The organism is Streptomyces sp. NPDC057694 (assembly GCF_042799415.1).
Lineage (GTDB): Bacteria > Actinomycetota > Actinomycetes > Streptomycetales > Streptomycetaceae > Streptomyces.
On the sequence record NZ_JBHVIX010000003.1, the window covers coordinates 376,125 to 429,125 of the forward strand.

A 53,001-nucleotide genomic window follows, 5' to 3' on the forward strand; every position below is an offset into this window, starting at 1 on the left:
GAACGGAAGGCGAAACAGGACGTGTCAGCACAACAGACCATCCATGTCGACGGCGAATGGCGCGGTGCCGCCTCAGGGGCGAGCCGCGAGATCGTCGACCCGGCGGACGCCACACCGTTCGCCGTGATCGCCGAGGGCGGCGCCGAGGACGCGGACGCCGCGATCGCCGCCGCCCGCCGCGCCTTCGACGAGGGGCCGTGGCCGCACACGCCCGTCGCCGAGCGCGCCGCGCTGCTGCGCCGGGTCGCCGACCTCCTCGTACGGGACCGGGAGAAGATCGGCCTCCTGGAGAGCCGGGACGCCGGGAAGACCGTCGAGGAGGGCCGCGTCGACGTCGACTGCGTCGCCGACGCCTTCCGCTACTTCGCCGATCTGGTCGTGGGGGAGGGCGCGGGCCGCGTCGTCGACGCCGGGTCCGACGACATCCACAGCGTCGTCGTGCACGAGCCCGTCGGCGTCTGCACGATGATCACGCCCTGGAACTACCCGCTCCTCCAGGCGAGCTGGAAGGTCGCCCCGGCGCTCGCCGCGGGCAACACCTTCGTCATCAAGCCGAGCGAGATCACCCCGCTGACCACGGTCGTGCTCGTCGAGCTGCTGGTGGAGGCCGGACTTCCGGCCGGTGTCGCCAACCTCGTCACGGGGCCCGGGAGTTCGGTCGGGGCGCGCCTCGCCGATCACCCCGACGTCGACCTCGTCTCCTTCACCGGCGGCCTGGTCAGCGGCACGAAGGTGGCGCAGGCCGCCGCCGCGTCCGTGAAGAAGGTCGCCCTCGAACTCGGCGGCAAGAACCCCAACGTCGTCTTCGCCGACGCCTGCGAGACCGAGGACGGCTTCGACACGGCCGTCGACCAGGCGCTGAACGCCGCGTTCATCCACAGCGGGCAGGTCTGCTCCGCCGGTTCCCGGCTCATCATCGAGGAGTCGGTGCGCGAGCGCTTCGTCGCCGAACTCGCCCGGCGCGCCGAGCGGATCCGGCTCGGCCGGGGCACCGAGAAGGGCGTCGAGTGCGGGCCGCTCGTCAGCGAGCAGCAGCGCGAGAAGACCGAGTCCTTCGTGGCCTCCGCGCTCGCCGAGGGCGCCGTGCCGCGGTGCGGCGGCAAGCGGCCCGAGCCCAGCGACGTACGCCCGGCCGGCGGTTACTTCTACGAGCCGACCGTCCTCGACCAGTGCCACCGTGAGATGCGCGTCGTGCGCGAGGAGACCTTCGGGCCGATCCTCACCGTCGAGACGTTCCGCACCGAGGACGAGGCCGTCGCGCTCGCCAACGACACCGAGTACGGGCTCGCGGGCGCCGTCTGGACCGCCGACGCGGGCCGCGCACGGCGGGTTGCCGGACGCCTTCGCCACGGCACCGTCTGGATCAACGACTTCCACCCGTACCTGCCGCAGGCCGAGTGGGGCGGCTTCGGCAAGAGCGGCGTCGGCCGCGAGCTGGGCCCCGCCGGGCTCGCCGAGTACCGCGAGACCAAGCACATCTACCAGAACCTGGCTCCGACGCCGGTCCGCTGGTTCGCGGGCTGACCCGCCCCGGTCGTCGTTCGTCTGCGGCACCGTCGTGGCTGGTCGCGCAGTTCCCCGCGCCCCTGAAGGCATGCGCTACGCGCGCCTTCCCCTGCCCCTGGGCGAGCGAAGCTCGCACCCAGGGGCGCGGGGAACTGCGCGAGAAGCGGCCACCGGCCGTCAGCCGACAACGGACCCAGGGGCGCGGGGAACTGCGCGACCAGCCACGACGCACCCGCACCCGCCCCCGACCGACACCCCACCCCACCCCCCCATCAAGCGAAGTACCTTGCGACCTCTTGGAGTTGACGCATGAACACGTACGACTACGTAGTAGTCGGCGGCGGCACCGCAGGATCCGTGATCGCCTCCCGCCTCACCGAGGACCCGAACGTCACGGTGGCCGTCATCGAGGGCGGCCCCAGCGACATCGGCCGCGACGACGTGCTCACCCTGCGCCGCTGGCTCGGCCTGCTCGGCGGTGACCTCGACTACGGCTACACCACCACCGACCAGCCCCGCGGCAACTCGCACATCCTGCACAGCCGCGCCAAGGTCCTCGGCGGCTGCTCCTCGCACAACACCCTCATCTCGTTCAAGCCGCTGCCCGGCGACTGGGACGAGTGGGCCGCGGCCGGCGCCGAGGGCTGGGACCACCAGGCGATGGACCCCTACTTCGGCAAGCTGCGCAACAACATCGTCCCCGTCGACGAGAAGGACCGGAACGCCATCGCCCGCGACTTCGTCGAGGCCGCGCAGGCGGCGACCGGAGTGCCGCGCGTCGAGGGCTTCAACAAGGGCCCGTTCAAGGACGGCGTCGGCTTCTTCGACCTGGCGTACCACCCGGAGAACAACAAGCGGTCGTCCGCCTCGGTGGCGTACCTGCACCCGCACATGGAGGCCGGCGACCGTCCCAACCTGAGCCTTCTCCTGGAGACTTGGGCGTACAAGCTGGAGTTCGACGAAGGTCTGGCGGCGCGCGGCGTCCACGTCCGCACCAAGGACGGCGAGGAGCAGCTGATCTCCGCGCGGCGCGAGGTCGTCGTCTGCGCCGGAGCCGTCGACACGCCCCGCCTGCTCCTGCACTCCGGCATCGGCCCGAAGGCCGACCTGGAGGCACTCGGCATCCCCGTCCTGCACGACCTGCCCGGCGTCGGCGAGAACCTGCTCGACCACCCCGAGTCGGTCATCGTCTGGGAGACGGACGGGCCGATCCCCGACAACAGCGCCATGGACAGCGACGCGGGCCTGTTCGTCCAGCGCGACCCCGAGGCCGCCGGGCCCGACCTGATGTTCCACTTCTACCAGATCCCGTTCACGGACAACCCCGAGCGGCTCGGCTACGAGAAGCCCGAGCACGGGGTGTCCATGACGCCGAACATCCCCAAGCCCAAGAGCCGCGGCCGCCTGTACCTGACCAGCGCGGATCCCGAGGTCAAGCCCGCCCTCGACTTCCGGTACTTCACCGACGAGGACGACTACGACGGCAGGACGCTCGTCGACGGCATCCGCATCGCCCGCGAGATCGCGAAGACGCAGCCGCTCGCCGGCTGGCTGGGCCGCGAGGTGTGCCCCGGCCCCGACGTCACGGGTGACGAGGAGCTGAGCGAGTACGCCCGCAAGGTCGCCCACACCGTCTACCACCCCGCGGGCACTTGCCGAATAGGTGCCGCTGACGATGAACTCGCGGTGGTCGACCCCGAGTTGAGGGTCCGCGGGCTGCAATCCATCCGTATCGCCGACGCGTCCGTCTTCCCGACGATGCCCGCGGTGAACCCGATGATCGGGGTGCTCATGGTCGGGGAGAAGTGCGCCGAGCTGATAGGTGGTGATGCGTGATGAGTACAGTCACTGACACACGTACGGAAGCCGGGACCGACACGGTCTTCTCCGTCCGCAACCTGTGGAAGGTCTTCGGCCCCAAGGCCGAACGCGTACCGAATCAGGAGGAGTTGGCGGACCTCGACGCGGCCGAGCTGCGCGAGCGCACCGGCTGCACCGCCGCCGTCCGCGACGTCTCCTTCGACGTGAAGCGCGGCGAGGTCTTCGTCGTGATGGGCCTGTCCGGTTCCGGCAAGTCCACGCTGGTGCGCTGTCTGACCCGGCTCATCGAGCCGACCTCGGGTGCGCTGGAGATGGACGGCGAGGACGTCCTCGCCATGGACAAGTCCCGGCTGCGCACGCTGCGCAGGCGCCGCGCCGCGATGGTCTTCCAGCACTTCGGGCTGCTGCCGCACCGCACCGTCCTCGACAACGTCGCGTACGGCCTGGAGATCCAGGGCGTCGGCCGCGCCGAGCGACGTGCCAGAGCCGCCGAGGTCGTCGCGAAGGTCGGCCTCGAAGGACTTGAGGACCGCCGCCCCGGCCAGCTCTCCGGTGGACAGCAGCAACGCGTGGGCCTGGCACGGGCGTTGGCCGTCGACCCGGAGGTCCTCCTCTTCGACGAGCCGTTCAGCGCGCTCGACCCGCTGATCCGGCGCGACATGCAGGAGGAGGTCGTGCGGCTGCACCGCGAGGAGGGCCGCACCATGGTCTTCATCACCCACGACCTGACCGAGGCGCTGCGCCTGGGCGACCGCATCGCCCTGATGCGCGACGGGAAGATCGTGCAGCTCGGCACGCCCGAGGAGATCGTGGGCGCGCCCGCCGACGACTACGTACGGGAGTTCGTCCGCGACGTCCCCCGTGAGCAGGTCATGACCGTGCGCCGCGCCATGCGCCCCGCCGACAACGACGAGGCCGAGCGTGGCGCGGCCATCGCCCCGGACGCCACGGTCTCGGAGGCCATCGAGGCCGTCGCACGGACCGGGTTCGCGGTACGGGTCATGGACCAGGGCCGCTGCCTGGGCATCGTCGACCACGAGCGGCTGATCGCGGCCGTCGGCGGCGCCCCCGCCGCCCCGGGTGTCCCCGCCACGAGCGAGGAGGCGGTATAGATGACCGCCGCCGTCACCGCCGCCCCGCCGTCGAAGCACAGCGCGGGCGCCCTCAAGAACCTGAAGCCCGGCCACCGCGCCCTCGGCAAGCTCCTGCTGCTCGCCGTCGTCGCGGCGGTCCTCGTACCGATCGCCACCGCGCAATGGTCCGGGGCGACCTGGCCGCACGCCCTCACCGTCGACATCTCCGAGCCGCTCGGCAAGGCCAGCGACTGGATCATCGACAACCGTGACAGCAACCCGCTGTTCACCTACTTCCTCGGCCACATCAGCAACGCGCTCATCGTCGCCATCCGCGCCGTCTACGTGGTGCTGCTCGCCGCCGGCTGGGCGGGCGTGACCGCCGCGGTGGGCCTGATCGCCTGGCGCGTCGCGGGCTGGCGTCTCGGCGCGTCCGCCGTCGTCGCCCTCCTGGCGTGCGGCGCCCTCGGCATGTGGGTGCCGACGATGCAGACGCTGGCGCTGATGGTCGTGGCCGTGCTCGCCTCGGTCGTGCTCGGCGCCCTGCTCGGTCTCGCCGCGGGCCTGAGCGAGCGCATGTACCGCCTGCTGCGCCCGGTCCTCGACACCATGCAGGTGCTGCCCGCGTACGCGTACCTGCTGCCCGTCGTGCTGATCTTCGGCATGGGCGTACCGGCCGCGGTGCTCGCCACCGTCGTCTACGCGGCCCCGCCCATGGCCCGCCTGACCGCGCTCGGTCTGCGCGCGGCCGACGGCGGTGTCATGGAGGCCGTGACCTCGCTCGGCGCGACCGCCCGTCAGCGCCTGGTGTCGGCCCGGCTCCCGCTGGCCCGCAAGGAACTCCTCCTCGGCCTCAACCAGACGATCATGATGGCCCTGTCGATGGCCGTCATCGCCTCGGTCATCGGCGCGGCCGGTCTCGGTGACCGCGTCTACCAGGCACTCGCCACGGTCGACGTCGGCGCCGCGCTCGCCGCGGGCATCCCGATCGTGCTGCTCGCCGTGATCCTCGACCGGGTGACGGCCGCGGCGGGTGCCCGGCTCGGCTCCCACGCGACGACGACGCACTGGAAGTGGGACGTCCTCGCCGTCGCCGTCGGCACGGTCGTCGTCGCGCTCGTGGCCCGCTTCGCCGTCGGCCTCGACTGGCCGGACTCCTGGGTCGTCAAGATCGCGCCCACCGTCAACGACGCCGTCGAGTGGATGACCGACCACCTCTACACGGGCGTTCCCGTCGTGGGCGGCACCGCCGACTGGGCGGCGCACTTCACCACCTGGATCCTCGACCCGGTCCGCTCGGGCCTGACCTGGCTCCCGTGGTGGTCCGTCCTCCTGATCGTCGCCGCGCTGGCCTGGCTGATCGGCACCTGGCGCACCGCGCTGACCGCCGTCCTCGCCATGGCCGCGATCGGCTACCTCGGCGTGTGGAAGGCGTCCCTCGACACGCTCTCCCAGGTCCTGGCCGCCGTCGCGGTCACCCTGGTCCTCGGCTTCGCGATCGGCATCGCGGCGGCCCGCAGCAACCGTTTCGAGCGCGTACTCCGCCCGGTCCTGGACGTCTTCCAGACGATGCCGCAGTTCGTGTACCTGATCCCGGTCGTCGCGCTGTTCGGCGTCGGCCGCGCCCCGGCGGTCGCCGCCGCCGTGGTCTACGCGCTTCCGGCCGTCGTCCGCATCACCACGCAGGGCCTGCGCCAGGTCGACCCGGCCGCGCTCGAAGCGTCCCGCTCGATGGGCGCGACCACGGCCCAGCAGCTCCGCCAGGTCCAACTCCCGCTCGCCCGCCCGGCACTGCTCCTCGCCGTCAACCAGGGAGTCGTGCTGACCCTCGCCGTCGTCATCATCGGCGGCCTGGTCGGCGGTGGCGCGCTCGGCTACGACGTGGTGTTCGGCCTCGCCCAGGGCGACCTGGCCACCGGCCTCGTCGCGGGCGCCGCGATCGTCTGCCTCGGCCTGATGCTGGACCGGGTGACGCAGCCGACAGACCGCCGCGTCCGTGCCGGAAAGGAGTCCTGAAGTGAAGCGAACTCACAAGTATTGCTCGGTGGTTGTGGCCGCCGGAGCCCTCCTGACCGTCACCGGCTGCGGCGCGGCGGACATGACGAAGCAGTCGTCGCCGTTCGCCAACGCCAAGGGCGCCAAGACGGTGACCCTCTCCGTCCAGTCCTGGGTCGGCGCGCAGGCCAACGTGGCCGTGGCCCAGTACATCCTGGAGCACGAGCTCGGCTACCGCGTCGACACCGTCCAGGTCGACGAGGTCCCCGCCTGGGACGCCCTCAGCCAGGGCCGCGTCGACGCGATCCTGGAGGACTGGGGCCACCCCGACCAGGAGGCCCGCTACGTCAAGGACAAGAAGACCATCGTCGCGGGCGGCGGCCTGGGCGTCACCGGCCACATCGGCTGGTTCGTCCCGACGTACTTCGCCAAGCAGCACCCGGACGTCACGAACTGGAAGAACCTCAACAAGTACGCGGACCAGTTCAAGACCGCCGAGAGCGGCGGCAAGGGCCAGCTCCTCGACGGCTCACCGTCGTACGTCACGAACGACAAGGCACTGGTCAGCAACCTGAAGCTGGACTACCAGGTCGTCTTCTCCGGCTCCGAGGCCGCGCAGATCACGCAGATGAAGCAGTTCGCGAAGCAGAAGAAGCCGTTCCTTTCGTACTGGTACACCCCGCAGTGGCTGTCCCAGCAGGTCCCGATGACGGAGGTGAAGCTGCCCGCGTACAAGGAGGGCTGCGACGCCGACCCGAAGAAGATCACCTGCGCCTATCCGACGACGCCGCTCCAGAAGTACCTCAACGCGGACTTCGCGAAGAGCGGTGACGACGCGTCCGAGTTCCTGAAGAAGTTCCACTGGACGACGGACGACCAGAACGAGGTCTCCCTCCTGATCGCCGACAAGAAGCTGTCGCCGGACGCGGCGGCGAAGAAGTGGGTGGACGGTCACCGGTCCACGTGGGAGGCGTGGCTGGGGAAGTAGCGGCACCTGCCCGCTGTTGATGCCGGTGTCGTCAGCCGGGCAGGTCCTCGGAAGGGAAGTTCTGATGTCGTCGTCCAAGCGGGTCGTCGTCTCGGCCACGGGTGAGCAGCTTCCGGTCTGCCGCACGTGCGGTGTGCAGTACGCGGCGCCGCGCGCCGACTGCCCGATCTGCCTGGACGAGCGGCAGTACGTCGGCTGGGAGGGCCAGCGCTGGACGACGCTCGCCGAGTTGCGGGCGGCAGGGCACCGCGGCCGGGTCGAGGAGGAGGGGCCCGCCGTCGTCGGCGTGGGCGCGGTGCCGTCGGTCGGGGTCGGCCAGCGCGCGCTGCTGATCCGCTCACCGTCCGGGAACGTGCTGTGGGACTGTGTGGGCTATCTCGACGACGAACTCGGCGCCGAGATCGAGGCGTTGGGCGGGATCAGTGCGATCGCCGTCAGCCACCCGCACTTCTACGGTGTGATGACCGAGTGGGGCCGGGCCTTCGACGCCCCGGTGTACATCAATGAGGCGGACCGGGACTGGGTCGCCCGTCCCGATCCGCTGATCGAGTACTGGACGGGCGACACCCGTCCGATCGCGCCCGGCATGACGCTGATCAACGCGGGCACGCACTTCGCCGGCGGCACGGTGCTGCACTGGGCCGACGACCCGGAAGGCGGCGGCGCGCTGTTCAGCGGCGACATCTTCATGGTGGTGATGGACCGGCGCTGGGTCAGCTTCATGTACAGCATCCCCAACTTCATTCCGGAGCGGCCGAGCACCGTCCGCCGCGCGCTCGAACTGGTCGAACCCTTCGAGTTCGAGCGCATCTACGGGGGGTTCTGGGGCCGCGTGGTCCGCGCCGACGGTTCGGCCGCGGTCCGGCGTTCCGCCGACCGGTACCTGCGCTTCGTGGAAGACAGGCCCTAGGGCGTGTCCGGTGGCGACCAGGGAGCGGACAGAAGATCGGTGACGCTGCGCCGGTCCCGGTCCTTCGCCGGTTCTTCGGCCGCCTGCCCCAGCGCGATCATGGAGACGATCGCCCACCCCGGGTTCGGCCGGAGTTCCTCGGTGAGGCCCTCCAGGTCGAAGGCCCGGAACTGCCGGGCCGCCAGCCCCATCGCCTGTGCCTGGAGGGTCAGGTGGGCGACGGCCTGCCCGAGGTCGTAGTCCGCGAACTCGGAGTAGAGCAGGGGCGTGTCGTCGACGTGGCGGTGTGCCAGCGTGACCACCAGCAGCCCCGCGTCCCGCGCCCACCGGGCCGAGCTGGGCGCGAGGTGGCGGACCACCCGCCCGTGGTCCGGCTCACCGGGCCGGCTCGCGAAGAACCCCCAGGGCTGGGAGTTCCCGGCGGACGGCGCCCACCGCGCGGCTTCCAGCAGCAGGCCGAGGGAATCGTCGTCGACGCCGGCCGCCGGGTCGAACCGGGAGGGGCTGAACCGTCCCGCCAGCAGAGGATGGATGCCACCGAGCGGCTCCGGATCACGTCGCATGTCCCGAAGCAACGGGCCACCGCACGGCCGTATTCCGGCCGCGTCGTCAGCCACGTCCACGGCACCCCCGGCACAGCCCGCCCGGCAGCGCCTCGGGACGCCCTGGTCGCCCGCACTCCGTGCACTCCATGAGTGTGTGGGGTGCGGGCGCCGGTGCGTCGGTGGGTGTGATCCGGATCCGGTGCGGGGGCAGTTTGTCGCGCAGGCGCGTCGCGATGAAGGCGCGGGGTGCGTGCACGGTTCCGGGGAGGCCCGTGGTCATCGCCTGCGTGAAGAGCCGGGGGTCGGGGTCCCGGGCCAGCCACGCGGCGGCCGCCGCCTCCAGCGCGGCGCAGTCCGCCGCGGAGAGGGGCAACCGGGGTTCGCGGAGACCCAGTTGGGCCAGGCAGGCGTAGGCGTCCGAGCGGGGCTTCGGCTGCTCCGGGACCTGGTGCTCAGGGTGTTCGGTCTCCGGTACGTCACCGTCGAGGAACCTGGCCCACCAGTCGTCATCGCGTGCGACACGGGACCAGTACGTGTGGAACACCCAGCGTGTCGTGCCGTTCCCGGTCCCGAGGTCGGAGAGCCGCCGTACGCGGCGCAGGTGCCCGGCGGCGGACAGTTCGTTCAGCGCGCTGCGCACGGCGGCCTGCCCGTAGAGGGGCTGCGCCTTCGCGAGCGTCTTCGCGTCTATGGCGGCCTGCTCGGGGAGCGCGTCGATGAACCCGGCCAGATAGCGGGCCCGCAGGGGGAGATGCGCGAAGGAGTCGCGGCGCAGGGGGCCTTGGTCCTGGGTGCCACGTTTTCCGTAGCCCGGGTTGGCCAGAGGGTGTGCGGGCGAAGGCAGCCCGGAGATAGAGTTTTCGGTAGCCATTGGATCGATGTTTCCGATCTTGTTGGTCAGACCCCGGCAGGTGTTCCAGCACCTGGTCGGGGTCGTCTGTTGTTGGGCACGCTAGACGGTGGCAACCGTGTGTCGCAACCCGGTCGCGGAAAGTCATGGGTCCTGGCCAAGAGGCAGGGAGGGAGGGTGGGTTGAGGCCCAGCCACCCATTCCTTACAAGCGGCGCTCGGGTGTCGCGGCTCGAAGCTCAGACGGTGCGGGCGTGCGCCAGGAAGGCGTTCCAGGCGGGCGCCGAAGCGGTGAAGCGCGGGCTTTGGGGGCCGAGCTTCGAGTCCCGGATGTGAATGCGGGTGGGGCTGGTGGCGGCTTCGAGGCAATTGCTGCCCTGGCTGTCGCTGTAGCTCGACTTGAACCACGTCAGGTTGGCGTTCACGGTGCCTGCGCCACCTTTCTGATGAACTCGGCCGAATCCTCGGGGCTGAGGGCGTGCATGCGGATCATGTCATGGGTCCGAGTGAGCTGACTGACCTTGTCCGCGTCCGCGTACAGGGCGCTGGTCTCCTGCCCTTCCGCGAATGCGTAGCGCTCGTGGTCGGCCGTCTCCAGAAGGGCGATGGGACCGTTGAGCGCGACACCGTAAGCCCGCCCGAAGGGCAGTACCTGAATCAGTACATTCCGCAACTCGCCGACTGTCAGCAGGCGTTGAAGCTGCTGCTCCATTACCTCTCGCCCGCCCACCTGAGTCCGCAACGCCGCTTCGAACATGACGAAGCTGAACATCACGCCGGTCCGCGTAGGCAACGCCTCCTGCCGCTTGAGCCGTCCGGCGACACGCTCCTCGACGGTCTCGTCGTCGAGCGGCGGGGAACTGGCGCCGATCAGGGCCTTCGCGTACTCAGGTGCCTGGAGAAGCCCGGGGACGAGCAGCGGCTCGTACGAACTGACGGCGATGGCGTCCTTCTCCAGTGCCATGAACTCCTGCGAGCGCTGCGGATGCGGCTCGGGCTTCAGGTACTCCTGCGCGGCGACGATCTTTCCGCCCGCGCCGCAGAGCTGATCCGCGATCTGGAGGAGCCGAAGCGTGGGCTTGCGCCGCCCGTTCTCCATGGACTTCACGTACTCGCAGCCGTACCCGGCCTCCTTGGCCAGTATTTCGCGGTCGACCCCCGCCTCGGTGCGCCACAACTTGATCTGGCTACCGCAGTAACGCCACGCGAGGTTCGCCTCGGAAGACATCGGCACGCACCACTTCCCTCAGGGGTCACGGCAGGTACAACTACCCGAAGTACATACGCCGTTACTCCCGAGCGTACGCGCGAACCGGAACGGTGAACGTATGCAGACGACACCGGCGACGAACCTCCCCCAGAGCATCGAGTGGCGCCTGCCGCGTCACGCGCGGAGTGTGGGGAGGGCGCGTCTGCTGTTCCGGGAGACGGCGGGCCGCTGGGCCCTGCCGGCGGACGTCACCGACACGGCGGAACTGCTGCTCAGCGAGCTGATGACGAACGCGTACCGGCACGCGAAGGTACCGGCGGGCCGGGAGATCAGGGCGCGGGTGAGCCTGACGGCGGACCGGCTCCGGGTGACGGTGACGGACGCGAGCAGCACGCTCCCGACTGCGCGCTCGGCGTCTCCGGAGGAGGAGTCGGGGCGGGGGCTGGCGCTGGTGGAGATGCTGGCGGGGGAGTGGGGCGCGCAGGCGCGCGAGGGTGGCGGCGTGGGCAAGTCGGTGTGGTTCGAACTGGGAATCACGGCTGGTACCGCGCCCTCGTCGTCAGAGAGACGGTCCTGCGACGACGAACCCCTTCACGGTGTGCGGCGGGCATCGGACGGCGGATCGGCGGGTGGCCCGTCACCGTCCGGGTAGGTGGCCTGATGGGCGGCGGTGCGGATGTGCAGTGCCGCCTGGCGGGCCCGGCGGGCGAGGTCGCGGTGTTCCTCCGCGGTCGACGTCTCGTTCCGGGCGAGGCGTTCGTGGTGCTGGGCCACCATGTCGTGCGCGTCGGCCAACATGGCTGCGGCGTTGAGATACCGCGTGTGGAGTTGCTGCACGAAGATGTCCAGGTTGTCCTGGCGCGACATGCTCGCGGGATCGAGCAGCCGGTCCGAGACGGCGGCCTCCTGCTGTACGGTCCACTGCTCACGCGCGTTGTGGATCTCCGCGCGGGCCAGGTTGGCGTCGGCGCGCGCCAGCCGGGCCTCGCTGGCCGCGAGCAGTGCCCGTGCCCGCTCGCTCGCTTCCTGGGAACGCTGAAGAAAGGTGGGGGCGCCTTGGCCGCGCTGGCGGGCCTGCCGGTCCGCTTGCTTCTCGCGCTCGTCCAGGTCCCGCTCGCGCTGATCGGCGACGGCCTCGCGTGCATCGGCGGTGGCCTCGCGCTGATCGGCGACGGCCTCACGCTCGTCGGCGGTGGCCTCGCGCTCATCGGCTTCACGGTCGCGCTCACCGCTCCCGTCCGCCCACGCTCCGACGACGTCGCTGAAGTTCGACCGGTCCGGTTGTTCAGTGCCCACATCGCCAGTATTCAGGCGCGGGGCGCGCCCATCAAGCCGTTCCCAGGGCCCACCGTCGACCCCCGGACCGACGGTGGGCTCGGGTGACGGAAGCCGTCCACCGACTAAGTAGACGCCTGGGACGTGGTGTCACCACGTCCGTCCCGTGGGCCGAAGGCCGCGAGGGCATCGGCGTCGGTCGCCTGTGCTCGGAGGAAGTAGTCGGCCCACTGGGCGATTTCGGGGTAGGAGGAGCCCTGTGTCACGTGGGCGATCGCGGCCTCGACGTCGTAGGCCGTGGTCCGCAGTTCGACACCGGGACCCAACAGCGCCCAGTGCGCACCCGCGCGCCCGTAGGGCATGCCGACGCTGCCCGGGTTGACGACGAGCCGGCCGTGGGCGAGGCGGACGAACGGCATGTGGGTGTGGCCGAGGACCACCGTGCGGACGTCGTCGTCGAGCTCGCCGAAGACCTCTTGCCAGCGGTCGAGACGCGAGTCGACGAGGACGACCTCCTCGTCGTCGCGAGGGGTGGCGTGGCAGAACAGGACGCTCCCCATGCCCTGCAAGGACAGGGAGAGCGATTGCGGCAGGCGGGCGAGGAGTTCGAGATGGTCCGCGCGCAGCTGTTCGGCGGCCCAGGGGGCGATCGGGTCGGGGATGCTGTCGCGCAGGCCGCGACGGTATTCGAGGAGCTCGCGGTCGGCGTTCCCGCTGATCCAGGCGACCCGGTCCCCGAGGGACGTCAGCAGATCCAGGACCTGGCCCGGTTGCGGACCGGCCGTGATGTCGCCGGTGAGCACGACGCGGTCCGCGGAACGCACCTCCGGTTCGGCGAGCACTGCCTCCAGGGCGGGCAGGACTCCGTGGATGTCGGACAGGACGGCTACTCGCTTCAGCATGGTCACCAGTGTGGGCGCGTCGAGGGCCCAGCGGCGCCGGTACGGGGTCGATGTACGCGCGACCACGCCCTGGTTGGGCCTGCCCTGCGTCACCGGCGTGAGCTTCGGCTCCCTCGCCGACCTCGCGCCGAATGCCGTCGTGGTGGTGGACGGCACGCGTGGGAAGGTGGCGGTGACATGATCGGCGACGTCCAGGAGGAACCGATGAGTGGCACGGAACGGTCGGTAGTGATCAGCGGCGGCGGCACGGGCATCGGCCGGGCCATCGCCGCCCGGTTCGCCCGGCAGGGCGACCGGGTGACCATCCTCGGACGGCGAGCCGAAGTACTGCGCGTGGCGGCGGAAGAGATCGGGGGGACGTATCCGGTCCGCGCGGTGCCCGTCGACTTGTCCGCACCCGAGGACATCGAGTCCAGGCTGCCCGAACTGCCTGAATGCGTAGACGTGTTGGTGAACAACGCCGGCGGACGCGGCACTCCGGTGGTCGAGGGCGGCCTGAAGGAGGTCGCCGTGCGGTGGCGGCGGGACTTCGACAACAATGTGCTGCCGGCGGTTCTGCTCACCGAGGCGTTGCTGCCCCGGCTCGCTTCGCCGGGCGGCCGCGTGATCACCATCAGCTCCGTCGCTGCACTGCGCGGCAATGGCGCCTACGGGGCCATGAAGGCGGCTCTACAGGCGTGGAACCACACGCTGGCGGGGCAGTTGGGGACCAGAGAAGTCACCGCCAACGTGGTCGTGCCCGGGTACGTCGCAGGGACCGAGTTCTTCGGCGGACCCGCGACCGAGGAAGAACTCGCCCGCAGGCGGGCGCAGACCCTGGTCGGCAGGGTCGGCGAGGCCGAAGACGTGGCCGCGGCGGTCGCCTTCCTGGCCGGACCCGAAGCGGGCTACATCACGGGCGAGTTCCTCAATGTCAACGGAGGAACACTGCTCGGGCGTTGAGACCGTGCACCGGCCCACGCCGAACACCATCGCCCCAATCAACTGAGTCCCTCTTCGCGGAACTTCGGCTTCCCCCAGGAGGCAGTGAGGAAGTAGGCCCACCACACAGGATTGATGAAGTTGAACCATCTGTTCCTGTTGGCGAGATACCGCTCCCAGTAGGCGTCCTGCTCCTCGACGGAGGAGACGAGACCGGGCTTGCAGTACCCGAACGTGGAGACCAGGTCCCGGACGGTCGGAGGCCGCCACATAGGCAGGACGTAGATCATCCAAGCCCCGTGGGAGGCCGAGAACCCGGACGGTCTCACGTCCTTCCGCGCCCCGCTACAACAAATCTTCACGCCTCTCGGCGCCAGCTCTGTGCGCATGGTGCGCAGAGCATCGAAGACGTCGTCGCCCTGAGCAGAACACTCGACCCCGGACGGGGACCGCAGGGTGAGCGCCCACGGTCCGTCCCCTTGAATGATGAGCATCCACTCGACGACCTGCCCGCCGACCTGCACGCGCACAGGAAGTTCGTCGACCATGTCAGGCATCCCGCACCCCGCGCCTCTCGTCGAGTCACCTTCGCCGGAGATGACGGCCGCGAGCGACGTGGTGAAGGATCTGCTCATGGAGGACGATACGGCCGGGCCGGGTACCACGGAACGCGAACTCGACTGCCGGATCTACGTGGCCACGCACAGCCGTGATCAGTTGATGAAGCGGCTCGCGGCGGCTCTGAACGTGCCGGTGTACTCGCCCGGCACGCTGACGTACGGATGCCTCGATGTGAGGTGGGCCCACAACGACTACGAAGGCACTGGCGCGGGCGACGAATTCCTGGACTGGCACTCGCTCATCGAGTGCGAACCGCACTCCGGCGCGTCGTCCGCTGCCGCCGTGACCGACACAGCATCGATCCTCAACGCGCTCCGCGCGGCAGGCTTCCGGGCGGTACCCGTCTGCGACTTCGATGAGCTTCTGCCGTGATCGGGGAGGGTGTCCAGTGACGTCATCAGGCTATGCGGCGCGCTTCCAGGTCGCTCTTCAGGCGGTCGAGGCCACCACGTGCGCCACGCTCGGCCAGCCGCTCGTAGACGGTCCGGCGCCGCTGACGCTTGATGGCCTCTTCGCGGGGCGAGAGTTCGCTCATCACAGGATGTGGATGCGCTCCAACTCGCCCTCCGGAGTACGGATCATCAGCTCGTGCCCCTTGGCCCGCTCACGCTCGACGAATCCGAGCAGCAGCACCGCCCGGTTGATGACGTCGGCCTTGCTGACGCGCCCCGTCTCGGCCAGTTCATTGACCGCGACGACGGCCGGGGGTGCCAGGGTCACCGAGAGGCGCTCGCTCGCCGGGTGCTCGGGGTGTGGGGCTGCCATGGTGCTCGCTCCTGTGGGGTCGGTGGACTTTGCGCGGACCTCTGGAGTGAATCACATGAGCACCGGAGATGCACCACATATGCACCGCATTTCTCACAGTCGCCCGACTACCGGTCTGCCCCGCGGAAGAGAGTGAGAAGAGCCCGGGCCGGCGGGCTCTCCGCGTCGAAGAACTGCTTGGCCAGCTCCGGCGGCACGGCCGGTCCGTGCATACGGACCTCGTGGCAGCTGAAACAGAACGCCGCCTCGAACTGCGCCAGTTCGAGAGAGTCCTCGTACACCCGGACGCCCCAGCCCGGTGAGAACCCGCAGCGGTGCTGCTGGCTGCCGGGCAGGTTCTCGATCGAGGTCAGCGCGTCGGCGGCCTCACTCCCGACCCAGTGGGCCACCACCCGGCCGGGGTACGGAGCGCCAGGCTCGGTCGGGAGGGCGGAGACTCTGACGACCTCGATCAGGGCTGAGGCGGCAACGGCTTCGGCGGGGAGTCGCATGTGCGCAGTCTGCCCGCCGGGCCCCCCGCGCTCAGGGGTAACTTGCCGCCATGTGCATATCGACGGGTGCGGCGGAGTTCTCCGGCACGATCGTGTACTGCGGTCGCCGGCACCATCCCGAACACGGGCTGATCCACGTACTCGGCTACCAGAACACGGCCGTCAACCTGGCCGACGGCCCGAACGCCATGCTGCTGCACCTGCCCACCAGGCACCTCACCCCACGGCAGTTCCTCTCCACCGGACGCGACGCTGATGTCCTGCGCCGCATGGTGGCTGCCGTCGAGAGGGCGGAGAACGCGGCGGACGGCATCGCGTGGATGAGCGCGGAGCCGCAGGCCGTCCGAGTCTTCGAACACGACGTCTATACGGTGCTCCTGGCGGACGACCCCACCGCTGTCCCCGGCGCGCTGGGCCAGGTGCCACCCCACCGGCGCCCCCGCCTCGACCCGGACCTGCTGCGCTTCTACGCGGACCACTTCCCCGACCACACCATCGCGCTGTGCTGCTTCGACAACGCCGACGCGCAACGCGCCAAGCCGCTCCTGCTCTGGTACTCGCCCCTCGACCCCGACCGGCTGACCGTGCCCGCCCTGGACAGCCACACCGGCGGGGCACCGGACCTCGACGCGGCGGTACCCGTGGACCACTGGGTCCTCTACTCCACCGACGAGGCCCCGCCCGACTGGGGCGCCCCCGTCGGCCACCCCGCGACGATGCGCCACCGCCTGCGCGCCTTCCTGCCCACCCGCGTGGCGGGCCGTCACTACGGCGACGGCCAGGCCCTGCCCAACGGTGACTTCTCCCTCACCCACCACGCGCTGCTGTCCGGCAACCTCGACCACGTCGAACGCCGTCAGCCGAAGTGCCGTTGAACGAGCACTCCTCCATGGTTCTCCTCAGTCGCCCGACGGCGCCCAAGGGTCCACCCGGGCGAACACCTCGGCGTGCGCCAGCCCGTCCCGGGCCGCGACGGCCTGTCGGGCCCGCAGTTCCGACCGTGTCCGTGGGCGGAAGCGGGGCTCCCGGTCGCATCCACAGGCCGAACGCCCTTCGTAGCGCAGCCCTGCTGCCAGCACGGCGGCCACCACGGACCACCCGCGCGCGTCGCGCCTGCGCGGCGGAGCGAAGTCATGCCCGGCGCACACGAGGGGCCTGGCGCAGTTCGGGCACGGCTGCTCCCGCTGCGGGTAGGTGTGCCGCTTGAAGCTGACGCGGCACGAGACGCACACGTAATGGAGCTTGTAGTAGACCTCGCCGTAGAAGCACACGAGTTGACCGTACTGAGCCTTCGCATCCGCAGGCCACCTGATTTCCGCGGAACAGGTCCCTCAACCTGCGCCGAAGCGAATCTCGGCATCCGACAGGAGCAGGCCGGAGACGCTCACAACGAGTAGGGGCACACCGCGATCCACGGCGCCGCGAACTAGGTTTGGAGCGGCAGGAGTTGGCGATGCGGGCCGGGGTGGACGGCAACAAGTGGCGCGAGCCCATGTTCTCCATGGTGTGACCCCCGGGCTCCGGCCCACCCCATGCCCTACGGCGGACAGGTCATAGCAGCCCGTCCGCGATCTCCCGCACCGCCGCCGCGGCCCTGCGCTGCAATCCCGGGCCGAACGTGATCCGGGTCGCCCCCGCCGCGCCCCACTCCCTCAGGACGGACCCGTCCGCCGGTGTGCCCGCGTTGATCGGGCCCTCGATCGCGGCGCGCAGGTGTGGCAGGGCCGTCAGCGGGGCGCCGATCGGGTAGACGCAGTCGGCGCCCGCCGCGATGTAGAGGCGGGCTCGGTCGATCGTCTCCGGGATCGGGTCAGCCGCGGCCCTGATGAACGTATCGATACGGGCGTTCAGGACGATGGCGTCGCCGGCCGCCGAGCGGACCTCCGCGAGCCAATCGGCCTGTGAGTGTGGGTCCTTGAGGCCGTCGTCCCTCGTCGAGTCCTCCAGGTTGCAGCCGACCGCGCCCGTCTCCAGGAGCCGGGCCACCAGTTCCTTCGGGGACAGGCCGTAACCGTCCTCGATGTCCGCGCTGACCGGCACCGACACCGAGCGCACGATGCGCCGCACCGCCGCGAACATCTCGTCGGCGGGGGTGGAACCGTCCTCGTAGCCGAGCGATGCCGCGACCCCGGCGCTAGGCGTCGCCAGCGCGGGGAAGCCGGCCTCCTCGAAGGCGCGGGCGCTCGCCGCGTCCCATGGGCCGGGCAGGACCAGCGGGTCGCCGGGGGCGCGGTCGTGGTGCAGGGCGCGGAACAGGGTGGCGCCGGTGCTCACCATGCGGGGCCTCCTGGTTCGATGCGGCGGGCGACCATCAGGCGGTTCCAGCTGTTGATGACCGTGATCACCCCGATGAGATGGGCTAGTTGGGCGTCGGTGAAGTGCTTCGACGCCGTTGCGTAGACGTCGTCGGGGACGGAGTCCTCCGTGAGGACCGTGATCGCCTCCGTCAGGGCCAGCGCCGCCCGTTCGCGCTCGCTGTACAGGTCGCCGGCCTCGCGCCAGGCGTTCAGCAGCGCGATCCGCTTCGCGCTCTCGCCGTTCTTCTCCACCGCGACGTCCACGTGCATGTCCAGGCAGAACGCGCACGCGTTGAGCTGCGAGGCACGGATCATCACCAGTTCGGCCAGGACCGGATCGCCGAGGCCGCGCTTCGCCGCCGCGCCCGCGGTCTGGAGGGCGCGGCGGACGTCGGGCTCCAAGTGGTGCGTACGTAACGTCACTTGGCGGCCTGCGGCTTGTAGTGACCGGCGACCATGCGGGTGGACACGCCGAACCGGTTCCACGCGTTGATCGTCGTGATCGCCGCGATGAGCTGGCTCAGCTCGGCCTCGTCGTACACGCGGGCCGCCTCCTCGTACACGTCGTCCGGTACGAAGCCGTCCGTCAGGACCGTGATCGCCTCGGTCAGCGCGATCGCCGCGACCTCCCTCTCCGTGTAGAAGTGCCGGCTCTCCTCCCACGCGCTGAGCTGCACGATCCGCTCGACGCTCTCGCCCGCCGCCAGGGCGTCCTTGGTGTGCATGTCGAGGCAGAACGCGCAGTGGTTGAGCTGCGAGGCGCGGATCTTGACCAGTTCGTACGTCACCGGGTCCAGGCCCTTACGCGCCGCGGTGTCCAGCTGGATCATCGCCTTGTAGACCTCGGGGGCGTGCTTCGCCCAGGCCAGGCGCGGGGTGTGCTCGTGGACGTACTCGGGAGTGGTGCTGCTCGTGTTCGTGTTCATGCTGCGAGCCTACGAAGGTATTAGCCCACGTGTATGGTCCATTTCCATGGCAAACGAGTGGGCCACTTCCGCGTCCGGGCAGGCCCTCGGCATCGACCTGCACATCGATCCCACCGGCCCGAACGGGCTGCGGCGCGGGCTCACCGACGCGCTGCGCGAGGCCGTACGCGGCGGGCGCCTCGCCCCCGGGACCCGGCTGCCCTCCTCACGCACCCTCGCCGCCGACCTCGGCATCGCCCGCAACACCGTCGCCGACGCCTACGCCGACCTCGTCGCCGAAGGCTGGCTCACCGCGCGGCAGGGGTCCGGCACCCGGGTCGCCGAGCGGCCCGTCGACACGGCGCGGCCCGCGCCCGTTCCGGCCCGCCGCGCCACCGGGCCGCTGGTCCACAACCTCCAGCCCGGCAGCCCCGACCTCGCCTCCTTCCCCCGCGCCGCCTGGCTCAAGGCCGCCCGCCGCGCCCTGACCGCCGCCCCGAACGAAGCCCTCGGCTACGGCGACCCTCGCGGGCGGCCCGAACTGCGCACCGCGCTCGCCGGGTATCTCGCCCGGGCCCGCGGGGTGCACGCGGATCCCGAGCGGATCGTGATCTGCTCCGGGTTCGCGCACGGGCTGATGCTGCTGGGGGACGTGTTGCGCGGGCGGGGGGTCACCGACGTCGCCGTCGAGTCGTACGGGCTGCCTCCGCACTGGGAGATTCTGGGGCGTGCCGGGTTGCGTACGCGGCCGCTGCCGCTCGATGAACTCGGCACCCAGGTAGCAGAGTTGGGGTCGGCCGGGGCCGTGCTGCTCACTCCCGCTCATCAGTTCCCCATGGGGGATCCGCTCCATCCCGACCGGCGGGCCGCCGTCGTCGACTGGGCGCGGCGCACCGGCGGGCTCGTCATCGAGGACGACTACGACGGGGAGTTCCGCTACGACCGGCAGCCCGTCGGCGCGCTCCAGGGGCTCGACCCGCACCGTGTCGTCTATCTCGGCACCACCAGCAAGTCGCTGGCGCCGGGGCTGCGGCTGGGGTGGATGGTGTTGCCGCCCGGGCTCACCGAGGAGGTTGCCGCCGTCAAGGGGGTCAGTGACTGGTCGTGCGGGGTGCTTGATCAGTTGACGCTCGCCGAGTTGCTGAATTCCGGTGCCTACGATCGTCATCTGCGGGCTGCCCGGTTGCGGTACCGGCGGCGTCGGGACCAGCTCGTCGCCGCGCTTGCCGAACGGGCGCCTTCGGTTCGGGTCACCGGGATCGCGGCCGGGCTGCATGCCGTGTTGCCGTTGGCGGCCGGTACCGAGGACTCCGTGGTGCGGGCTGCCGCCTGGCAGGGGCTTGGTGTGGTGGGGCTTTCCAGTTATCGGCATGCCGATGCCGGTGCTGTTGGGGTGGGGGCGCTCGATGCCCTTGTGGTCGGGTACGGGACTCCTCCGGATCATGGGTGGGGTGGGGCGCTGGATGCGCTGTGCCGGGTTCTGCCGTAGGACGCGGTGCGGGCTGATCGCGCAGTTCCCCGCGCCCCTTTTGGGCTGTCGTTCGGCTGACGGCCGGTGGGGGCTGGCCGCGCAGTTCCCCGCGCCCCTTATCGGGTTGTTGTTCGGGTGCGGGCCGGTGGCCGCTTCTCGCGCAGTTCCCCGCGCCCCTGGAGATGCGCACTTCGTGCGCCATCTCCATCACGGGCGCGCCCCCTGCCCCGGGTGGAGACGCGCCCCTGCCCTGGATGGAACCAACGCCCCCTGCCCCAGGCGGAAGCGCCGCCCCCTACCCCGGATGGAGACGCCGCCCCTTGCCCAGGCGGAGGCGCGCGGAGCGCAGCCTCCGAGGGGAGGCGGCGCGAAGCGCCTGCCTCAGGGGCGCGGGGAACTGCGCGAGAAGAGGCCACCGGCCGTTAGACGGAGAACTACCCAGGGGCGCGGGGAACTGCGCGAGAAGCGGTCACCGGCCGTTAGACGGAGAACTGCCCAGGGGCGCGGGGAACTGCGCGGGACGCGGTCACCGGCCGCCAGGCGATGAACTACCCAGGGGCGCGGGGAACTGCGTGAGAAGCGGTCACCGGCCGTCAGGCGGAGAACCACCCAGGGACGCGGGCACCGGGCGTCAGGCGACAACGAATCCAGGGGCGCGGGGAACCGCGCGACCAGCCCCACCCGGCCGCAGGTGAATTACCCGCCCGGCCGAGCCGGAGGCGACGGCGCTTCTCCGAACCGGGCCAGGGCCAGCGCGGCGGCCACGGCCACCCCGAACCCCAGCACCCCGAGCCACCCGAACCCGTCCCGCGTCCGATCGCCCAGCCACACCACACCCACCAGCGCCGGCCCCACGGTCTCCCCGACGACCATCCCGGCCGTGGCCACCGTCACAGACCCCCGCTGCAACGCCGACGTCAGCAACAAGAACGCCGCCCCGCCACCGACCAGCAGCGCATACGTCGCAGGGTTCGACAGCAGCGCCCCCGGCGACACGTCGTCGATCAGGCGGACGCTCACCTCCACCACTCCGAACCCGAACCCCGACCCCAGCCCAAGCGCCAGTGCCCGCCCGCGCCCGGGCAGCCGCCCCGCCACCACCCCGACCCCGAGCACCCCGACGGCCACCCCGAGCATCGCCCACCGCAGCGCGTCCGACCCGGGCCGTGACCCCTCGGCGCCGGAGGCCAGCGCCAGCATCGCGAGCCCGGCGCACACCGCGGCCACGGCACCCCACTCGGCCCCGCTCAACCGCACCCGCAACAGCCGCGCAGCGACCACCGCGGTGACGGCCAGACTCGCGGCCAGCGCCGCCCCCACCGCGTAGATCGGAATGCTCCGCAGCGCCACGACCTGGAAGACGAACCCGATCCCGTCGAGGCCGAGGCCCGCCACGTAGCGCCATTGCCGCAACGCCCGTACCAGCAGAGCCGCGTCGACCCCCGACCCGGTGCCCGGCGGAGCCGCCCGCGCGGCCATGGCCTGGAGGACCGAAGCCGTGCCGAAACAGACGGCCGAAGCCAGAGCGCAGAGCATTCCCAGAGTCACACAGGGAATCTAGGGGTACTCGGGTGCGTGGCCACGGCAGGCGCTCTCTAATCTGAGCCCGGAGAAGTCCAGAGACATCACCACACACGGGGGAACACGCATGACAGACAGCACCGCCCGACGACGCCTGCGCTCCGGCACCGTCGTGCTCGGTGGCGTAGGACTGCTCGCCGCCACCCTCACCGCCTGCGACTCCGACCCGGACAAGCGCTGCGTCGACCGCGACAGCTACACCACCAAAAAGGGCTACAAGGTCGTCGACGACAAGTACTGCAAGAGTGGTTCGTCGGGCGGCAACGCCGGTTGGTACTACGGAGGTTCGAAGAGCGGCAGCCGCGTCAAGAGCGGGTCGTTCAACAAGTCCTCCGGCGGCTCCTCCGGCGGCTCCGGCGTCTCGCGCGGCGGATTCGGCGGCAAGGGCGGATCGGGCGGCTGAGGCGGACATGCGCAGACACGCCATCACCCCGCGTCCCGGCTGGCAGCGGATCGTGGAGGAGCAGGGGCTCATCTACCCGCTGACCCGCTACCCCGACGACTCGCTGCGCCCGTACTGGGACGAGAGCGCCTACTACGAGTTCTCCCTGCCCGAGGTCGAGGCGCTGGAGGAGGTCGTCGAGGAACTGCACGCGATGTGCCTCGCCGCGGCCGGGCACATCGTCGATCGCGACCGCTTCGCCGATCTCGGCATCACCGACCCGCGCGTCGTGCGCGCGGTCACCGAGTCCTGGCGGCGACGCAACGAACTCCCCTCCCTGTACGGGCGGTTCGACCTCCGTTACGACGGCACGGGCCCGGCGAAGCTCCTGGAGTACAACGCCGACACGCCCACCTCCCTCGTCGAGGCGGCGAGCCCCCAGTGGTTCTGGATGGAGGAGCGCTTCCCCGGCGCCGACCAGTGGAACTCCCTCCACGAACGCCTCGTCGACGCCTGGAAGCGCCAGGCGGCCCTGCTGCCGCCCGGCAGCCCCCTGCACTTCGCGCACTCCGCCGCCGACGAACTCGGCGAGGACCTGATGACCGTCGGCTATCTGAAGGAGACCGCGGAACAGGCGGGCCTCGACACCGACTGGATCTCCATGGAGGAGATCGGCTGGGACGACCTCTCGGGCCGCTTCGTCGACAACCGGCTCCGCTTCATCCGCAGTTGCTTCAAGCTGTACCCGTGGGAGTGGCTGACCACGGACGCGTTCGCCGACCACGTCCTGGACACCCTCGACAACGGCGGCGGCACCGGCAGCACCCTGTGGATCGAGCCCGCCTGGAAGATGCTCCTCAGCAACAAGGCACTGCTCGCCGTCCTGTGGGAGCTGTACCCGGACCACCCGAACCTGCTGGCCGCCCACGTCGACGGCCCCCGCGACCTCGCCACCACCACCGGTTACGTCGCCAAGCCGCTGCTGGGGAGGGAGGGCGAGGGCGTCACCCTGCACGAACCGGGTTCCGCTCCCGCCACCCCCGATCCCGAAGAGCCCTGCTGCTACCAGGAGTTGGCGCCCCTGCCCGACTTCGACGGGAACCGCACGGTGCTCGGCGCCTGGGTCGTCGACGGCGAGGCCGCCGGACTCGGCATCCGGGAGTCGGCGGGGCCGGTCACGGACGAGTACGCCCGCTTCCTGCCCCACGTGATCCTGTGACCGCCTGAGGTACTACACCCCCAGCACCGCCCGCAGCTGATCCAGACCCCAGTCCAGATCCTCCTTGCCGATCACCAGCGGCGGCGCGATCCGGATCGTCGACCCGTGGGTGTCCTTCACCAGGACACCCCGGGCCAGCAGCTTCTCGGAGATCTCCCGGCCCGTCCCGTACGCGGGATCGATGTCGACGCCCGCCCAGAGCCCGCGGCCCCGCACCTGCGTCACCTTCCCCGTCCCGGCCAGCGAGGCCAGCTCGGCGTGCAGATGCTCGCCCAGCTCGGTGGCCCGCCGCTGGAACTCCCCGTCGCGCAGCATCGCGATCACTTCGAGCCCCACCGCGCAGGCGAGGGGGTTCCCGCCGAACGTCGACCCGTGCTCGCCCGGCCGGAACACGCCGAGCACCTCGCGGTCGGCGACCACCGCCGACACCGGCACGACACCGCCGCCGAGCGCCTTCCCCAGCACGTACACGTCCGGCACCACGCCCTCGTGCTCGCACGCGAACGTCCGGCCGGTCCGCCCGAGCCCCGACTGGATCTCGTCCGCGACGAACAGGACGTTCCGCTCGCGCGTCAGCTCTCGTACGCCCGCGAGATAGCCGGGCGGCGGCACCAGGACCCCCGCCTCGCCCTGGATGGGTTCGAGCAGCACGGCCACCGTCTCGTCCGTGACCGCGGCCCGCAGCGCGTCGAGATCCCCGTACGGAACGATGTCGAAGCCCGGCGTGTACGGCCCGAAGTCGGCCCGCGCCTCCGGGTCCGTGGAGAAGCTGACGATCGTCGTCGTACGCCCGTGGAAGTTGTCGCTCGCCACCACGATCCGGGCCCGTCCGTCGGGTACGCCCTTGACTCGGTACCCCCACTTCCGGGCGGTCTTCACGGCGGTCTCCACCGCCTCCGCGCCCGTGTTCATCGGCAGCACCATGTCCTTGCCGCACAGCTCGGCGAGCTGCGTGCAGAAGTCGGCGAACCGGTCGTGGTGGAAGGCGCGCGACGTCAGCGTCACCCGCTCCAACTGGGCCTTGGCCGCCTCGATCAGCCGCCGGTTGCCGTGCCCGAAGTTGAGCGCGGAGTAGCCGGCGAGCATGTCCAGATAGCGCCGCCCCTCGACATCCGTCAGCCAGGCGCCGTCGCCCGTGGCGACGACCACCGGCAGCGGATGGTAGTTGTGCGCGCTGTGCGCGTCGGACGCGGCGATGAAGTCCTGCGTGGCGCGGTCGGGAGTCACAGAAGTCACGGGATCTCCGTTCGTACGGCACTCGGCGGGCAGTGCGGGACGGGCTTGTGGCCCGTTCCTATCGTGGCTCGCATGCCGGACGCGGAAACCTCGCCCGACGGCGCGCCCGGTAATGTGAGAAACGAGCCGTGACTGGCGCGCTGGGATGGGACCGACCATCGGGGAGCGGCTCGTGAACTGTGTGCCGTGCGCCTGGGCCGACCGCGAACCGACCGTGTCCGGAGGCAGCCCTTCATGACCACGCCCGACCTCACCCCCGAGTCCACCGCGTACCGCGCCGCTCTCGATGTCGTACGCAGCGTAGAGCCGCGCATCGCCGACGCCATCGGGCAGGAGCTCACCGACCAGCGCGAGATGCTCAAGCTGATCGCGTCCGAGAACTACGCGTCTCCGGCCACGCTCCTGGCCATGGGCAACTGGTTCAGCGACAAGTACGCCGAGGGCACCGTCGGCCGCCGCTTCTACGCCGGCTGCCGCAACGTCGACACCGTCGAGTCGATCGCCGCCGAGCACGCCCGCGAGCTGTTCGGCGCCCGGCACGCCTACGTCCAGCCGCACTCCGGCATCGACGCCAACCTCGTCGCGTTCTGGGCCGTGCTCGCCGACCGCGTCGAGGTGCCGTTCCTCGCCAAGACCGGCGTCCGGCAGATGAACGACCTGAGCGACGCCGACTGGGCCGAGCTGCGCCAGGCCTTCGGCAACCAGCGGATGCTCGGCATGTCGCTCGACGCGGGCGGCCACCTCACGCACGGCTTCCGACCGAACATCTCAGGAAAGATGTTCGACCAGCGTTCGTACGGCACCGACCCCACCACCGGCCTCATCGACTACGAGGCGCTGCGCGCGCAGGCCCGGGAGTTCAAGCCGCTGATCCTCGTCGCCGGGTACTCCGCGTACCCGCGCCTGGTGAACTTCCGGATCATGCGGGAGATCGCCGACGAGGTCGGCGCGACGCTCATGGTCGACATGGCGCACTTCGCCGGTCTCGTCGCGGGCAAGGTGCTCACCGGTGACTTCGACCCGGTCCCGCACGCGCAGATCGTCACGACCACCACCCACAAGTCGCTGCGCGGCCCGCGCGGCGGCATGGTGCTGTGCGACGACTCCCTCAAGGACCAGGTCGACCGCGGCTGCCCGATGGTGCTCGGCGGGCCGCTGCCGCACGTCATGGCCGCCAAGGCCGTCGCCCTCGCCGAGGCGCGGCAGCCCGCCTTCCAGGACTACGCGCAGCGCATCGTCGACAACGCCAAGGCGCTGGCCGAGGGGCTGACCCGGCGCGGCGCCACCCTCGTCACCGGCGGCACCGACAACCACCTCAACCTCATCGACGTGGCCTCCTCCTACGGCCTCACCGGCCGCCAGGCCGAGTCCGCGCTGCTCGACTCCGGCGTCGTCACCAACCGCAACGCCATCCCGGCCGACCCGAACGGCGCCTGGTACACCTCCGGCATCCGCATCGGCACCCCGGCGCTCACCACGCGCGGCCTGGGCACCGCCGAGATGGACGAGATCGCCGCGCTCATCGACCGGGTCCTGACCTCCTCCGAGCCCGGCACCACCAAGTCCGGCGCCCCCTCCAAGGCGAGCCACGTCCTGGAGCCGAAGATCGCCGACGAGGTCGCCCACCGCGCCACCGACCTGCTGGCCGGCTTCCCGCTGTACGGGCAGATCGACCTCGGCTGACACAGCGGCCCGGGCCTGTTTCAGCCGACGAGCTGCTGCCGCGGCTCCCGGGGTTCTCCCGGGGGACGCGGCAGCCGCCCGCGCATCCGCCACACCGCCCAGGCCAGGGCGAGGCCCGCGACGAGCCCGCCCAGCGCCCAGCGGACCTTGTCCCACAGAGGTACGCCGGCGTGCGCGTCGGCCGCCGTCTCCGCCGGGAACACTCCGGCGTGCCGCAGTTCGGCGACGAGGGCGGGGGAGGCGTGGTGCCAGCGCAGATCGTCGTCGTTCACGTCGACCATGGGGTCCGTACGGATCCACGGAGTGCCGTCGTCGGCGACGACCAGCTGGTCCTGGCGCTCGATGGCCGTGTCGGTGCCCGGCGCCCGCCGCGTCTCGGGCCAGCCGCCCACCCCGGTGATGCCCCACACGATCGTCGCCACCACGTGCGGGAAACGGCCGTCGTCCCAGGCCCTCGGCACCGGCTCGGTCACCGCGTCGAACTCCGCGGTCAGCTGCTCCAGGCGGGCGAAGTTCGGGTCCGTGTCGTTCAGGGACACCGAAGGGCCCGCCTTGGCGCCCGGGGCGATCACCACGGCCAGGTCGGGCACGTCCGCCCCGCCCGGCCCCTCCGGTCTCGCCTGCGCCGGCCCGCCGCCCACCAGCACCAGCAGCACGGCCGCCGACGCGGCCCGACGGACCGTCCGTATCGCGCGCATCACTCACCCCCGACACAGCGCCCGGCGTGATCCGGGTCACGGGAACACCGTAGTGGCAGACCTGACGTGCACCTGTCCCCATTCCATGAGGGACACCTGAGACAATGGGGCCATGGCCACTGATCGTCCTCGCGTGCTTTCCGGAATCCAGCCCACCGCAGGCTCGTTCCACCTCGGCAACTACCTCGGCGCGGTCCGCCAGTGGGTCGCGCTCCAGGAGTCCCACGACGCCTTCTACATGGTGGTGGACCTGCACGCGATCACCATCCCGCAGGACCCGGAGGTGCTCCGGCAGAACACCCGGCTCGCCGCCGCGCAGCTGCTGGCCGCGGGGCTCGACCCGGAGCGGTGCACGCTGTTCGTGCAGAGCCATGTTCCCGAGCACGCGCAGCTCGCCTGGATCATGAACTGCCTCACCGGCTTCGGCGAGGCCAGCCGGATGACGCAGTTCAAGGACAAGTCGGCCAAGCAGGGCGCGGACCGGGCCTCCGTCGGCCTGTTCACGTACCCGATCCTCCAGGTCGCGGACATCCTCCTGTACCAGGCGAACGAGGTCCCGGTCGGTGAGGACCAGCGCCAGCACATCGAGCTGACCCGCGACCTCGCGGAGCGGTTCAACGGGCGGTTCGGCGAGACGTTCACGATCCCCAAGCCGTACATCCTCAAGGAGACGGCGAAGATCTTCGATCTTCAGGACCCGGCGATCAAGATGAGCAAGTCGGCGTCCACGCCGAAGGGTCTGATCAACCTGCTCGACGAGCCGAAGGCCACCGCCAAGAAGGTCAAGAGCGCGGTCACCGACACCGACACGGTCATCCGCTACGACGCCGAGAAGAAGCCGGGCGTCAGCAACCTCCTCACGATCTTCTCCACCCTCACCGGCACCGGTATCCCGGAACTGGAGCAGAAGTACGAGGGCAAGATGTACGGTGCGCTCAAGACGGACCTGGCCGAGGTCATGGTCGATTTCGTGACCCCGTTCCGGACCCGCACCCAGGAGTATCTGGACGACCCGGAGACCCTCGACGCGATCCTGGCCAAGGGGGCGGAGAAGGCGCGGACCGTCGCCGCCGAGACCCTGGCCCAGGCGTACGAGAAGGTCGGCTTCCTGCCCGCCAAGCACTGAGCCCGTACGAGCCCGTACGCCTCGCGCACCAGCCGCAGCACCACTGCCCGCCCGCCCGCCACACGACGACAGGAGTACGACGTGGGGACCGTAACGATCGGTGTCTCGATCGCGGTCCCGGAGCCGCACGGCAGCCTGCTCCAGGAGCGGCGCGCGGGCTTCGGCGACGCGGCGGCGCACGGTATCCCCACGCACATCACGCTGCTCCCGCCGACCGAGGTGGACGGCGGGCAGCTGCCCGCGATCGAGGCGCACCTGGCCGAAGTCGCCTCCGGCGGGCGGCCGTTCGCGATGCGGCTGTCCGGGACCGGGACCTTCCGGCCGCTGTCGCCGGTGGTGTTCGTGCAGGTCGTGGAGGGGGCGGAGGCCTGCGCGTGGCTGCAGAAGCAGGTGCGGGACGCTTCCGGGCCGGTCGCTCGTGAGCTGCAGTTTCCGTACCACCCGCATGTGACCGTGGCGCACGGGATCGCCGAGGAGGCGATGGACCGGGCGTTCGCGGAGCTGGCCGATTACGAGGCGGCGTGGCCGTGCACCGGGTTCGCCCTGTACGAGCAGGGCGCCGACGGCATATGGCGCCGCCTCCGCGACTTCACTTTTCCCGGGCCCACGGTGCCCCCGCAGTCCCCACGCCGGGGCGCCGCAAACGCGGCCCAGCATCCGCCCCGCTAGGGACCTGTTGATCGCGGGCTGCCTCCGCCCCGCCGGGGACACTGTGAGCGCGGGCTGCCTTCCGCCCCGCCAGGGGCGCGGGGAACTGCGCGCTCAGCCCCCACCGGGGCCGCACCCGCGAACGGCGCTGTACTGGCCGCCGATTAGGCGCTGACCCCGCGCCGGGGTGCCGCCTTGCCCACCCTGCCGCCCCAGGCGGCAGATTGCCCAAGGCGGCGGGGCGGGGCTACACCGGGAGGCGGCGGAACAGTGGGCGTGGGATGTGGCGCAGGCCCGCCATCACCACCCGGAGAGCCCCCGGCACCCACACCGTCTCCGAGCGCCGCCGAAGCCCCAGCTCAATGGCGGAGGCCACCGCGTCCGGCGTCGTCGCGAGCGGCGCCTCGGCGAGCCCGGCCGTCATCTTCGAGCGCACGAACCCGGGCCGCACGACCATGACATGCACCCCGGTGCCGTGCAGCGCGTCCCCCAGCCCCTGCGCGAACGCGTCGAGCCCCGCCTTGCTCGACCCGTAGATGAAGTTGGAGCGCCGGGCCCGCTCGCCCGCGACCGACGACAGGACCACCAGCGAGCCGTGTCCCTGGGACTGCAGCGCCCGGGCGCAGACGAGCCCGGCCGAGACGGCGCCCGTGTAGTTGGTCTGCGCGACGCGTACGGCGGCCAGCGGATCGCCCTCGTCCCGGGCCTGGTCGCCGAGGACGCCGAAGGCGAGCAGCACCATGTCGATGTCGCCCTCGGTGAACACCTTGCCCAGCGCCTCCTCGTGGGCCTCGGAGTCCAGCGCGTCGAAGGCGACGGTGCGCACGTCGGCGCCGGTCCCGCGCAGCGAGGCGGCGGCCTCGTCGAGCGCCGGTGAGGGACGGCCCGCGAGCCACACGGTGCGGGTGCGCCGGGTGATCAGGCGGCGGGCCGTCGCGAGCCCGATCTCGGACGTGCCGCCGAGGACGAGCAGGGACTGGGGGATGCCGAAGGCGTCCTTCATGAGAGGCGAACTCCTGTGCGGGTCGGGGGAGTCAGAGTCGGGGGAGTCAGAGGGAGAGGCGGCGCGACAGGTCCGAGCGGAACACGCCGGCCGGGTCGAGCCGCGCCCGCAGCGAGCGGAAGTCGGCGAGCCGCGGGTACATCGCGTCGAGCAGTTCGGGGCGCAGCCGGGAGTCCTTGGCGAGGTAGACGCGGCCGTCCGCGGCGGCGACCTCGTCGTCGAGCTCGTCGAGGAAGGTGCCGAGGCCCGGCAGGTTCGCGGGGATGTCGAGCGCGAGGGTCCAGCCCGGCATCGGGAAGGACAGCCAGCCCGGGTCGCTCTCGCCGAACCGCTTGAGGACGGCGAGGAAGGACGGGCAGCGCCGCTCGGAGACCCGCCGCACGACGTGGCGCAGGGCCTCCTCCTTCCCGTGCCCGACGACGAACTGGTACTGCACGAAGCCGCCGCGCCCGTAGACCCGGTTCCAGTGCGGTACGCCGTCGAGGGGGTGGAAGAAGGTGGCGAGCTTCTGGATCTCGCCGGTGCGCAGTCTGGGCGCCTTGCGGTACCAGAGTTCGTTGAAGAGGCCGACCGTGGTGCGGCCCAGCAGGCCCTCGGGGACGAGTGCGGGAGGCGCGGGCAGCCGGCCGGGGCGGAAGGCCAGCGGGGCGCGGCGGGCGCGGGCGGGCAGGGCGTCCAGCGGGGCGTGGTCGCCGCGGGTGAGGACGGAGCGGCCCATGGCGGCGCCGCGCGCGAGCAGGTCGATCCAGGCGACCGAGTAGCGGTAGCGGTGGTCGGTGGCGGTCAGCCGGGCCATCAGGTCGTCGAGATCGCTGGCGCGTTCGGTGTCGACGGTCATCAGGGAGGTCTCGACGCGCTGGAGCCGGACGGTCGCCGTCAGGATGACGCCGGTCAGGCCCATGCCGCCGGCGGTGGCGTCGAACAGTTCGGTGCCGCGCTCCACGACCCGCACCTCGCCGTCGGCGGTGAGGAGTTCGAGGGCCTCGACGTGCCGCGAGAAGGAGCCGCTGACGTGGTGGTTCTTGCCGTGGATGTCGGCGCCGATCGCGCCGCCGACGGTCACGTAGCGGGTGCCGGGGGTGACGGGCACGAACCAGCCGAGCGGCAGCAGGACCTCCATCAGGCGGTGCAGGGAGACGCCCGCGTCGCACAGGACGGTGCCGCCGGCGGCGTCGATGGCGTGGATCCGGTCCAGGCCGGTCATGTCGAGGACGGCGCCGCCCGCGTTCTGCGCCGCGTCGCCGTAGGCGCGCCCGAGGCCCCGGGCGATGCCGCCGCGCCGGCCGGTGACGGCGCACTCCCGGACGGCGGCGACCGTCTCCGCGTAGCTGCGCGGGCGCACCAGGTGCGCGGAGGTGGGGGCGGTACGGCCCCAGCCGGTGACCGGCACGGTGTCGTACCCGGTGCTCGTGGGGGCGGTGGTGGAAGGGGCAGGGGCTGCAGCCATGAAAGCGACCGTATCGTCCGCTCAAGCCCGCTTTGCACCGAATCTCATATTCCCTCACCGAAATGGGTGATTAAGGGGGTGTCGACCGAAATGGCCCGGTCTGCGGGGCGGTCGGCCTCCACAGTGAGCCACATGGACGACATCGACCGCCGATTGCTGTCAGCGTTGCGCGACTGCGGCTCGGACCGGCGCGTGGCGGCGGCCGCGCGGGCGCTGTCCTGGGCCGGGGAGCACGGGGCGCTCTGGCTCGCGGCCGGGCTCGTGGGCGCCGCCGCCGACCGGGAGCGCCGCCCGGCCTGGCTGCGCGCCACGGCGCTGACCGCGGGCGCGCACCTGGCCAGCATGGGCGTGAAGCGCGTGGTGCGCAGGCCGCGGCCCGAGGCCGGCGCCGGGATCGAACCCCTGGTGCGCACGGCCGGCCGGCACTCCTTCCCCAGCTCCCACGCGGCCGCGGCGGCCGCCGCCGCGGTCGCCTACGGCGCGGTGCGGCCGGTGGGCGCGCACCTCGCGCCGCCGATCGCCGCCGTCATGTGCGTCTCGCGTCTGGTCGTCGGCGTGCACTACCCGTCCGACGTGGCGGCGGGCGCTGCCCTGGGGGCGCTGACCGCGCGGCTCGGGGCACGCTGGGCGGCGGCCGGGGGTGCGAGCCGATGACGGACGGCGCCAAGGGCGCGGCGGTCCTGGAACGGCCGCAGGAGGTGCGGCAGCGGGTCACGCCGCTCGGGCTGCCCGCGGGGCTGCTGCGCACCGCACGGCCCCGGCAGTGGGTGAAGAACGTACTCGTGGTCGCGGCCCCCGCCGCCGCGGGCGAGCTCTTCTCCCGGCACGCGCTGATCCAAGTACCGCTGGTCTTCTGCCTGTTCACCCTCGCCTCGGCGGCGGTGTACCTCATCAACGACGCGCGCGACGCCGAGGCCGACCGCGCGCACCCGGTGAAGCGGAACCGTCCGGTGGCCGCCGGGCAGGTCCCCGTGCCGGTCGCCTACGGAGCGGGCGCGGTCCTCGCCGCCCTCGCGCCCACCGTCGCGGCGGCGCTGTGCAACCCGATGACGGCGGCGCTGCTCACCGCGTACGTCGTCATGCAGCTCGCCTACTGCGTCAGCCTCAAGCACGTACTCGTCGTCGACCTGACCGTGGTCACCACCGGGTTCGTGATGCGGGCGATGATCGGCGGAGTCGCGCTCGGCATCCCGCTGTCGCGCTGGTTCCTGATCACCACCGGATTCGGCGCGCTGTTCATGGTCTCCGCGAAGCGGTACTCCGAGGCCGTGCAGATGGCGGACAAGGAGGGCGCCACGCGGGCCCTGCTCAACCAGTACACCACCGGATACCTGCGCTTCGTCTGGCAGTTGGCGGCCGGCGTCGCCGTGCTCGCCTACTGCCTGTGGGCGATGGAAGAAGGCGGCGTCGCCCGCGACAGCCTGCTGCCCTGGCGGCAGCTGTCGATGGTGGCGTTCATCCTCGCCGTGCTGCGCTACGCCGTCTTCGCCGACCGGGGCACGGCCGGCGAACCGGAGGACGTCGTGCTGCGCGACCGGGCCCTCGCCGTCATCGGCCTGATGTGGCTGGCCATGTACGGACTCGCGGTCGCCGACTGGTGAGGCGGCTGCGGGCACTGGGACCGGAGCTGGCCGCCTTCGCGGGGGTGGGGCTCTGCGCGTACGCCGCCGACCTCGGCCTGTTCCTGTGGCTGCGCGGCCCTGCGGGGTTCGACCCGCTCACAGCGAAGGCGATCTCCTTCGTGGCGGGCTGCTCGGTGGCGTACGCGGGCAACGCCCTCGGTACGTACCGGGGCGCTGCGCCGCAGGTCGCACGGCTGCGGCAGTACGGGGTCTTCTTCGCGGTGAACGTGGCGGGCGCGCTGGTGCAGTTGCTGTGCCTCGCCGTGTCGCACTACGGATTCGGGCTGACCTCGCGGCGCGCGGACACCGTATCCGGAGCGGGAGTCGGCATGGCACTGGCCACGGTGCTGCGGTTCTGGGGTACCAGGACCTTGGTCTTCCGTACGGGCACGATCCACATGACTCCGGTTGAAACGGTTGAAACGACCGACAAGGGCAGGCTTGGATCATGGACTGGCTGAAGAAGCTCCCCGTCGTCGGACCGCTCGTGAGCCGACTGATGCTGACGCACGCCTGGCGCGCCTACGAGCGGCTCGACGCGGTGCACTGGGCACGGCTCGCGGCGGCGATGACGTTCATCAGTTTCCTCGCGCTGTTCCCGCTGCTCACCGTGGCCGCCGCGGTCGCGGCGAGCACGCTGTCCACCGCGCAGCAGCACGAACTCCAGAACAAGATCAGCGACCAGGTGCCGGGGATCTCCGACCAGCTGGACATCCAGGCGCTGGTCGACAACGCGGGCACCATCGGTCTCGTCGCCGGCGCGCTGCTCCTGTTCACCGGCGTCGGCTGGGTCGGCTCGATGCGCGAGTGCCTGCGCGCCGTGTGGGAGCTGCCCGACCCCGAGGAGAGCCCGGTCCTGCGCAAGCTGAAGGACGCCGGTGTCCTGGTGGGTCTCGGAGGAGCGGGCCTCGCCTCGCTCGCGGCGTCCACGGTCGCCTCCACCGCGGTGGACGCCACCGCGGAGGGGCTCGGCCTCGACAAGAACGGCTGGGGCGGCTTCCTGCTCCAGGTGGCCGCCTTCGCGGTCGCGGTGCTCGCGGACTTCCTGGTGCTGCTCTACATCCTGACCCTGCTGCCCGGGGTGGCGCCCGAGCGCCGCGATCTGGTGACCGCGGCGCTCATCGGGGCCGCCGGGTTCGAGCTGCTGAAGATGCTGCTCGGCGGCTATATGAAGGGCGTCGCCGCGAAGAGCATGTACGGGGCGTTCGGCACGCCCGTCGCCCTGCTGCTGTGGATCAACTTCACGGCGAAACTCGTGCTGTTCTGCGCCGCCTGGTCGGCGACCGGGGTCAGGACCGCTTCTGAGCCGGCCACTTCTTCCGCACCACGAACACCGCCGCAGCCAGCACCACCAGCACCCCGCCCGTGATCGCCAGCGCGATCCCGACACCGCTGGAGCCGCCCGTCGAGGTGACCGCCGCCGCGTGCGCGTCGGGCTTGGCGGGACCCGCGTCACCCTTCGGCGCGGCCGAGCCCGACGGCTCGGCGGCCGTCTTCGCCAGCACGAGATGACCGACCGGGGAGACCTTGCCGTCGGCCTTGAAACCCCAGTCGAGCAGCCGGGCGGCCTCCTTGTAGACCGCGAAGGACTCCGTGGAGCTGGGGTTCATCACGGTGACGAGGAGCTTCTTGTCGCCGCGCTGGGCGACACCGGTGAAGGTCGCGCCCGCGTTCGTCGTGTTGCCGTTCTTGACGCCCGCGATGCCCTTGTACGGCGAGATGCCGTAGTCACCGGTGAGCAGCCGGTTGGTGTTCTGGATCTCGAACCGCTCGGTCGTCTTCCCCTTCTTCTGCTTCATGGGGAACTTGGCCCGCACCGTCGACGCGTACTCGCCGAAGTCCTCGTCGTGCAGACCGGAGCGGGCGAACAGCGTCAGGTCGTACGCGGACGAGGTCTGGCCCGGCATGTCGTAGCCGTCGGGGCTGACCACGTGCGTGTCGTGCGCCTGGAGCTCGTCCGCGTGGGCCTGCATGTCCTTCACGGTCTGCGGGACGCCGCCGTTCATCGCGGACAGCACGTGCACCGCGTCGTTGCCGGACTTCAGGAAGACGCCCAGCCACAGGTCGTGGACGGTGTACGTGAAGCCCTCCTTGACGCCGACGAGGCTGGAGCCCGCACCCATGCCCGCCAGATCGGAGGGGACGACCTTGTGCGTCGTCGTCTTCAGGAACTTGTGCATGAGCGTGTCCGCGAACAGCATCTTCAGGGTGCTCGCGGGCGGCAGCTTCCAGTGCGCGTTGTGCGAGGCCAGCACCTCGCCCGACTCGGCGTCGCTGACGATCCAGGACTTCGCGGTCAGGTCCTTGGGCAGGACCGGGGCGCCGCCGCCCAGATCCACCTGGGTGCCCGCCTCGGCGAGCCGGGCGCCACCGACGTCCGACATGGTCGCCGGGGGCTTGTCGTTCTTCTTGTCCGCGGCCGCCGCCGCGGGAGCGAGTCCCGCCAGCGTCAGGGCGCAGGCCGACAGGACGAGCGCGGATCTCGTCAGGTACGCGGACTTCTTCGGGTACGAGGTGACGTACGACTCATGGGCAGACACGGACGAGAACGTACAGGTACCCGGCCCGTAAGTCTCCGCCGAGGTGTCCTGTGTCCGCGCCGCCCCACCCCGGCGGCGGTGCGCGAGGCGCGCTGGCGATACTGAACCCATGAAGCTCAGTCGCCCCGTCTCCTGGTTCCTGCTCGCCTTCGGGGTGTGGTCATGGATCATCTGGGTCACTTTCGCCAAAAATCTCTGGAAGGACGGCAGCGGCCTCGCCTTCGACGACGCCGGGGATCCGACCGCGTACTTCTGGGTGCACCTGACCCTCGCGATCGTCTCCTTTGTCTTGGGGACGGCGGTCGGGGTGATCGGGTTCCGTGGTGTGCGGTCCTTGCGCAGCGCCCCGTAGCGGCGGCGGGTCATGATCGCCGTCATCGTCCTCGTCGTCGTCGCCGTGCTCGCGGCGTTCGCCGGGCTGCACTACTACGCGTACCGACGCCTGGTGCGCGCCACGACGGCCGGTCCGGGGTGGCCCAGACGGCTGGGCGCCGCGGTGTTCGTGGCCGGTCCCGTCCTGATGTTCGCGGCGCTGATCGCGGAGCGGGCCGGAGCGCCGTTCCTCCTGCAACGGGTGCTCGCCTGGCCGGGGTTCCTGTGGATGGCGTTCGCCCTCTACCTGCTGCTCGCGCTGCTGGTGGGGGAGGCCGTGCGGCCGCTGCTGGGACGGGTGCTCGACCGGAGGGCGCGGCGCACCGAGCCCGTCTCCGAGGCGCCCGAGCCGGAGCCGGAGGCCGCACCTGAATCTGCGGCCGCGCAGGAGCCGGCCCCCGCGCCCGTCGCCGCCCCCACCCGTCGCCTGGTCCTCGCCCGCACCGTGGGCGTCGCGTCCGCCGTCGCCGCCGCCGGGATCGTCGGCAACGGCGCCTACGGCGTGCTGCGCGGCCCGAAGGTGAAGCGCGTCACCGTCCCGCTGGCCAAACTCCCGCGCTCCGCCCACGGGTTCCGGATCGCCGTGGTCAGCGACGTGCACCTCGGTCCTGTACTCGGCCGGGGCTTCGCCGAGCGCGTGGTCGACATCGTCAACGGCACGCAGCCCGATCTGATCGCGGTCGTCGGCGACCTGGTCGACGGCAGCGTGGAGGATCTGGCGCCCGCCGTGGCGCCGCTCGCCCGCCTCCGCTCCCGGCACGGCACGTACTTCGTCACCGGCAACCACGAGTACTTCTCCGGCGCCGACCCGTGGGTGGCGCACGTCCGCGAGATCGGGATGCGGCCGCTGGCCAACGCCCGGGTGGAGATGGGCGCGTTCGACCTCGCCGGGGTCAACGACATCAGCGGCGAGAACTACGGCGAGGGCCCCGACTACGGCAAGGCGCTCGGCGACCGCGACACCTCCCGCGCCGCCGTGCTCCTCGCCCACCAGCCCGTGATGATCCACGAGGCCGTCGAGCACGGCGTCGACCTCCAGCTCTCCGGGCACACCCACGGCGGACAGCTGTGGCCGGGCAACTTCGTCGCCGCCGCGTCCAATCCGACCCTCGCGGGCCTGGACACCTACGGCGACACCCAGCTCTACGTCAGCCGGGGCGCCGGAGCCTGGGGGCCGCCGGTGCGGGTCGGGGCGCCGTCCGACATCACGGTCGTCGAACTGGCGTCGCGTCAGGCGTGAGCCCGGGCCGCCTGACCGAATACCGACGCGCTGTCGGTGACGGTAGTGACACTCAGCGTGTTCATGCCGCAGCATCTTGTGTCGCAACTGTGTTCACGATGTGGGTGAACAGAGAAAGTAGTTCCGGCGACAACTGAGAAGTGAGGTGGCTACGTGTGTTGCGGCGCAGTGCGTTCAGTCTGCCCCGGCACCCTGCCTCGGTGGGTCTCGCGCGGCTACGGGTGCGCGATCACCTCGCGGTCTGGGGGCACACGGGACCGGCTGAGGCGCTGGACACCGCGATTCTGCTCGTGTCCGAACTGGCGACGAACGCCGTGCGGCACGGTCCCGTGCTGGAGCGTGAGTTCGAGGTCGCGGTGACGGTGCTCGCGGACGGCTCGTGCTTCATCGAGGTGTCCGACGCGTCGTCGGTCGACCCCGAGGTGAGGCCTCCGCGTACGGCCGACGACGAGAACGGTCGGGGGCTTCATCTGGTCGATGCGCTTGCCGAGGCCTGGGGTGTGTGGCATCGCGGCCGCTACGGCAAGACGGTCTGGGCCCTGGTCCGTTCCTGACCGGCCCCCCAATGGAGCGGGGCCTGGCCCCTGCCCTCTCCCGCTTCCTCCCGCCTGCGGCCCGGTGGGGGCTGTTCGCGCAGTTCCCCGCGCCCCTGGGCAGTTCTTCATCTGCGGCCCGGTGGCCGCTTCTCGCGCAGTTCCCCGCGCCCCTGAGATGCGCACTTCGTGCGCCATCTCATCAGAGCCACGCCACCCACCCTTCAGATGAGGCGCACCCCGTCCTTCAGGAGAGCCGCGCCGCCCACCCTTCAGGTGAGGCGCGCCCCATCCCTCAGGAGAGAAGCGCCACCGTCCCTTCAGGAGAGGCGCGCGAAGCGCTGCCTCAGGGGGAGGCTGCGCGCAGCGCATGCCTCAGGGGCGCGGGGAACTGCGCGAGAAGAGGCCACCGGCCGTCAGTCGACGACGTTCCCAGGGGCGCGGGGAACTGCGCGAGAAGCGGCCACCGGCCCGCACCCGAACGACGACCCGAAAAGGGGCGCGGGGAACTGCGCGATCAGCCACGACGGACCCGCACTCGGCGACGCACCGGCACCGCCCCTACGCGCGCCGCCGCCCGCCGGGCCCCCGCCGCCGACGCAGCGCCATCAACCCCCCACCCGCCAGCGCAGCCACCGCGGCGGATCCCCCGAGCGCCCACCCCTCCCGGTGCTCGACGGACCCACCGCCCGCCGCAGGCGCCCCCGCGACGGGCGACGCCGACTGTCGCGGCTGCTCGCTCAGCGGCACGACCAGTTCCCCGACCGCGCTCACCTTGTCCCCGGCCCTGAACCCCCAGTCGAGCAGCGACGCCGTCTCCTCGTAGACCTCGGCCCCGGACCCGGGATGCATGACGGTGACGAGGAGCGTGCGCCCGTCGCGGGTGGCGGCGCCGGTGAAGGTGTTGCCCGCGTTCGTGGTGTAGCCGTTCTTGACGCCGATCAGACCCTCGTACGGGGCGACCCCCTGCCCGGTCAGCAGACGGTCGGTGTTCTGGATCTGGAAGGTCTTGGAGCCGCCCGCGGGGAAATCGGCGACGCGCGTACCGCAGTAGCCGCGGAAGTCGTCGTTCTTCAGGCCCGCGCGCGCGAAGAGCGTGAGGTCGTACGCGGACGAGAGCTGCCCCTTGTGGTCGAAGCCGTCGGGGCTGACGACATGGGTGTCGTTCGCCTGGAGGTCCTCGGCGCGGGCCTGCATCTGCGCGACGGTCTGCTCGACGCCGCCGTTCATGTGGGCGAGGACGTGCACGGCGTCGTTGCCGGAGCGCAGGAACACGCCCTGCCACAGCTGGTGGACGGTGTACGTGGTGCCGGCCTGGATGCCGACGAGGCTGGACCCGTACGGGATTCCGGCCAGGTCCTCGGCGGTCACCTTGTGCTTGTCGGTGCTGTCGAACTTCGGCAGGACGGTGTCCGCGAAGAGCATCTTCAGGGTGGAGGCGGGAGCCAGCGCCTTGTGCGCGTTGTAGGAGGCCAGCACCTCGCCGCTGTCGTTGTCGGCGACGAGCCACGCGCGGGCCTTGAGGCCCGGCGGCTTCGCGGCACCGGCACCGCGCCGCACCTGCACCCCGGACGCCCCGAGCCGCGCACCCCCCACGACCGCGGCGGCCGACGCGCGCTGCGCGGGCAGGGTGAGAGCGGCGGCCGCTCCGATGCCGAGGCCGAGCGCGGCGCGACGGCTGAACGGGGAGGACGGCGAGGCTTGCGAGGACATGGCTGTGCCGGGCATCCCGCGAAGGTACAGCTCAAAGCTGAGGTAAAGGTAAGAGGGGTCGGTCTACGGGGTGTACGGGGATCACGGCGCCTTCGGCCGGGTCATCCCCGGCAGGAAGTCGGTGAACAGCTCGTGCACCTCGAGGACGAGCGGCCGCAGCACCCGGAACCGGGCGAGCGCCACGCCCCGGGTCGTCAGCCGCGCGCCCCGGCCGGCGAGGCGCCGGCTGCGCTCCCGCCCCTCCGAGGAGTCGAAGACCCAGTACAGGACGAGCCCCATCTGCGACAGCCACATCAACTCCGGGAGGATCTCCGCGAGTTCGGCCGGCACCTTCGACTTCGAACCGGCGAGCACCTCCCGGTGCACGGAGATCGCCGCCTGCCGCGCGTGCTCCGACTCGGGCGAGAACGGGCTGAGCGGCGACTCCGGATCGGCCGCGTTCTTGAAGAACTGCGCCGCGAACTCGTGGTACGGCTCCGCGATCTCCAGCCAGACGCCGAGCACCCCCGCGAGCCGCTTCTCCAGATCGGTCTCCGTGTCGAGCACGGACCGGACCGCCGCCTGGTGCTCGGCGGCGATCCGGTCGTAGAACCCCTGGATGAGGTGTTCCTTGCCCGCGAAGTAGTAGTACGCGTTGCCGACCGAGACCCCGGCCTCCTGGGCGATCGCCCGCATCGTGGTCTTGTCGTAGCCCCGCTCCCGGAACAGCCGCATCGCGGTCTCCAGGATCAGCGCCCGCGTCTGCTCGCTCTTCACGGTCTTCTCTGCTGCCACGCCGTCGAGCCTAATCGGCCGTACGGCAGCCGCTGTCGCAGCCCGCCGCCGGTGCCGCCGGCTCCTCCCCGTACCCGTGGGCCTCGTGGAACCAGCCGTCCTTCGGGTCGTACCGCCAGCCGTCCGACCGCCGGTACGCCCCGCCCCCGGCCTGCGGACCCCACTGGGCCTCCCGGTACCTGGCGGCCCCGAGCACCACCTGCTTGGCGACCTTCATCCCCGCGGGCGTCGCCATCCGGTGGGCGGTGGGCCGGTACTCGCGCAGCGCCCACATGCACACGATCCAGGCGGCCGGACCCCGGTAGATCTGCCCGCCGTCGGCGATCACGGTGATGTCGCTGAGCGTGGCCGCGTGATCGAGGTCCGGGAAGAGCGCCCGGGCCCGGGAGTGTCCGGCCGGGACCAGATCGAGCGGCACCAGCTGACGCTGCTTCAGCAGCCAGTTCCTTACGAAGGTGCACAGGCGGCACTCGGCGTCGTACAGCACCGTGAGCCGGCGGACCGGGACGTCCCCCCGGGCGCCCCGGTCCGCCTTCCCCGATTCCCCCGCGACTCCCACCGCACTCACAGCCCGGCCGCCGGAGCGGCCCACCCCTGCGGCGGGACCGGCGGCAGCTGCTCACGCTCCATGAGACCGCGCCGCCGGATCTTGTTGAGGACGTAGACGTTCCCCAGGTGCATCACGCCGAGCACGAGCAGCACGACGCCGAGCTTGGTCGAGAGGGCCTCGAAGACCTCGCGGGTGCTGGCGATCGTGTCGTCGCCGCTCAGATACAGGGCCACGAAGCCGAGGTTCACCAGATAGAAGCCGACCACCAGCAGATGGTTGACGGCGTCGGCCAGCTTCTCGTTGCCGTGCAGGACGTCCGAGAGAAAGACCCGGCCGTTACGGCTCAGGGTGCGCGCCACCCAGACGGTCAGCCCGATGCTGACGACGAGGTAGACGACGTACGCGACGACTGTGAGGTCCATGCCCCACCCTCCTTGAACGCGTTCAAAAACGCTGACAGGGATGAATGTAGCCCTGTTTTTGAACACGTTCAAGCGGGAGTCGTCCTACGGGACCGGACGTGACGGGAGTCTCACGCGCGCCTCAACTGCGGGCCAGCTCAGGGCGCTTGAGGTAGTCGGTGAACCCGATGACGTTGCCCCACGGGTCGGCGAACTCGACGACGTATCCGGTGGAGGTGGAGAAGGGCGCGTCGAGGAGCTCGATCCCGGCCGCGGTCAGCCGCTCGCCCGCGGCCCGCGCGTCGCCCACCTCCAGCCACAGCCGCGCCGCGGGCCACGCGGGGGAGCGCCGCCCGAACTCCTCCTCGGCGCGCAGCAGCAGCCCCGGGGTCTCCTTGCCGACGCCGAGCAGGGCGATGCCCGCCTCGTCGAACCGCACCTTCACGGGGAATCCGGCGCGCTCGTAGAAGGCGACGGCCTCGGGCAGGTCGCCGACGGGGAGCAGGGCGTTGTCGAAGCCGAGGACGTCCAGTCGATTGTCATGTGACATTCCGTCAGATTAACCGTCGAGTCGGGCAAAAGCCGTGCAGTGCGGACCGGGTGATTGTCAGTGGCGGCCCGTACGGTCCTGGACATGGGGACAGTGACGTTCGTCGACGAGACGACAGCAGGGGACAGGGACACGGCCTTCGGCCTGGAGATAACCGAGGAGCGGCTCACCGTGGGGGAGCTGATCCGGCGGCGGGTCTTCCAGGAGGTCGCGGAGTTCAACGCGCGATCGCAGGCCCAGGTCTTCCAGGGCCTGGTCCAGCCGGAGAACACGGAGCGGGTGCTGAACGGGTACGCGCTGCGCACCCCCCGCCGCATCGACCCCGAGATCCAGGCCGCCCGAGCCCTCAAGGCCTTCGGGGGGAACGGCTTCCTGGTGCTGGTCGGCGATCGCCAGTTCACGGACCCGGACGAGGAGATCGACCTCGCGCTCGGCACCGAGGTCACGTTCCTGAAGCTCGTCGCGCTGGTGGGTGGCTGACCGTGCAGATGCCGATCCGCCTGGGCAGGGTGCGGGACCACGCGGCCGCGGGGGACGCCGCCGCGCTCGCCCGCGAGACGCTGGACGCGGCGACGACCAGAGAGGGGCACAGCGCGGACGTGTGGAACCGGATCGTCGCGTTCGTGGAGACGCTCGACACCGCACTGCGGACCCGCGTCGCCCGCGAACTGGCCCCGCTGCTCCCGGAGCACCGCGCCGACGAGCACGCCAGCCCGCAGACACTGCGGCTGGTGACCACCGTGGGCGCGGACCTGGACGGTGACCCGCTCGCGGCCGAGCGGAGGGCCGAGCTGGAGCGCTTCGGCCTGGAGACCGCGGTGTCGTACGGGAACGGTGTGGCGGCGGTCGCCGAGGCCGAGCTCGCCGCGGGGCGCACCCTGTCCCCGCCCGTCGTGGCGTACGTACGCCGATGCGCCCTGGAGGCCTACGGAGACCGGGAGATGACAGCCTTGGCCAGAAAACTGACGGACCCGGTGCTGAGCGTGGGGGAGCAGTGGGCCGAGCGCGCCCTGGCCCACGCCGGCGACGACGACGCCTGGCGGGCGCTGCTCGCCCACGCCGCGACCGCGACCTCGGCCAAGCCCACCGCCAAGTGGGACAAGGCCGCGCTCGCCGCCATCGAGCCGCTGGGCCCCGACGCCGTGCGGACGGCGGTGCTCGACTGGCTGCCGCTCGTCGGCCGGCCCCGCACGTTCCAGCTCGCCACCTTCCGGTACGGGCCGGACGCGAACCTCATGTTCGACCCGTACAACGCCAACGCGCTGCGCGGGCTCACCTGGATCCTCGCCCTGCTCCCCGCCCACCCGGACACCGCCCGCGCGCTCGGCGCACTCGTCGAGACCGCGCTCAAGAAGGTCCCGGGACTCGGCCCGGTCAACCCGAAGGTGGCGAACGCGGGGGTCAACGCGCTGGGACGGATCGACGGCGAGGCCGCCCTCGCCGAGCTGGCCCGGCTGGCCACCCGCCTCACCTACAAGGCCACCGTCAAGCTCCTGGAGGCCGCCCTCGACGCCCGCGCGAGCGCGCTGGGCCTGAGCCGCGAGGAGATCGAGGAGCTGGCCGTCCCGGCCTACGGGCTCACCGAGGTCGGCCGCACCGAGCTTCGACTGGGCGATGTCACGGCCCGGCTGGAGGTGCGCGGCACCAGGGCCGTCCTCGGCTGGGTGAGCGCCACCGGCAAGACGGTGAAGTCCGTGCCCGCCGCCGTCCGCCGCGACCACGCGGACGAGCTGAAGGAGCTGAAGGCGGCCGTCAAGGACATCGACAAGATGCTCAGCGCCCAGGTGGAGCGCCTCGACCGGCAGTTCCTCGCCCGCCGCACCTGGTCCTACGCCGCCTGGCGCGAGCGCTACATCGACCACCCGCTGGTCGGCACCCTCGCCCGCCGCCTGCTGTGGACCGTGGACGGCACCACGGTCGGCTTCGCCGACGGGGAGCTGCGCACCCTCACCGACGCCCCGGTCACCACCGGCGCCGAGATCACCCTCTGGCACCCCGTCGGCCGCGACCCCGCCGAGGTCGTCGCCTGGCGGGACTGGCTGGAGCGGCACACCGTCACCCAGCCGTTCAAGCAGGCCCACCGCGAGGTGTACCTGCTGACCGACGCCGAGCGGGCCACGGGCACGTACTCGAACCGGTTCGCGGCGCACATCGTCCGCCAGCACCAGTTCCACTCCCTCGCCGCGGTCCGCGGCTGGCGCAACAAGCTGCGGCTGAGCGTGGACGACGAAGCACCGCCCGCGACCCGCGAACTGCCGCAGTGGGGCCTGCGCGCCGAGTACTGGATCGAGGGCGAGGGGGAGGAGTACGGCGTCGACACCACCGAGTCGGGCAGCTATCTGCGACTGCGCACCGACCAGGTCCGCTTCTACCCGATCGACGCCCCGGAGAACTCGGCGCACTGCTGCGGCGGCGAGTACCGGATGTGGCTGCGCGGCGGCCAGGACCCCGTCGAGCCGCTGCCGCTGAGCGGGATACCGCCGCTGGCGCTCTCCGAAGTGCTGCGCGACGTCGACCTGTTCGTCGGCGTGGCGAGCGTCGGCAACGACCCGACGTGGCAGGACGGCGGCCCCGGCGGCCGGTTCCGGGAGTACTGGGCCTCGTACGGCTTCGGTGAGCTGAACCAGAGCGCCGAGACCCGCCGCGCCCTCCTGGAGCGGCTCGTGCCGCGCCTGGCGATCGCCGACCGCTGCCACCTCGAAGGGCGCTTCCTGCACGTCAAGGGCGAGCTGCACACGTACAAGATCCATCTGGGCTCGGGCAACATCCTGATGACGCCCAACGACCAGTACCTGTGCATCGTGCCGAAGTCCGGCGGCGCGGGCGCCGACCCCGGCTACATGCCCTTCGAGGGCGACCGGGTGCTGGCCGTCGTCCTCAGCAAGGCGCTGCTGCTCGCTGAGGACACGAAGATCACCGATCCGACGATCGTGAGCCAGATAGGCGGCGCGACCCGGCGGTGAAAAGGCGTGGGCCCCGCTCCCACGGGGGGAGCGGGGCCCACGGCCTCGCAGGTACGACCGGAAGGTCAGTAGCGGCGCGTGATCAGCGCGCGCTTCACTTCCTGGATCGCCTTGGTGACCTCGATGCCACGCGGGCAGGCGTCCGTGCAGTTGAAGGTCGTGCGGCAGCGCCACACACCGTCACGGTCGTTGAGGATCTCCAGGCGCTGCTCCCCGGCCTCGTCGCGCGAGTCGAAGATGAAGCGGTGGGCGTTCACGATGGCGGCCGGACCGAAGTACTGGCCGTCGTTCCAGAACACCGGGCAGGACGACGTGCACGCGGCGCACAGGATGCACTTGGTGGTGTCGTCGAACCGCTCGCGGTCCTCGGCGGACTGCAGACGCTCACGCGTCGGCTCGTTCCCCTTGGTGACCAGGAACGGCATGACGTCGCGGTACGCCTGGAAGAACGGGTCCATGTCGACCACGAGGTCCTTCAGCACGGTGAGGCCCTTGATGGCCTCGACCGTGATCGGCTTCTCGGGGTTGATGTCCTTGATGAGCGTCTTGCAGGCAAGGCGGTTCTTGCCGTTGATGCGCATCGCGTCGGACCCGCAGATGCCGTGCGCGCAGGACCGGCGGAAGGTCAGCGACCCGTCCAGGTCCCACTTGATCTTGTGGAGGGCGTCGAGGACGCGCTCCTTCGGGTCGATGTCGAGCTGGAAGTCTTCCCAGGTCGACTCGGCCGAGACCTCCGGGTTGAACCGGCGGACCCGGAAGGTGACCGTGATGAGGTGCGAGCCGTTGTCCGCCTCGAGCGCCTCGAGCTTGTCCATGGTCGGAGTAGCCATCAGTACTTACGCTCCATCGGCTGGTAGCGGGTCTGGACGACCGGCTTGTAGTCGAGACGGATCGTCTCCGTGCCGTCGTCGCCGACCTCGCGGTACGCCATGGTGTGGCGCATGAAGTTGACGTCGTCGCGATTCGGGAAGTCCTCGCGGTAGTGACCGCCGCGGGACTCCTTGCGGGCGAGCGCGCTGGTCGCCATGACCTCGGCCAGGTCGAGCAGGTTGCCCAGCTCGATGGCCTCCAGGAGGTCGGTGTTGAAGCGGCGGCCCTTGTCCTGGATCGACACGTTGCGGTAGCGCTCGCGCAGCTCGGCGATCTTCTCGACGGCCGTCTTGATCGTCTGCTCGGTGCGGAACACCATCACGTTGGCGTCCATGCACTCCTGCAGCTCGTTGCGCAGGACCGCGACGCGCTCGGTGCCCGTGGAGTCGCGCAGGTGCTCGACCAGCTCCTCCACCAGGGACGCCGGGTTCTCCGGCAGCTCGACGAAGTCGGCCGTGTGGGAGTACTCGGCGGCGGCGATGCCCGCGCGCTTGCCGAACACGTTGATGTCCAGCAGCGAGTTGGTGCCCAGGCGGTTGGCGCCGTGCACCGAGACGCAGGCGACCTCACCGGCGGCGTACAGACCGGGAACGACGGTGGTGTTGTCCGCGAGGACCTCACCCTCGACGTTCGTCGGGATGCCGCCCATGGCGTAGTGCGCGGTCGGCTGGATCGGGATCGGGTCCGTGTAGGGCTCGATGCCGAGGTACGTGCGCGCGAACTCCGTGATGTCCGGGAGCTTGGCGTCGAGCTGCTCCGGCGGGAGGTGCGTGAGGTCGAGGTAGACGTGGTCGCCCTCGGGACCGCAGCCGCGGCCCTCACGGATCTCCGTGTAGATGGAGCGCGAGACGACGTCACGGGACGCGAGGTCCTTCATGACCGGCGCGTACTTCTCCATGAAGCGCTCGCCGTCCTTGTTGCGGAGGATGCCGCCCTCACCGCGGGCGCCCTCCGTCAGCAGGATGCCCATGCGCCAGATGCCGGTCGGGTGGAACTGGAAGAACTCCATGTCCTCCAGCGGGATCCCGCGCCGGTAGCAGGCGGCCTGGCCGTCGCCGGTCAGCGTGTGCGCGTTCGACGTCACCTTGAAGAACTTGCCGGTGCCGCCGGAGGCGTAGATGACCGCCTTCGCCTGGAAGATGTGGATCTCGCCGGTGGCCAGCTCGTAGGCGACCACACCGGCGGACTTCTTGACCCCGTCGACCTCGACGATCAGCTGGTCCAGGACGTAGAACTCGTTGAAGAACTCCACGCCCTCCTTCACGCAGTTCTGGTACAGCGTCTGAAGGATCATGTGGCCCGTGCGGTCCGCGGCGTAGCAGGACCGGCGCACCGGCGCCTCACCGTGGTTACGGGAGTGACCGCCGAAGCGGCGCTGGTCGATCGTGCCGTCCGGCGTGCGGTTGAACGGCAGGCCCATCTTCTCCAGGTCGAGGACCGAGTCGATGGCCTCCTTCGCCAGGATCTCGGCGGCGTCCTGGTCGACCAGGTAGTCGCCGCCCTTGATCGTGTCGAAGGTGTGCCACTCCCAGTTGTCCTCTTCCACGTTGGCGAGCGCGGCGGCCATGCCGCCCTGCGCGGCGCCCGTGTGGGAGCGGGTGGGGTAGAGCTTGGTCAGCACGGCGGTGCGGCTGCGCTTCGTCGACTCGATGGCCGCGCGCATGCCCGCGCCGCCGGCGCCGACGATGACGGTGTCGTACTTGTGAATCTTCACGATTTCGCTCGCCTCGGCTTAACGGATGTTGGGGTCGAAGGTGAAGATCACCAGCGTGCCCAGCAGGACGGTGAAGACCGTCGCGGCGTACAGCAGGCCCTTCAGCCACATACGGGTGGTGGGGCGCTCGGCGTAGTCGTTGATGACGGTACGCAGGCCGTTGGCGCCGTGCAGCATCGCGAGCCACAGCATCAGCAGGTCCCAGCCCTGCCAGAACGGGGACGCCCAGCGGCCCGCCACGAAGGCGAAACCGATCTTGGAGACGCCGCCGTCGAGCACCAGCTGGATCAGCAGGTGGCCGAGGACCAGCACGACCAGGACGACACCCGAAAGGCGCATGAACAGCCAGGCGGCCATCTCGAAGTTGCCGCGCGTGGAGCGCGGGGTCTTCGAGGTGCGCTTGCGCGGGGCCTCGATGAACGGCGCGGGGTTGTCGACGTCGTAGAGCGAGACGCCCTCGACAGGGCCGACGCCGGAGGTGGTGTCAGTGGACATGTCTGGCCTCAGCTCCCGAAGAGTTCACGGACGGCGTGGCCGAGGACGGGGTACAGGGCCCCGACCATCAGAACGAGCCAGATGCCCACGACGGTCCAGAGCATCTGCTTCTGGTAGCGCGGGCCCTTCGACCAGAAGTCGACGGCGATGACACGCAGGCCGTTGAGCGCGTGGAAGAGGATGGCGGCGACGAGGCCGTACTCGAGGAGAGCGACGATCGGCGTCTTGTAGGTGGAGACAACATCGTCGTACGACTCGGGGGAGACGCGGACGAGAGCGGTGTCCAGGACGTGTACGAACAGGAAGAAGAAAATGAGGACACCGGTGACTCGATGAGCCACCCACGACCACATGCCTTCCCGGCCGCGGTACAGCGTTCCAGCCGGCACGGAAGAACCCTCCGGGAGCGGGGACTGAGGGCCGCGCCGGCTTCGGTGTCGGTCGGGCCCGGCCGGGTACGGTCCACCGGCCGCTCGTCATCGTATCGACGAGTTGTCGGCTCGCTCGCCCGGGGGCCTTCGGTGTGATCAAACAGGCAATCAAACAGGCACGTACGGGCTATTGCCGACGCTTTCCCGGTGTGCCGTGCCCGGGCCCGTGCGCAGGGCGGCCGGGATATTCGGGCGTTCCGGAAGGTCCAGGAGGTTCGGGAAGTTCCGGACCAGGCGGACGATGCGTCCCCGGGCGAGTCGCCGCAGTTCGTCGGCGGCGACGACACGCTCCTCCTCCCGGTCGTTGCCCAGACGGTCGCGCAGGGCGCTCAGCAGGTGGTCGAGGGCCTCGTCGGGCGCGGTCTCGTCCAGGCAGACGACGAACGTGTGCCCGAAGCGGTCCTGGTAGGCGGCGTGCGCCGCGCCGAGCGCGGTGTGCGCGGCCGAGTAGACGGCGGCGACGGGCGGCAGCGGCAGGCTCTCGCGGGCCAGGGCCTCGGTGATGTCGGCCGGCGCCAGGTCGTACGACGCCTCGTCGGCCGCCGCGAGCAGCGCGTCGAGGTCCGGGTACGGCCGGTGGGCGGCGAGCCGGCGCGCCCAGGCGTGACTGGCGCAGCAGGTGCGCAGCGCCTGCTCGGCGGCCTGCCGCGGCAGTGCGTTGAGCCGGGTGAGTCCCTCGTGCGGTGTGACCTGAGCCGGTATGGGCAAGCGGTCGGAAGCGTGAGGGGGGCGGTGCGCGGACAGCGGGTGCCTCCGGCGGCTGGATCGGTGGTGCGGGTGCGGGTGCGGGGTTTGTTTGTGGCGCAACGGTATCGATGGCTGATTGCGGGTGTCCGACGCTTGCGCGAATTTCACCCGGACGGGGAGTTTGATGTCCTGAAGTGGACGGGCGGGGTCCCCATGGGTCTGCGCCCGGGCGCCGTGGCGCCCACGATGAGTCTGCGACCGCGGGCCGAGTGCGGCCGGTCGCGCCCCGCGGCGGAGCCGCTGGTACATGCAGCCCCGCGCCCCCTTCGGGGCGCAGAACGGAGCCGGAACGTATGGAGAAGGAGCGGAAGGTCCTGCTGGCGGGGGCCGTGGTGGTCGCCGCCGGGGCCGTGGCCGTCACCGCGGTGGTGTGGCCCGACGGCGGCGGCGACGGTGACGGCGGCGTCGCGGCGCGGGAGTCCTCCGCGTCCTCGTCGTCCCCGTCGCCCAGCCGGTCCTATCCGCTGTCCACGCCCCCGCGCACGATCCCCGCGGTACGGGACTTCACCCCGGCGCACGGGCCGGGGTGGAAGCCGGACGGCGGGCGGGTCGTCGTGGCGGACGCCGCGCTGGCCGACGAGGGGCGGCTGATCGCGCGGGAGCTGGACCTGAGCTACGCGGGTGAGGGGAAGAAGGCGGGCCCGGGCGATGTGGAGCTGGCGCTCGGCGGGGCGTCCGGCGCGGGCGCGGAGTCGTACCGGATGACGGTCGCGGACGGGCGGGTGCGGATCGTCGGGCCGCGGGACGCCGGGGTGTTCTACGGCACGCGCACCCTCAAGCAGGAGGTGCACGACGGGGGCACCGCGCCCGAGGGCGTCGTCGCGGACGAACCGGCCAAACCGCAGCGCGGGTTCAGCCTCGACATCGCGCGCAAGCACTTCACGGCCGGCTGGATCGAGGACCGGATCCGGGAGCTCGGCGACCTGAAGTTCAACCAGCTCGGGCTGCACTTCTCGGACGACCAGTCCTTCAGCATCGAGTCCGACTCGCACCCCGAGATCGTCTCCTCCGAGCACCTGACCAAGGCGCAGGTGCGCAAGATCCTGGCGCTCGCCGACGAGCGGCACGTCACCGTCGTGCCGGAGATCGACTCGCCGGGACACCTGGGCGCCGTCATCAGGGCCCACCCAGACCTCCAGCTGCGCGACGTGGGCGGCGTGGCCACGCGGGGCGCGATCGACATCTCCAAGCCGGCCGCGGCGGACATCGTCGACGACCTGCTGAAGGAGTACGCGGGCCTGTTCAAGGGCGCCTACTGGCACCTGGGCGGCGACGAGTACCAGGCGCTGACCCGGACCAGCCCGGAGGCGTCCTTCCCGCAGCTGGCGCGCGCCGCCCGCGAGAAGTACGGGGCGAACGCGCGCGTGCAGGACCTCGCCCAGGGCTGGCTGAACGACCGCGCCGCGACGATGAAGCCCTTCGACCGCAGCCTCAAGGCGTGGAACGACGGGTTCTTCACCGGCGGGGTCGTCGAGGCCGACCGGAACCTTGAGGTCGCGTACTGGACCGGCAAGGAGATCGGGGCGCGCGACCCCGTCTCCTATCTGAGCGCCGGACGGAAGATGACCAACTACAACGACGAGTACCTCTACTACGTCCTCGGCCAGCCCAACACCTTCGTCTACCCGACCGGCGAGCGCATCTACGAGAGCTGGACCCCGCTGGTGGTGCGCGGCACGCGCCCGGTCCCCGAGAAGTACGACGACCAGATCCTCGGCGGCTCCTTCGCCGTGTGGTGCGACCTCGCCGGGTCCCAGACGCAGGAGCAGGTCGCGCGGGGGATCCGGCTGCCGCTGCGGGCGACGGTGCAGAAGCTGTGGGACCCGGAGCGGCCCGAGCTGACCTGGACACAGTTCAAGGAACTGGCCGACCGGCTGGACGGCTGAGTACGAGCTGTCCCAGTTTGCGTTTCGGGTGGCGAAGTCCCTTACGGCTGTGGTCTATTCGCCCAGAGCCGCGAAGTGAAGTGCAGAAGCACAGCAGCACAGAAGAACAGCAGCACAGAAGAACATCGGGACGGGGGCACGGGATGGGCTACTGGGGTTATTACGTGGTGGCCAGAAGCGAACGGCCGCTCAAGGAACTCGACGCCCTGGGCGGTGTGCGCGACGCGCTGACGCTCCTTGAGGAGCGGGCCGGGGGCTGGCAGGTCTGGGAGTGCCCCGGCGGCGGTGCCGACGGGGAGCAGGCGCCCGACCCGGGCAGCATGAACACCCTCGCGGCCGAGACGGGCGCGCCCGCGCTGTTCGCCTACGTCATGGACAGCAGGTGCGCCGTCGTGGAGGCCGCGGGGCCGCGGAGCGGGGCCTGGACGACCTGTCTGGGGCGGACCGCGATGGCGCGCTACATCGGCGGCGACGAACTCGCCCTGGAGGACTACTTCCTGCCGCCCGACGACGCCGCCGAGCGCGCCGTCGCCTGGGCCGCCGAGGGCGGGCGGACCGTCGAGGGCGGGCCGCTCCTCGACGTGCTGCGCGCCCAGGCCGAGCCGTCGGCGGAGGAACTGTTCTTCCGGTTCCTCGACCGGCTCGGCGTCGTCGCGATGTGACGTTCCTGCCGGCCGTGACGCAGTACATCCCGTAAGCGCCGAAGGGGATTTCCGGGTTCAGGTCTGGGAGGCGTACGTCCGTGAGTCTGGTGGAACTGATCGCGCGGGCCGACGCTCGCGGACTCGCCGCGAGCGGCCTCGGCTGTCTCGACCGCTGTGTGCCGTTGCTCGGCGGCCCGGACGAGGACGTGCTGCGCCCGCTGTGGACGAGCCTCGCCGACGACGGGGCGGGCTGGGGTGAGCATCTCGCGAAGGCCCGCGGGGCGCTCGGTACGGCACCGTACGGCGGCTCCGGCGGCTCCGGCGGCTCCGACGGGTCCGGGGCGGCGGCGCTGGTGCGGCGGATGCTGGACGCGGCGCCCGGGGACAGTGCGGCGGACGGGCTGCGGGGCTGGGCCGACGCCTGCTCCGTGGCCGCGCTCCAGGTGCACCGGCTGCTCGACACGGTCCAGGACGCGGAGGCCGGGGTCGCGGCGCGCCGCGAGGGCCGCACGGAGGGCATGTCCCCGCTGGTCGCGGCCGAACTCCGGCGCCAGACAACGGTCCTGGAGCTGCTGACGACGAGCGGCGCGGGCGGTCTGCGCCAGGCGCTCGACGTGTCCGTGGAGGGACGCAAGGTGCTGCGCGCCGTCGTGGCCCGCCGCGCCAGGTCCCAGAACTGACCCGACACGCGGCCCGGACCCGGCCGCCCCCTCCTGCGGCCGGGGCCGTGCCCGTGGGAGGTAGTGAGTAACCCATCCGCGGGGCGCGGCGCAAGCAGGGGCGCATTTCGGGCGCCGGTACGGACCCGGCCGTGCGAGGAGTCAGGCGGGGCTGCCGAGCCAGCGGGTCAGCGCCTCCAGGAGTCCGTCGGTCGCGTCCGTGTCCGCCGCCCATGCCACGCATCCGTCGGGCCGCACGAACAGGGCCGCCAGTTCGGGGCAGGAGGTATCTGGGAGACAGGCCCTGGGCGTCGTACGGACGGTGAGGCGGTCGGTGTCGTGTCCGGCGGCGCACTTCCGCAGGTCGGCCGAGTCCGCCAGGTCGAGCAGGAGAGCCCTGCCCGTGTGCAGATGGTCGGCGAGGCGGGTGCCGTCGGCGAGTTGGAGGTCGGGGGCGCTGCGGCCGACGAGCGGGTGACCGGACGCGTCCGGCAGGGCGAGGCGCTGCTGGACGCCGGAGATCTTCTTGACGAAGTGCGTGGTGCCGGTGACGGTGCCGATCAGATCGGTGACGACGGCGCGCAGCGCGCGGGCCTGCGGCTCGGGGCGCATGACGGCGATCTGGGCGCGCGTCCAGTCGAGCACCCAGGCTCCGATGGGGTGCCGCTCGGTGGTGTAGGTGTCGAGCAGGCCCGCGGGGGCCGTGCCGCGGATCGTCGCCGCCAGCTT

Annotated in this window: 60 protein-coding genes and 1 riboswitch (1 of these 61 cut by a window edge); of the genes, 29 read left to right on the forward strand and 31 right to left on the reverse strand. The window is 71.2% G+C overall.

The annotated features are described in order from the left end of the window. Positions 1-21 precede the first annotated feature (21 nt). The 6 genes from ACFVDP_RS11535 to ACFVDP_RS11560 all read left to right on the forward strand — a co-directional run bounded on the left by ACFVDP_RS11535 (position 22) and on the right by ACFVDP_RS11560 (position 8,293). The gene (locus tag ACFVDP_RS11535) at positions 22-1,524 is read left to right on the forward strand and encodes an aldehyde dehydrogenase family protein (RefSeq protein WP_383486950.1); all 1,503 of its coding nucleotides are present in this window, start codon (positions 22-24) and stop codon (positions 1,522-1,524) included. 291 nt (positions 1,525-1,815) lie between these two features. Next, entirely contained in the window at positions 1,816-3,342 is a 1,527-nt protein-coding gene (locus ACFVDP_RS11540; protein ID WP_383486953.1) for a GMC family oxidoreductase, read from the forward strand. Then, positions 3,342-4,439, forward strand: coding sequence for a glycine betaine/L-proline ABC transporter ATP-binding protein (locus tag ACFVDP_RS11545; protein ID WP_383486955.1), 1,098 nt, complete (start codon positions 3,342-3,344; stop codon positions 4,437-4,439). Before ACFVDP_RS11540 ends, ACFVDP_RS11545 begins: the two co-directional genes overlap by 1 nt. Further along, on the forward strand, positions 4,440-6,416 hold the full coding sequence (locus ACFVDP_RS11550; RefSeq protein ID WP_383486958.1) for an ABC transporter permease: 1,977 nt from the start codon (positions 4,440-4,442) through the stop codon (positions 6,414-6,416). 82 nt (positions 6,417-6,498) lie between these two features. Beyond that, a complete protein-coding gene (locus ACFVDP_RS11555; protein ID WP_383487343.1) occupies positions 6,499-7,383 on the forward strand; it encodes an ABC transporter substrate-binding protein in 885 nt (294 codons plus the stop codon). Positions 7,384-7,447: 64 nt separating this feature from the next. After that, complete coding sequence (locus ACFVDP_RS11560) at positions 7,448-8,293, forward strand: MBL fold metallo-hydrolase (RefSeq protein ID WP_383486961.1); 846 nt, start codon at positions 7,448-7,450, stop codon at positions 8,291-8,293. Here ACFVDP_RS11560 and ACFVDP_RS11565 read toward each other — a convergent pair. From ACFVDP_RS11565 to ACFVDP_RS11580, 4 genes are all read right to left on the reverse strand, one after another. Continuing rightward, complete coding sequence (locus tag ACFVDP_RS11565; protein ID WP_383486963.1) at positions 8,290-8,856, reverse strand: nitroreductase family protein; 567 nt, start codon at positions 8,854-8,856, stop codon at positions 8,290-8,292. The two genes, ACFVDP_RS11560 and ACFVDP_RS11565, sit on opposite strands and share 4 nt — an antisense overlap. 46 nt (positions 8,857-8,902) lie before the next feature. Beyond that, positions 8,903-9,709: a hypothetical protein gene (locus tag ACFVDP_RS11570; RefSeq protein ID WP_383486966.1), complete on the reverse strand. Its 807-nt coding sequence runs from the start codon at positions 9,707-9,709 to the stop codon at positions 8,903-8,905. Positions 9,710-9,926: 217 nt separating this feature from the next. Next, complete coding sequence (locus ACFVDP_RS11575; protein ID WP_383486969.1) at positions 9,927-10,112, reverse strand: DUF397 domain-containing protein; 186 nt, start codon at positions 10,110-10,112, stop codon at positions 9,927-9,929. Beyond that, positions 10,109-10,915 (reverse strand): helix-turn-helix domain-containing protein, encoded by an 807-nt coding sequence (locus ACFVDP_RS11580; RefSeq protein WP_383487346.1) that lies wholly within the window; start codon positions 10,913-10,915, stop codon positions 10,109-10,111. Before ACFVDP_RS11580 ends, ACFVDP_RS11575 begins: the two co-directional genes overlap by 4 nt. 100 nt (positions 10,916-11,015) lie before the next feature. On the opposite strand from ACFVDP_RS11580, the gene ACFVDP_RS11585 reads away from it, so the two are divergent. Beyond that, the gene (locus ACFVDP_RS11585) at positions 11,016-11,549 is read left to right on the forward strand and encodes an ATP-binding protein (RefSeq protein WP_383486972.1); all 534 of its coding nucleotides are present in this window, start codon (positions 11,016-11,018) and stop codon (positions 11,547-11,549) included. Here ACFVDP_RS11585 and ACFVDP_RS11590 read toward each other — a convergent pair. Next, on the reverse strand, positions 11,489-12,193 hold the full coding sequence (locus ACFVDP_RS11590; RefSeq protein ID WP_383486975.1) for a hypothetical protein: 705 nt from the start codon (positions 12,191-12,193) through the stop codon (positions 11,489-11,491). The genes ACFVDP_RS11585 and ACFVDP_RS11590 overlap by 61 nt on opposite strands. A 104-nt stretch (positions 12,194-12,297) precedes the next feature. After that, complete coding sequence (locus ACFVDP_RS11595) at positions 12,298-13,074, reverse strand: metallophosphoesterase family protein (RefSeq protein WP_383486978.1); 777 nt, start codon at positions 13,072-13,074, stop codon at positions 12,298-12,300. Between ACFVDP_RS11595 and ACFVDP_RS11600 the strand changes: the two genes are divergently transcribed. Together ACFVDP_RS11600 and ACFVDP_RS11605 are read left to right on the forward strand one after the other, a co-directional pair. Continuing rightward, positions 13,073-13,255, forward strand: a complete 183-nt coding sequence (locus ACFVDP_RS11600; RefSeq protein ID WP_383486981.1) for a hypothetical protein — start codon at positions 13,073-13,075, stop codon at positions 13,253-13,255. The two genes, ACFVDP_RS11595 and ACFVDP_RS11600, sit on opposite strands and share 2 nt — an antisense overlap. Positions 13,256-13,278: 23 nt before the next feature. Then, positions 13,279-14,016: an SDR family NAD(P)-dependent oxidoreductase gene (locus ACFVDP_RS11605; protein ID WP_383486984.1), complete on the forward strand. Its 738-nt coding sequence runs from the start codon at positions 13,279-13,281 to the stop codon at positions 14,014-14,016. 38 nt (positions 14,017-14,054) lie between these two features. Here ACFVDP_RS11605 and ACFVDP_RS11610 read toward each other — a convergent pair whose 3' ends face one another. Beyond that, the gene (locus ACFVDP_RS11610; protein ID WP_383486986.1) at positions 14,055-14,630 is read right to left on the reverse strand and encodes a hypothetical protein; all 576 of its coding nucleotides are present in this window, start codon (positions 14,628-14,630) and stop codon (positions 14,055-14,057) included. On the opposite strand from ACFVDP_RS11610, the gene ACFVDP_RS11615 reads away from it, so the two are divergent. Beyond that, complete coding sequence (locus tag ACFVDP_RS11615) at positions 14,629-14,988, forward strand: hypothetical protein (RefSeq protein ID WP_383486989.1); 360 nt, start codon at positions 14,629-14,631, stop codon at positions 14,986-14,988. The genes ACFVDP_RS11610 and ACFVDP_RS11615 overlap by 2 nt on opposite strands. Positions 14,989-15,013: 25 nt before the next feature. Here the strand turns inward: ACFVDP_RS11615 and ACFVDP_RS11620 are convergent, their stop codons facing one another. From ACFVDP_RS11620 to ACFVDP_RS11630, 3 genes are all read right to left on the reverse strand, one after another. Next, the gene (locus tag ACFVDP_RS11620) at positions 15,014-15,151 is read right to left on the reverse strand and encodes a hypothetical protein (protein WP_383486991.1); all 138 of its coding nucleotides are present in this window, start codon (positions 15,149-15,151) and stop codon (positions 15,014-15,016) included. After that, the gene (locus tag ACFVDP_RS11625) at positions 15,151-15,381 is read right to left on the reverse strand and encodes a hypothetical protein (RefSeq protein ID WP_383486994.1); all 231 of its coding nucleotides are present in this window, start codon (positions 15,379-15,381) and stop codon (positions 15,151-15,153) included. The genes ACFVDP_RS11620 and ACFVDP_RS11625 overlap by 1 nt, the downstream gene beginning before the upstream one ends. Positions 15,382-15,488: 107 nt before the next feature. Next, positions 15,489-15,872: a hypothetical protein gene (locus tag ACFVDP_RS11630; protein ID WP_383486997.1), complete on the reverse strand. Its 384-nt coding sequence runs from the start codon at positions 15,870-15,872 to the stop codon at positions 15,489-15,491. Positions 15,873-15,922: 50 nt separating this feature from the next. On the opposite strand from ACFVDP_RS11630, the gene ACFVDP_RS11635 reads away from it, so the two are divergent. Further along, complete coding sequence (locus ACFVDP_RS11635) at positions 15,923-16,747, forward strand: hypothetical protein (protein WP_383487000.1); 825 nt, start codon at positions 15,923-15,925, stop codon at positions 16,745-16,747. Between the two features lie 24 nt (positions 16,748-16,771). Here the strand turns inward: ACFVDP_RS11635 and ACFVDP_RS11640 are convergent, their stop codons facing one another. The 4 genes from ACFVDP_RS11640 to ACFVDP_RS11655 form a co-directional block, all read right to left on the reverse strand. Continuing rightward, positions 16,772-17,143: a hypothetical protein gene (locus ACFVDP_RS11640; RefSeq protein WP_383487003.1), complete on the reverse strand. Its 372-nt coding sequence runs from the start codon at positions 17,141-17,143 to the stop codon at positions 16,772-16,774. Between the two features lie 280 nt (positions 17,144-17,423). Continuing rightward, positions 17,424-18,149 carry an isocitrate lyase/phosphoenolpyruvate mutase family protein gene (locus ACFVDP_RS11645; RefSeq protein WP_383487006.1) on the reverse strand — a complete coding sequence of 242 codons (726 nt, stop codon included), beginning with the start codon at positions 18,147-18,149 and terminating at the stop codon, positions 17,424-17,426. Then, positions 18,143-18,592, reverse strand: a complete 450-nt coding sequence (locus ACFVDP_RS11650) for a carboxymuconolactone decarboxylase family protein (protein WP_383487009.1) — start codon at positions 18,590-18,592, stop codon at positions 18,143-18,145. The genes ACFVDP_RS11645 and ACFVDP_RS11650 overlap by 7 nt, the downstream gene beginning before the upstream one ends. Then, positions 18,589-19,095, reverse strand: coding sequence for a carboxymuconolactone decarboxylase family protein (locus ACFVDP_RS11655; protein WP_383487012.1), 507 nt, complete (start codon positions 19,093-19,095; stop codon positions 18,589-18,591). Before ACFVDP_RS11655 ends, ACFVDP_RS11650 begins: the two co-directional genes overlap by 4 nt. Before the next feature lie 46 nt (positions 19,096-19,141). Here ACFVDP_RS11655 and ACFVDP_RS11660 point away from each other — a divergent pair, with 46 nt between their 5' ends. Next, positions 19,142-20,563 carry a PLP-dependent aminotransferase family protein gene (locus ACFVDP_RS11660; protein WP_383487015.1) on the forward strand — a complete coding sequence of 474 codons (1,422 nt, stop codon included), beginning with the start codon at positions 19,142-19,144 and terminating at the stop codon, positions 20,561-20,563. A 678-nt stretch (positions 20,564-21,241) separates the two neighbouring features. Here ACFVDP_RS11660 and ACFVDP_RS11665 read toward each other — a convergent pair. Further along, positions 21,242-22,081, reverse strand: a complete 840-nt coding sequence (locus ACFVDP_RS11665; RefSeq protein ID WP_383487348.1) for a hypothetical protein — start codon at positions 22,079-22,081, stop codon at positions 21,242-21,244. Between the two features lie 112 nt (positions 22,082-22,193). On the opposite strand from ACFVDP_RS11665, the gene ACFVDP_RS11670 reads away from it, so the two are divergent. Then, positions 22,194-22,529: a hypothetical protein gene (locus tag ACFVDP_RS11670; protein WP_383487017.1), complete on the forward strand. Its 336-nt coding sequence runs from the start codon at positions 22,194-22,196 to the stop codon at positions 22,527-22,529. A gap of 7 nt (positions 22,530-22,536) precedes the next feature. After that, positions 22,537-23,727 carry a glutathionylspermidine synthase family protein gene (locus ACFVDP_RS11675; RefSeq protein ID WP_383487020.1) on the forward strand — a complete coding sequence of 397 codons (1,191 nt, stop codon included), beginning with the start codon at positions 22,537-22,539 and terminating at the stop codon, positions 23,725-23,727. Between the two features lie 12 nt (positions 23,728-23,739). Here the strand turns inward: ACFVDP_RS11675 and rocD are convergent, their stop codons facing one another. After that, positions 23,740-24,954, reverse strand: coding sequence for an ornithine--oxo-acid transaminase (gene rocD, locus ACFVDP_RS11680; protein ID WP_383487351.1), 1,215 nt, complete (start codon positions 24,952-24,954; stop codon positions 23,740-23,742). Positions 24,955-25,081: 127 nt separating this feature from the next. Beyond that, positions 25,082-25,168: riboswitch (ZMP/ZTP riboswitch) on the forward strand. Between the two features lie 29 nt (positions 25,169-25,197). Here rocD and ACFVDP_RS11685 point away from each other — a divergent pair. After that, the gene (locus ACFVDP_RS11685) at positions 25,198-26,646 is read left to right on the forward strand and encodes a glycine hydroxymethyltransferase (RefSeq protein WP_383487023.1); all 1,449 of its coding nucleotides are present in this window, start codon (positions 25,198-25,200) and stop codon (positions 26,644-26,646) included. A 20-nt stretch (positions 26,647-26,666) separates the two neighbouring features. On the opposite strand, the gene ACFVDP_RS11690 is transcribed toward ACFVDP_RS11685, so the two are convergent. Then, positions 26,667-27,344 (reverse strand): hypothetical protein, encoded by a 678-nt coding sequence (locus ACFVDP_RS11690; RefSeq protein WP_383487026.1) that lies wholly within the window; start codon positions 27,342-27,344, stop codon positions 26,667-26,669. Between the two features lie 112 nt (positions 27,345-27,456). Here ACFVDP_RS11690 and trpS point away from each other — a divergent pair, with 112 nt between their 5' ends. Beyond that, positions 27,457-28,470 carry a tryptophan--tRNA ligase gene (gene trpS / locus ACFVDP_RS11695; protein ID WP_383487029.1) on the forward strand — a complete coding sequence of 338 codons (1,014 nt, stop codon included), beginning with the start codon at positions 27,457-27,459 and terminating at the stop codon, positions 28,468-28,470. A gap of 81 nt (positions 28,471-28,551) precedes the next feature. Further along, positions 28,552-29,139, forward strand: coding sequence for a 2'-5' RNA ligase family protein (locus tag ACFVDP_RS11700; RefSeq protein WP_383487032.1), 588 nt, complete (start codon positions 28,552-28,554; stop codon positions 29,137-29,139). 226 nt (positions 29,140-29,365) lie between these two features. Here ACFVDP_RS11700 and ACFVDP_RS11705 read toward each other — a convergent pair whose 3' ends face one another. Beyond that, positions 29,366-30,121: a decaprenylphospho-beta-D-erythro-pentofuranosid-2-ulose 2-reductase gene (locus ACFVDP_RS11705; RefSeq protein WP_383487035.1), complete on the reverse strand. Its 756-nt coding sequence runs from the start codon at positions 30,119-30,121 to the stop codon at positions 29,366-29,368. 46 nt (positions 30,122-30,167) lie between these two features. After that, entirely contained in the window at positions 30,168-31,568 is a 1,401-nt protein-coding gene (locus tag ACFVDP_RS11710) for an FAD-binding protein (RefSeq protein WP_383487038.1), read from the reverse strand. Between the two features lie 132 nt (positions 31,569-31,700). On the opposite strand from ACFVDP_RS11710, the gene ACFVDP_RS11715 reads away from it, so the two are divergent. From ACFVDP_RS11715 to ACFVDP_RS11730, 4 genes are read left to right on the forward strand one after another with little or no spacing between them, the layout of a single operon-like run. Continuing rightward, positions 31,701-32,222, forward strand: coding sequence for a phosphatase PAP2 family protein (locus tag ACFVDP_RS11715; RefSeq protein ID WP_383487041.1), 522 nt, complete (start codon positions 31,701-31,703; stop codon positions 32,220-32,222). Continuing rightward, positions 32,219-33,169: a decaprenyl-phosphate phosphoribosyltransferase gene (locus ACFVDP_RS11720; RefSeq protein ID WP_383487043.1), complete on the forward strand. Its 951-nt coding sequence runs from the start codon at positions 32,219-32,221 to the stop codon at positions 33,167-33,169. Before ACFVDP_RS11715 ends, ACFVDP_RS11720 begins: the two co-directional genes overlap by 4 nt. After that, positions 33,166-33,651: a GtrA family protein gene (locus ACFVDP_RS11725; protein ID WP_383487046.1), complete on the forward strand. Its 486-nt coding sequence runs from the start codon at positions 33,166-33,168 to the stop codon at positions 33,649-33,651. The genes ACFVDP_RS11720 and ACFVDP_RS11725 overlap by 4 nt, the downstream gene beginning before the upstream one ends. Further along, on the forward strand, positions 33,639-34,559 hold the full coding sequence (locus ACFVDP_RS11730; RefSeq protein ID WP_383487049.1) for a YihY/virulence factor BrkB family protein: 921 nt from the start codon (positions 33,639-33,641) through the stop codon (positions 34,557-34,559). The genes ACFVDP_RS11725 and ACFVDP_RS11730 overlap by 13 nt, the downstream gene beginning before the upstream one ends. On the opposite strand, the gene ACFVDP_RS11735 is transcribed toward ACFVDP_RS11730, so the two are convergent. Further along, positions 34,480-35,730 carry a D-alanyl-D-alanine carboxypeptidase family protein gene (locus ACFVDP_RS11735; protein ID WP_383487052.1) on the reverse strand — a complete coding sequence of 417 codons (1,251 nt, stop codon included), beginning with the start codon at positions 35,728-35,730 and terminating at the stop codon, positions 34,480-34,482. The genes ACFVDP_RS11730 and ACFVDP_RS11735 overlap by 80 nt on opposite strands. Before the next feature lie 109 nt (positions 35,731-35,839). On the opposite strand from ACFVDP_RS11735, the gene ACFVDP_RS11740 reads away from it, so the two are divergent. The 3 genes from ACFVDP_RS11740 to ACFVDP_RS11750 all read left to right on the forward strand — a co-directional run bounded on the left by ACFVDP_RS11740 (position 35,840) and on the right by ACFVDP_RS11750 (position 37,896). Continuing rightward, positions 35,840-36,082, forward strand: a complete 243-nt coding sequence (locus ACFVDP_RS11740; RefSeq protein WP_383487055.1) for an SCO4848 family membrane protein — start codon at positions 35,840-35,842, stop codon at positions 36,080-36,082. A gap of 12 nt (positions 36,083-36,094) precedes the next feature. Beyond that, positions 36,095-37,342 carry a metallophosphoesterase gene (locus ACFVDP_RS11745; protein WP_383487058.1) on the forward strand — a complete coding sequence of 416 codons (1,248 nt, stop codon included), beginning with the start codon at positions 36,095-36,097 and terminating at the stop codon, positions 37,340-37,342. Between the two features lie 155 nt (positions 37,343-37,497). Then, positions 37,498-37,896 carry an ATP-binding protein gene (locus ACFVDP_RS11750; protein WP_383487061.1) on the forward strand — a complete coding sequence of 133 codons (399 nt, stop codon included), beginning with the start codon at positions 37,498-37,500 and terminating at the stop codon, positions 37,894-37,896. Between the two features lie 540 nt (positions 37,897-38,436). Here the strand turns inward: ACFVDP_RS11750 and ACFVDP_RS11755 are convergent. The 5 genes from ACFVDP_RS11755 to ACFVDP_RS11775 all read right to left on the reverse strand — a co-directional run bounded on the left by ACFVDP_RS11755 (position 38,437) and on the right by ACFVDP_RS11775 (position 41,863). Next, positions 38,437-39,603 carry a D-alanyl-D-alanine carboxypeptidase family protein gene (locus ACFVDP_RS11755; RefSeq protein ID WP_383487064.1) on the reverse strand — a complete coding sequence of 389 codons (1,167 nt, stop codon included), beginning with the start codon at positions 39,601-39,603 and terminating at the stop codon, positions 38,437-38,439. 66 nt (positions 39,604-39,669) lie between these two features. After that, on the reverse strand, positions 39,670-40,302 hold the full coding sequence (locus ACFVDP_RS11760; RefSeq protein WP_383487354.1) for a TetR/AcrR family transcriptional regulator: 633 nt from the start codon (positions 40,300-40,302) through the stop codon (positions 39,670-39,672). 70 nt (positions 40,303-40,372) lie between these two features. After that, complete coding sequence (locus ACFVDP_RS11765; RefSeq protein WP_383487357.1) at positions 40,373-40,921, reverse strand: thiol-disulfide oxidoreductase DCC family protein; 549 nt, start codon at positions 40,919-40,921, stop codon at positions 40,373-40,375. Between the two features lie 5 nt (positions 40,922-40,926). Next, positions 40,927-41,334 (reverse strand): hypothetical protein, encoded by a 408-nt coding sequence (locus tag ACFVDP_RS11770; RefSeq protein WP_383487067.1) that lies wholly within the window; start codon positions 41,332-41,334, stop codon positions 40,927-40,929. A 121-nt stretch (positions 41,335-41,455) separates the two neighbouring features. Continuing rightward, positions 41,456-41,863: a VOC family protein gene (locus ACFVDP_RS11775; protein WP_383487070.1), complete on the reverse strand. Its 408-nt coding sequence runs from the start codon at positions 41,861-41,863 to the stop codon at positions 41,456-41,458. Positions 41,864-41,947: 84 nt separating this feature from the next. Here ACFVDP_RS11775 and ACFVDP_RS11780 point away from each other — a divergent pair, with 84 nt between their 5' ends. Next, positions 41,948-42,343, forward strand: coding sequence for a hypothetical protein (locus ACFVDP_RS11780; RefSeq protein WP_383487073.1), 396 nt, complete (start codon positions 41,948-41,950; stop codon positions 42,341-42,343). Between the two features lie 8 nt (positions 42,344-42,351). Beyond that, positions 42,352-44,826, forward strand: coding sequence for a DUF4132 domain-containing protein (locus tag ACFVDP_RS11785; RefSeq protein ID WP_383487359.1), 2,475 nt, complete (start codon positions 42,352-42,354; stop codon positions 44,824-44,826). 65 nt (positions 44,827-44,891) lie between these two features. Here the strand turns inward: ACFVDP_RS11785 and ACFVDP_RS11790 are convergent, their stop codons facing one another. The 5 genes from ACFVDP_RS11790 to ACFVDP_RS11810 all read right to left on the reverse strand — a co-directional run bounded on the left by ACFVDP_RS11790 (position 44,892) and on the right by ACFVDP_RS11810 (position 49,044). Continuing rightward, entirely contained in the window at positions 44,892-45,656 is a 765-nt protein-coding gene (locus ACFVDP_RS11790; RefSeq protein WP_383487076.1) for a succinate dehydrogenase iron-sulfur subunit, read from the reverse strand. Beyond that, positions 45,656-47,410 (reverse strand): succinate dehydrogenase flavoprotein subunit, encoded by a 1,755-nt coding sequence (sdhA, locus tag ACFVDP_RS11795; RefSeq protein ID WP_383487079.1) that lies wholly within the window; start codon positions 47,408-47,410, stop codon positions 45,656-45,658. The genes ACFVDP_RS11790 and sdhA overlap by 1 nt, the downstream gene beginning before the upstream one ends. 18 nt (positions 47,411-47,428) lie before the next feature. Further along, on the reverse strand, positions 47,429-47,905 hold the full coding sequence (locus ACFVDP_RS11800) for a succinate dehydrogenase hydrophobic membrane anchor subunit (RefSeq protein WP_351448935.1): 477 nt from the start codon (positions 47,903-47,905) through the stop codon (positions 47,429-47,431). Between the two features lie 8 nt (positions 47,906-47,913). Then, positions 47,914-48,294, reverse strand: coding sequence for a succinate dehydrogenase, cytochrome b556 subunit (gene sdhC / locus ACFVDP_RS11805; protein WP_383487083.1), 381 nt, complete (start codon positions 48,292-48,294; stop codon positions 47,914-47,916). Between the two features lie 150 nt (positions 48,295-48,444). After that, the gene (locus ACFVDP_RS11810) at positions 48,445-49,044 is read right to left on the reverse strand and encodes a 2-oxo-4-hydroxy-4-carboxy-5-ureidoimidazoline decarboxylase (RefSeq protein WP_383487086.1); all 600 of its coding nucleotides are present in this window, start codon (positions 49,042-49,044) and stop codon (positions 48,445-48,447) included. 332 nt (positions 49,045-49,376) lie between these two features. Between ACFVDP_RS11810 and ACFVDP_RS11815 the strand changes: the two genes are divergently transcribed. The 3 genes from ACFVDP_RS11815 to ACFVDP_RS11825 all read left to right on the forward strand — a co-directional run bounded on the left by ACFVDP_RS11815 (position 49,377) and on the right by ACFVDP_RS11825 (position 52,293). Next, positions 49,377-50,969: a glycoside hydrolase family 20 protein gene (locus ACFVDP_RS11815; protein ID WP_383487089.1), complete on the forward strand. Its 1,593-nt coding sequence runs from the start codon at positions 49,377-49,379 to the stop codon at positions 50,967-50,969. Between the two features lie 143 nt (positions 50,970-51,112). Next, a complete protein-coding gene (locus ACFVDP_RS11820; RefSeq protein WP_383487092.1) occupies positions 51,113-51,631 on the forward strand; it encodes a hypothetical protein in 519 nt (172 codons plus the stop codon). Between the two features lie 80 nt (positions 51,632-51,711). Then, entirely contained in the window at positions 51,712-52,293 is a 582-nt protein-coding gene (locus tag ACFVDP_RS11825; RefSeq protein WP_383487095.1) for a hypothetical protein, read from the forward strand. Positions 52,294-52,434: 141 nt separating this feature from the next. Here ACFVDP_RS11825 and ACFVDP_RS11830 read toward each other — a convergent pair whose 3' ends face one another. Next, positions 52,435-53,001: the 3' end of an FAD-dependent oxidoreductase gene (locus tag ACFVDP_RS11830; RefSeq protein WP_383487097.1), read on the reverse strand. The gene runs 993 nt beyond the window's last position; only the last 567 of its 1,560 coding nucleotides appear in the window; the start codon falls outside the window, past its right edge; the stop codon is at positions 52,435-52,437.

Excerpts from the sequence above, each read along its gene's own strand:
- ACFVDP_RS11540 (WP_383486953.1), top strand. The coding sequence starts at position 1,816 with ATGAACACGTACGACTACGTAGTAGTCGGCGGCGGCACCGCAGGATCC.
- ACFVDP_RS11545 (WP_383486955.1), top strand. The coding sequence starts at position 3,342 with ATGAGTACAGTCACTGACACACGTACGGAAGCCGGGACCGACACGGTC.
- ACFVDP_RS11550 (WP_383486958.1), top strand. The coding sequence starts at position 4,440 with ATGACCGCCGCCGTCACCGCCGCCCCGCCGTCGAAGCACAGCGCGGGC.
- ACFVDP_RS11555 (WP_383487343.1), top strand. The coding sequence starts at position 6,499 with ATGACGAAGCAGTCGTCGCCGTTCGCCAACGCCAAGGGCGCCAAGACG.
- ACFVDP_RS11560 (WP_383486961.1), top strand. The coding sequence starts at position 7,448 with ATGTCGTCGTCCAAGCGGGTCGTCGTCTCGGCCACGGGTGAGCAGCTT.
- ACFVDP_RS11565 (WP_383486963.1), bottom strand. The coding sequence starts at position 8,856 with ATGCGACGTGATCCGGAGCCGCTCGGTGGCATCCATCCTCTGCTGGCG.
- ACFVDP_RS11570 (WP_383486966.1), bottom strand. The coding sequence starts at position 9,709 with ATGGCTACCGAAAACTCTATCTCCGGGCTGCCTTCGCCCGCACACCCT.
- ACFVDP_RS11580 (WP_383487346.1), bottom strand. The coding sequence starts at position 10,915 with ATGTCTTCCGAGGCGAACCTCGCGTGGCGTTACTGCGGTAGCCAGATC.
- ACFVDP_RS11585 (WP_383486972.1), top strand. The coding sequence starts at position 11,016 with ATGCAGACGACACCGGCGACGAACCTCCCCCAGAGCATCGAGTGGCGC.
- ACFVDP_RS11600 (WP_383486981.1), top strand. The coding sequence starts at position 13,073 with ATGGTCACCAGTGTGGGCGCGTCGAGGGCCCAGCGGCGCCGGTACGGG.
- ACFVDP_RS11595 (WP_383486978.1), bottom strand. The coding sequence starts at position 13,074 with ATGCTGAAGCGAGTAGCCGTCCTGTCCGACATCCACGGAGTCCTGCCC.
- ACFVDP_RS11605 (WP_383486984.1), top strand. The coding sequence starts at position 13,279 with ATGAGTGGCACGGAACGGTCGGTAGTGATCAGCGGCGGCGGCACGGGC.
- ACFVDP_RS11615 (WP_383486989.1), top strand. The coding sequence starts at position 14,629 with ATGGAGGACGATACGGCCGGGCCGGGTACCACGGAACGCGAACTCGAC.
- ACFVDP_RS11610 (WP_383486986.1), bottom strand. The coding sequence starts at position 14,630 with ATGAGCAGATCCTTCACCACGTCGCTCGCGGCCGTCATCTCCGGCGAA.
- ACFVDP_RS11620 (WP_383486991.1), bottom strand. The coding sequence starts at position 15,151 with ATGAGCGAACTCTCGCCCCGCGAAGAGGCCATCAAGCGTCAGCGGCGC.
- ACFVDP_RS11625 (WP_383486994.1), bottom strand. The coding sequence starts at position 15,381 with ATGGCAGCCCCACACCCCGAGCACCCGGCGAGCGAGCGCCTCTCGGTG.
- ACFVDP_RS11630 (WP_383486997.1), bottom strand. The coding sequence starts at position 15,872 with ATGCGACTCCCCGCCGAAGCCGTTGCCGCCTCAGCCCTGATCGAGGTC.
- ACFVDP_RS11635 (WP_383487000.1), top strand. The coding sequence starts at position 15,923 with ATGTGCATATCGACGGGTGCGGCGGAGTTCTCCGGCACGATCGTGTAC.
- ACFVDP_RS11645 (WP_383487006.1), bottom strand. The coding sequence starts at position 18,149 with ATGGTGAGCACCGGCGCCACCCTGTTCCGCGCCCTGCACCACGACCGC.
- ACFVDP_RS11655 (WP_383487012.1), bottom strand. The coding sequence starts at position 19,095 with ATGAACACGAACACGAGCAGCACCACTCCCGAGTACGTCCACGAGCAC.
- ACFVDP_RS11660 (WP_383487015.1), top strand. The coding sequence starts at position 19,142 with ATGGCAAACGAGTGGGCCACTTCCGCGTCCGGGCAGGCCCTCGGCATC.
- ACFVDP_RS11665 (WP_383487348.1), bottom strand. The coding sequence starts at position 22,081 with ATGCTCTGCGCTCTGGCTTCGGCCGTCTGTTTCGGCACGGCTTCGGTC.
- ACFVDP_RS11670 (WP_383487017.1), top strand. The coding sequence starts at position 22,194 with ATGACAGACAGCACCGCCCGACGACGCCTGCGCTCCGGCACCGTCGTG.
- ACFVDP_RS11675 (WP_383487020.1), top strand. The coding sequence starts at position 22,537 with ATGCGCAGACACGCCATCACCCCGCGTCCCGGCTGGCAGCGGATCGTG.
- ACFVDP_RS11685 (WP_383487023.1), top strand. The coding sequence starts at position 25,198 with ATGACCACGCCCGACCTCACCCCCGAGTCCACCGCGTACCGCGCCGCT.
- ACFVDP_RS11690 (WP_383487026.1), bottom strand. The coding sequence starts at position 27,344 with ATGCGCGCGATACGGACGGTCCGTCGGGCCGCGTCGGCGGCCGTGCTG.
- trpS (WP_383487029.1), top strand. The coding sequence starts at position 27,457 with ATGGCCACTGATCGTCCTCGCGTGCTTTCCGGAATCCAGCCCACCGCA.
- ACFVDP_RS11705 (WP_383487035.1), bottom strand. The coding sequence starts at position 30,121 with ATGAAGGACGCCTTCGGCATCCCCCAGTCCCTGCTCGTCCTCGGCGGC.
- ACFVDP_RS11710 (WP_383487038.1), bottom strand. The coding sequence starts at position 31,568 with ATGGCTGCAGCCCCTGCCCCTTCCACCACCGCCCCCACGAGCACCGGG.
- ACFVDP_RS11715 (WP_383487041.1), top strand. The coding sequence starts at position 31,701 with ATGGACGACATCGACCGCCGATTGCTGTCAGCGTTGCGCGACTGCGGC.
- ACFVDP_RS11720 (WP_383487043.1), top strand. The coding sequence starts at position 32,219 with ATGACGGACGGCGCCAAGGGCGCGGCGGTCCTGGAACGGCCGCAGGAG.
- ACFVDP_RS11730 (WP_383487049.1), top strand. The coding sequence starts at position 33,639 with ATGGACTGGCTGAAGAAGCTCCCCGTCGTCGGACCGCTCGTGAGCCGA.
- ACFVDP_RS11740 (WP_383487055.1), top strand. The coding sequence starts at position 35,840 with ATGAAGCTCAGTCGCCCCGTCTCCTGGTTCCTGCTCGCCTTCGGGGTG.
- ACFVDP_RS11745 (WP_383487058.1), top strand. The coding sequence starts at position 36,095 with ATGATCGCCGTCATCGTCCTCGTCGTCGTCGCCGTGCTCGCGGCGTTC.
- ACFVDP_RS11755 (WP_383487064.1), bottom strand. The coding sequence starts at position 39,603 with ATGCCCGGCACAGCCATGTCCTCGCAAGCCTCGCCGTCCTCCCCGTTC.
- ACFVDP_RS11760 (WP_383487354.1), bottom strand. The coding sequence starts at position 40,302 with ATGCGGCTGTTCCGGGAGCGGGGCTACGACAAGACCACGATGCGGGCG.
- ACFVDP_RS11770 (WP_383487067.1), bottom strand. The coding sequence starts at position 41,334 with ATGGACCTCACAGTCGTCGCGTACGTCGTCTACCTCGTCGTCAGCATC.
- ACFVDP_RS11775 (WP_383487070.1), bottom strand. The coding sequence starts at position 41,863 with ATGTCACATGACAATCGACTGGACGTCCTCGGCTTCGACAACGCCCTG.
- ACFVDP_RS11780 (WP_383487073.1), top strand. The coding sequence starts at position 41,948 with ATGGGGACAGTGACGTTCGTCGACGAGACGACAGCAGGGGACAGGGAC.
- ACFVDP_RS11785 (WP_383487359.1), top strand. The coding sequence starts at position 42,352 with ATGCCGATCCGCCTGGGCAGGGTGCGGGACCACGCGGCCGCGGGGGAC.
- ACFVDP_RS11790 (WP_383487076.1), bottom strand. The coding sequence starts at position 45,656 with ATGGCTACTCCGACCATGGACAAGCTCGAGGCGCTCGAGGCGGACAAC.
- ACFVDP_RS11800 (WP_351448935.1), bottom strand. The coding sequence starts at position 47,905 with ATGTCCACTGACACCACCTCCGGCGTCGGCCCTGTCGAGGGCGTCTCG.
- ACFVDP_RS11815 (WP_383487089.1), top strand. The coding sequence starts at position 49,377 with ATGGAGAAGGAGCGGAAGGTCCTGCTGGCGGGGGCCGTGGTGGTCGCC.
- ACFVDP_RS11820 (WP_383487092.1), top strand. The coding sequence starts at position 51,113 with ATGGGCTACTGGGGTTATTACGTGGTGGCCAGAAGCGAACGGCCGCTC.